Below are 57671 nucleotides of genomic sequence, written 5' to 3'. Positions count from 1 at the left end.
GCGCATGCCACCAGCAGCGGCAGTCGTTGAGGATATGCTCGTGCATCAGTGTCACGCCGAGCGCATCGGCCGAAACGGGGCCGGTGACGGTCATCACCTTGCCGGATCGGATATGCGCTTCGGAGAGGCTCTCAGCTGTCTGCTCGCTCATCGCCTCATCCTTTCCTGCGCATTCCGAAATGGAAATTGGCCGTGAAGATGCGCGTGTTCAGCCAGATGGCGACGAGGATGATGGCACCGGTAACGATCTGGGTGAAGAACGGCGATATGTGCATCAGGATCAGGCCGTTGCCGATGACGGCGATGGTCAGCGTGCCGAGTACGGTGCCGAGGATGGTGCCGCGTCCGCCCATCAGTGACGTTCCGCCGAGCACCACGGCAGCGATCACCTGCAGCTCGAAACCGACAGCGGCATTGGACGATCCGGAACCGAGCCGGGCGGCAATCAGCAGGCCGGCGACCGCGCAGGCGACGCCGGAGATGATATAGACCGAGGCGATGATCCATTTGGCGGGCATGCCGACACGCCGCGCCGCCTCCATGTTGGAACCGACCGCCACGACCTGCCGGCCGTATTTGGTCGCGGTGATGACGACATAGCCGAGAATGGCGATGATGACGGCGATGATGGCCGGGATCGGGAAGCTGAGGATTTCGCCCCGGCCGAGCGCGAAGAAGCCCGGCGCGTCCTTGATCGGGATGGAATAGCCCTGGGTCAGATAGAGCGCCAGGCCGCGCAGGATCGAGAGGCCAGCGAGCGTCACGATGAAGGCTGGAATGCCCTGATAGGCGGTGAACCAGCCCTGGACCAATCCCATGAAGGCGCCGAGCATGAGCATGCCGATGACGACGGATGGCCAGGGTATCCCCATCGCCATGACGATCGCCGCGACCGCATTGACGAGGGCGACCTGCGAGCCGACCGAGAGATCGATGCCGCCGGTGATGATGACGAAGGTCATGGCGATGGCGACGATCAGGATGGGTGCCGCCTGCCGGACGATGTTCAGGATGTTGCCGAGCGTGAAGAAGGTTTCACTGCCGATCGAGAAGAAGATCATGCAGGCCAGGAAGAAGATGGCGATCGACAGGACCTGAGCATGTTCGCCGAAGAAATCGGCGACGCGCGAACCATGGCCGCGTTCCGTATAAGCCGTCATTGCCTGGCTCCTTCACCGACGATCAAATGAACGAGATCCTCAAGGTTGGTGCTGCCGATCTGCCGTTCGGCCACCTTCGTGCCCTCGTACATCACCGCAATGCGGTCGCAGACCCGGAAGAGGTCCTGCAGCCGGTGGGTGATGAGGATCACCGAGACCCCGTTCGCCTTGACGCGGTTGATCAGGGCCAGAACCGCCTCGACCTCGGCGACGGCAAGCGCTGACGTCGGCTCGTCCATGATCAGCACCTTCGGCTTGAAGGAGGCGGCGCGTGCGATGGCGATCGCCTGACGCTGTCCGCCGGAGAGCTGGGCGACCTTGCCGGTCAGTCTCGGGATACGGATCTCAAGCGAATCCAGCATCTTGCGGGCTTCCGACAGCATCGTCCTGGTGTCGAGAAACGGCCCGCGGCTGAGTTCGCGGCCGAGGAAGAGATTGCCGACGACATCGATATGGTCGCAGAGGCTGAGATCCTGGAACACCATTTCGATGTTTCTGCCGCGCGCATCCGCGGGACCGGAGAAGCGAACCTCTTCGCCTTCCATGGTGATGGTGCCGGCATCGGGAATATAGGTTCCCGAGATGATTTTCGTCAGCGTCGACTTGCCGGCGGCGTTATCGCCGACAAGCCCCAGGCATTCGCCGGGGAAGATATCGAGATCGACGCCGCGCAGGGCCTGGTGCGAGCCGAAGGACTTGCGGATGCCGCGCAGCGAGATGCGCGGGTCGGATCGGGGGCCGCCGGATGTTCCGGTTCCGGAGGATGCGACCCCTCCGGAACCGGCGGCAGCGATGTCACGCTGTCCGCTTTCGATCATTTGAAGACGGCCCGATACGGCTCGACATTCTCCTTGGTCACGATGGTGATCGGCACAGAGATCGTCTTGGTGACGGCTTCGCCGGCCGAAGCCTTGACGAGCGCGTCGACGGCGGCACCGCCCATTGCGGCCGGATCCTGCTGGACGACCGCGACGACGAAGCCGGCATCGATGCCGGCAATGGCTTCGGCAGTCAGATCCCAGCCGAATACCTTGATCTTGTCCTGCTTGCCCTGGCTCTGGACGGCGGCGATCGCTCCCATCAGGGCCGGTTCGCCAGTGGCGTAGATCGCGGTCAGGTCAGGATTGGCAGTGATCAGGTTTTCGGCCGCCGCAAGAGCGTTGTCCTGGATGTTCTGGCCGTCGACGACGCCGGCCATTTCGATGCCGTCGACGCCTTTCAGGGTCTTCTCGAAGCCCTCCTGGCGGATGTTCTGAATGAACGAGTTCAGCGCGCCGACGACGCCGAGCTTGGCCTTGCCGCCCATGTTCGCCTTGACGTAGTCGAGGAAGTATTTGCCCATGTCGGCGCCGGCTGCGGCATTGTCCACACCGATCTGCGCCTTCTGCGGACCATCAGGCAGGATCGCGTCGATGGCGACGACCGGAATGCCAGCATCGGCGGCCTGCTTGACCGCCGGCATGATGCCGTTGACGTCGATCGCCACGACGGCAAGGCCGGAGACCTTTTCCTGGACGTAGGTTTCGATGGCGCTGTTCTGCGCTGTTGTCTCGTTATTGGCGTTGAAGATCACCAGTTTGACGCCGGCGGCGTCGGCCGCCTTCTGGGCGCCCTCATTCATCTGATTGAAGAAAAGCGCCTGCTGGTTGATCTGCACCAATGCGATGGTCTTCTTTTCCTGTGCCGCGGCGCTGGACAGGCCGATAAAGGTCAATGCCGTGAAGCCGGCGGCTGCGATCATCGTTCGTCTCGTCAAATTCAATGTCATGTTCTCATCCTCTTTTGGTTTTTTGACGTTGCTGATCGTTATTTCGCAGGCGGCGCAACGGAGTTCCGCACCACGATTTCGACAGGCACCAGTTCCTCCGAAGCGGATGGTTTCCACTCGTGCCAATTGGTTTCCAGAAGCAGCTCCAGCGACCGCCGGCCGATCTGGCGCACCGGCTGGCGGATGGCCGTCAGCGGTGGCGCAAAGAGATGAAGCGGGCCGACATCGTCGAAGCCGATGACCGAGATGTCATCAGGGATCGAGACGCCCTGGCTTCTGAAGACCTCGACCAGCCCGATGGCGATCTCGTCGGAGCTGGCGAAGATCGCCGTCGCTTTTCGGTCTCCGGCGAGATAGTCGACCGCCGCCGCCCGGCCGTATTCGATCGTATATTCGCCGGCATAGCGGTCGGCCCGGGCCTCGCCGCCATGCCGCTCCTTGAGCGCCTTCAGCAGGCCGCCATAACGCCTGCGGGCGCTGATCATGCGCTCGTCGCCGCCAATGAAGAGGACATGGCGATGACCCTGCTCGGCCAGATGCAGGCCAGCGAGATAACCGCCCTGCTCGTTGTCGCAGAACAGCTTCGGCGCCTTCGAATCGGGAATGTCCTCGTCGACGATGATGACCTTGCCGGTGCCGTTGATGAGGGCGGCCAGCGCACCGTCATCCGGATGGTTGGTGATGAAGATCAAGCCGTCGACGTGATTGCGCTCGATCAGCTGCAGATATTCGATTTCGCGCCCCGGCCGATTGAGGGTGGCATGCAGCGAGACGGCGAGTTTCCTTTCATCGGCCGCCTGCTCTACAGCGGCGACAAGGGTCGAGAAGAAGGGATTGGCGATATCGGGCACGACAAGGCCGATCGTGTCGGAGCGGCCCCTGCTTAAGCGGCGCGCATGCGGGTTCGGCCGGTAGTTCAGCGTCTGGATCGCATCCTCGATGCGCTTCTTCGTCTGAAAGGGAAGATCGAGGCTTCCGTTGACGAAACGGGACACCGTGGTGACCGACACGCCGGCGGCGGCCGCAACATCCTTCAAGCTTGGGGTCGTTCCCTTGGCCATTGACTGGACCTATTGTAAAGCGGTTTAGTAAAACGCTTTACAAGACAATATCGAATGTTCGCTGTTGTCAACAGCAATGACTGTGCGGGATCTGTTTTCTTATAAACCGATGGAAGCTCGACCGGCGATCCTCGTTGGCAATCGTCGGGTCGAGCTTGTCGCGCAACCGGGCGCCGGTGGTGCCCGGTTCGATTTTATGACAATTACAGCCGACAGGCCGTTGCCCTTATATGGCACGGTCCGTCGAGGCGTCGAAGAGATGGATCTGATCCGGATCGACCGACACGCCGATCGTGTCTCCCGCCTTGACCCTGTCGCGCCGCGTTTCGACGATCGTCAGCTCCGGCTGGGTCTCCGCGACGATGAAGGTCGAGGAGCCTGTCGATTCGACGAAGGCGATCGGTATATCGAAACTGCCCTGCCCGGGCGCGACGACGCCGATATGCTCCGGGCGGATGCCGGCGATGAGCTTGCGGCCAGGTTCGATGGCGCGGGATATCGCAAGCTTTTGCTTCACCGCGCCAAAATCCAGGATCAGGTTCCTGCCGTCTTCTGCAGCGATCGCGGGAATGAAATTCATCGCCGGCGAACCGATGAAACCGGCGACGAAGCGGTTCGCCGGCCGGTCGTAGAGATCGAGCGGCGCGCCCTGCTGTTCGATGATGCCGTCGCGCATCACCACCACATGGTCGGCCATCGTCATCGCTTCGACCTGGTCGTGCGTGACGTAGACAAAGGTTGCGTGCAGCCGGTCGTGCAGCGACCGGATTTCCTTGCGCATGTGGACGCGCAGCGCAGCATCGAGGTTGGACAGCGGCTCGTCGAACAGGAAGGCCTTGGGATGGCGGATGATGGCCCGGCTCATGGCAACACGCTGGCGCTGACCGCCGGAAAGCTCACGCGGATAGCGCTTCAGCAGATGTGAAAGACCTGTCGTCGCCGCCACGTCCTCGGCGGCTTTCTTGGCCTCTGCCTTGGCGATGCCGCGGATGCGCAGACTGTAGGTCAGGTTCTCCTCGACCGTCATATGCGGATAGAGCGCATAGGACTGGAAGACCATGGCGACATCGCGCTTGCGCGGCGGCACGCCGTTCATCAACTCGCCGGCGATCCTCAGATCGCCCGTCGAAATGCTTTCGAGGCCCGCAAGCGAGCGCAGCAGCGTGGACTTGCCGCAGCCCGACGGGCCGACGAGCGCGACGAAGGTGCCCTTGGCGATCGAAAGGTCGATATTCTTCAGGGCATGGAAGGCGCCGTAATATTTGTTGACGCCTCTGAGCTCGATCTGCGTGGTCATTTGAGGGCTCCAGAGGTGAGGCCGGATACGATGCGGCGCTGCAAGAGAACGAAGATGGCGAGGATCGGCGTCACATACATCGTGGCGTAGGCCATGATGTTGTTCCACTCGTTGGTGTTCGGCCCCATGAAGGAATTGAGGCCGACGCTTGCCGGCTGAAGCTCGACCGCCTGGATCATCGACTTCGAATAGACGAATTCGCCGAAGGCCTGCATGAAGATCAGGATGGCGCTGACCAGGATGCCGTTGCGGGCAAGCGGCAGGACGATGTTGAAGAAAGCGCCGACACGTGAATTGCCGTCGACGAGGGCCGCCTCCTCGAGCTCCTGGGGAACGCTCATGAAGGTGGCGCGCACCAGGATGACGAAGAAGGGCATGCTCTTTGCCGCGACCGCGATGATGACGGCAAGCCTTGGATAGTCCAGCATGCCGATCTGCGAAAAGCCGACGAAGATCGGCGTGATCATCAGCGAGGCCGGCAAGACCTGCAGCATGAGGATGAGGAACAGGCCGATATCCACCCAGACATTGCGGTATCTGGCGAGCACATAGGCGCAGCCGACCCCGAGCAGGGTGATGAGCGCCATGGAGCCGAGTGCGATCACCAGGGAATTCCAGAGATAGCGGCCCATGTCACGGCTTTCCCAGACATAGGCATAGGTGGCCCATTGCGGAGCGGCCGGCCAGAAGCTCGGCGGCGTCGCGAACATCTCCGAGCCGCTTTTCAGCGCGGTGATGTACATCCAGTAGAGCGGGAAGAGATAGATCGCCGCCATGACGACCGATATGGCGAGCATCAGGCGGTCGCGGTTGGTCGTATTCATCCGCGCACCTCGTGGCGTGTGGACCGGACATAGACGACGGAGGCGAACATGACGAAGACAATCATGATGACGGAGATCGTCGCACCCTTGGCGAAGTCGTATTGTCGGAAGGAGAGATCCCAGGCCCAGTATTGTGTGACGTTCGAAGAGTTGTTCGGCCCGCCCGAGGTGATCGCGGCGAAGAGATCGAACTGCTGCAGGGTGAAGATCAGACCGAGCGCGATGATCGCGCCGATGGTCGAGCGCATCATCGGCAGCGTGATCGTCCAGAAGCGCTGCCAGATATTGGCGCCGTCGAGTTCGGCCGCTTCGTAGAGATCGGCGGGAATGCCGGCGAGACCGACGGACAACAGGATCATGTTGAAGGAGGTGCCGAGCCAGATATTGGCGATGATGACGGCATAGAGCGAATAATGCGGGTCCGAGCGCCAGAAGATGTTGCCGGAGATGATGCCGCTTTCCCTGAGGATGAAGTTCAGCACGCCGAAATCGCCCGAGAGAATCCAGTTCCAGATGGCGCCGACGACGAGGCCGGGCATCACCCAGGAGACAAGGAACAGTCCGCGCATCCATGAGGCGCCGGGGAAATTGACCCAGAAGAACAGCGCCAGCCCGAAGCCGATCAGGAACTGGCCGGCGATGGAGCCGGTGACGAAGATGACGGTGTTGTAGAGGATCGGCAGCGTTTCCGGTTGCGCGAAGAGGTCAGTATAGTTCTTGAAGCCGACGAAAGGACGCGAGAAGGTCCCGAGGCTGAACATGTCGACCTCCTGGAAGCTCATCACGACATTGTAGATCAGCGGCAGCCCCGCCATCAGGAACAGAAAGCCGAGCGGGAAAGCGACCAGCACGATATCGAAACCGCGACCGTCCCTGACGCTCATCAGGATCCTTTTCATGGGTCCTCCGATACTCCGAACGGGGCCGCCTGGCGCATGATGCGGAAGACGGCCCCTGCCGGGAGGAAATGATGAGATGAACCGAGGCTCATCCGGTTAAAAGACGCGTTGCTTCCGGTCCCTCTTCTCCCCGCCGGGGAGAAGAGGGAGCAAGCGGCTCGCTCGCAGCCAATGATCAGCCTAGTACTGCCTTAATCTTGTCGGCGGCCTGGTCGAGGGCGTCCTTCGGGCTCATCTGGCCGGTCAATGCCGCCTGGATGGCGTCCTGGATCGCCTTGGAGATCTTCGGCCATTGCGGATGCGGACCGCGCGGCTTGGCGTATTTCAGCTGTTCGAGGAAAACCTTGAGGGCCGCATCCTTCAGCGGTTGGCCGCTTTCGGGGATCGAGATGTCGGACCGGGCCGGAAGCTGGCCGAAGTTCTTGAACATCTTGTCGTCCTGCGAGGCGAAATATTCGAGCGCCTTGAAGGCTTCGGCCGGATGTTTGCTGGTGGCAAAGATCGCCCAGTTGAAATCGCCCATGGCCGAAGAGCGTTCGGCCCCTTCCTTCGGAACCGGAAGCAGGGTGACGCCCCAATCGAATTTCGCTTCCTGCGTCATGCGGTCGAGCTCCCACGGACCGGAGATCGCCATGGCCGCATTGCCTGAATTGAAGGTTCCGGTCGAATCCCACTGACCGCGCGTCAGCGTATCGGGAGAAGCGAGCTTCTCGTCCATGATCGTCTTCCAGATCTCCAGCGCCTTCACCGCGCCGTCGGCATTGATGTGCTCATAGCTGCCGCCGCCCATCTGGGCCCAGGGAAGGAACTGGAAGGTGCCCTCCTCGTTGGCCTTGGCCGAGAAGGCGAGACCGTAGACGTTCTTGGCGGGGTCGGTCAGCTTGCGCGCATCCTCGACCAGCTCGTCCCAGGTCTGCGGCGGCTTCGCCGGATCGAGGCCCTTCGCCTTGAACATATCCTTATTGTAGTAAAGCGCGATCGTGTTGGTCGCCTTCGGCACGCCAAAATACTTGCCGTCCCACTCGACCGATTTCAGCGGTCCGGGGAAATAATTCTCCGGCTTGATGACGGTCGACTTCGCGATCATGTCGGTAAGATCGAGGAAGGCGCCGCGCGACGAGAACAGCGCATGCTCGGGATTGTCGACGGCGATGATATCGGGCGCCTGGCCGGTGGCATAGGCGCGCATCGCCTCGGTGACGACGTCGTCGAACTGGATCAGCCGGTATTCGATCTTGATGCCGTTGTTCTGGGCGTTGAACTCCTTGACGAGGTTCGGCGCCGGCTGGGTGTCCTTGTCAAGCGACCAGAGCGTCAGCGTGACGTCTTCGGCCTTGGCCGAAAGACCGAACAGCGAGACGCCTGCAAGGGCAAGCGCTGCCAGAATTGCATATTTGCGGATAGCCATGGTTCTCCTCCTTTGTGGTTATCCCCGTGTCCGGCAATTCCTCCTTGCCGGAAACGATATCATCAGGCCGGATCGACGACGAATTCGCCGCCCCGGGCATGCTTGAGGTGGTTGAGCGCATAGACCTGGCCGGTCATTTCAAGCGCGTCGCGATAGACAGGGTCGTGCCAGCCCTCGATGTCGATCGAGCCCGACCAGCCGGCCAGGCGCAGCTCGGAAATGATGTCGGTCCAGTTGCTGTCGCCGAAGCCCGGCGTGCGCATGAAGACGAACTTCTCCTTGCCGAAGATGCCGTGTTCCTTGATGACCTCCCAGCGGATGGTCGCGTCCTTGCCGTGGACATGGAAGAACTTGTGCGCCCATTTGCGGATCTGCGGCAAGGGGTCGATCAGATAGACCATCTGATGGCACGGTTCCCATTCCAGGCCGATATTATCATCAGGGGTCTCGTTGAAGATCAGTTCCCACGCATCGGGATTGTGGGCGATGTTCCAGTCGCCGGTCGCCCAATTGCCGTCCATGGCGCAGTTTTCGAAGGCGATCTTGATGCCCTTGTCGGCGGCGCGCTTGGCAAGCTCGCTCCAGATCTGCTTGTAGCGCGGCAGGCTGTCGGTCAGCGGTTTGCCGCGGATGCGGCCGGTGAAGCCGGCAACGCAGGTGGCGCCGAAGTGATGGGCATTGTCGATGCAATCCTTCCAGCCCTGCAGCGTTTCGAGGTCGATTTCGGTTTCCTCAAGCGGATTGCCGAACATGCCGAGCGTCGAGATGGTGATGTCGCGGTCGCCGATCGCATCGAGGCAACGCTTGCCGAGTTCGGCAAGGTCCTGGCCCTTGGTCGTTTGCCAGAAGAAGGGTTCGAAGCTTTCGAAGCCCATATCGGCGATATCGCCGATGCGGCTTGCGGCATCGCCCTTGTTGCCGCTGACCATGGTGCCGATGCGAATGGATTTTGCAGGGTTGCTCACGTCATGTCATCCTATGCTGAAATTTCGACGCGCTTGCCGGTCTTGGCGCTTTCGATTGCGCCGAAGACCATGGCAAGGCTTCTGATATTGTCGGAATTGACCGTCTCGGGCTGCTTGCCGGTGCTGATCGCCGCGATGAAATCGGCGATGACGCTGGCGTGGCCATGGGTTTCTTCATCGTGTTCCGGACCGGGAACGTTTACGGCTGCAAAGCCATGCAGAAGGCCGGGCTCTTCGCCGGCAACGGCCGCCTTGAAATTCTCTTCGCCATCCCAGGTGAGCATTCCCTTCGAGCCGACGAGGCGCCACTGGCTTTCCCAGCTGGTTCGCTCGCCCTCGGCGCACCAGGAGCCGCGATAGGTGAAGACGATGTCGTCGGAAAATTCGAAAATGGCGTTGGCCGAGGCGCCGTGCCGATACCACGAACCCTTTGGATTGCGCTCGACGCAATAGACGGCGAGCGGCTTCCTATCGGCGACGTAGCGCGCCGCATCGAAAGTGTGGATCGCCATGTCGAGAAGCAGGACGTTGTCCATCTCTTCGCGAAAGCCGCCGAAATGCGGCGCGATGAAGAAGTCGCAATGGATGCCGGTAAGGTCGCCGATCGCGCCGCTGTCGACGAAACGGCGAAGACGCCGGACCCCCGATATGAAGCGGCGGTTCTGGATGACAGCGTGGATGCGCCCGGTCTCGGCGGCAAGATCGATCAGCGCAGCGCCCTCGGCAAGCGAAGCGGCCATCGGCTTTTCGCTGAGCACATGGCAGCCGGCCTTCAGCGCCGTCGAGACGACGTCGTATCGAGCCGACGGAATGACGATGTCGAAGACCAGATCGGCCTTGGTGGCGGCGATGACGTCAGCCAGGTCCGAACCGATGACGGCGTCCTCGAGGCCGAACTCCGCGGCAAGCGTTTCCGCCGTCTTCCGGTTCAGGTCGACGAGGCCGACAATGGTGATGGCATCGGCCAGCAGAGGGTTGGAAGCGATCGCACGCAACCAACCTTTGGACATAGCTCCGCACCCGCACAGAATGGCACTGAATTTCACGATTTCCTCCGAGGGAATGGCGCCAACTCCTAGTGACACGCACTCCGTAAACGTTTACGACTGTATGCGGAAACTTTTTGCCGTGTCAATAGAGGTCAGATGCCAAATTGATCCGGATGATTTTAGGCCGGGTCGGCCTAAAATCTGAATCCTGATCTAAACCAAAGAAACAGAGCATGATGTCGTCCGAAAACCGCGCACACTTTTCGGCATCATGCTCTGGGGAAAATCGCCACCGATGAAAGGGATTCGCCAGCTCGCCGACCACCTGGATATTTCGATCGGCACGGTCTCGCGCGCCCTGAACGGCAAGCCCGATGTCAACGAGGAAACCCGCCGGCGCGTGCTGGCTGCGGCCGAGGAACTCGGCTATGTCGCCAACCAGTCTGGGCGGAGCCTGCGTCAGGGAGAGACGAAGGTCATCGGGTTGATGATCGAATCCAGCAAGGAGACGGTCGAGAATGCCGACAACTTCTTCCTTGGCGTCACCAGCGGCCTGCAGAGCGTCTTTGCCCGCCACAAGCTCGACCTCGTGATGCTGCCCTGCCCGAGCGACGAGGACCCGCACGAATATCTGAAGCGGATGGTGGCACGGCGCATCGTCGATGCGATGATCATCGCGGACACGCAGCGCGTCGACCGGCGCATCGACTTTCTGTCGCGGGCGAAGATCCCCTTCGTGGCGCTCGGCCGCAGCCTTTCGGCCGGCGATTTTCCATGGATCGATCTCGATTTCGAGGGCGTGGCCGACCATGCCGTCGAGCGGCTGGTCGCGCTGGGGCATCGTCGGATCGCGATCACCGCGCCGTCGAGCGAAGCCAATCTCGGTTATCTCTTTGTCGAAAGTTATCGCCGCGCACTCGAACGACACGGTATCGCATTCAACCCGGCACTCGTCATCCGCGTCAAGTCGAGCGAACGGGGTGGTTACCAGGCGGCCCATGAACTGCTGCTGCTCGAAGAACGGCCGACGGCGGTGATCCTGATCTATGAGCTGATGGCGATCGGCCTTTACCGCCGCCTGATGGAATCAGGTGTCATGCCCGGCCGCGATCTTGCGGTGATCGGCTTCCGCGACGCTCCTCGTGCACGGTTCTTGCAGCCGTCGCTCAGTTGCTTCCGTATCTCGCTCTACGATCTCGGCGTCGCGCTCGGCCGGATGCTTCTCGCCAACATGCAGGCCTATAGGGAATTCTATCCGAACGAGAGCCGCAACATCGTCTGGCCCCTCGAACTGATAATGGGTGAGAGCGATGCGTTTCAGGTCGGGGTCATGGCCTGAGCGCTATCGGCTCGCTTCCGGAAAGCGGAAGCGAGGTTCGTCCATTCCAGCGGCGGCGACGCCTCATGTGCCAGCAGGGAAGAACCGGTTTTCCGGCCGCGGCAATCCGAGATGTTCGCGCAGTGTCGTGCCTTCGTATTCGCTGCGGAACAGACCGCGGCGCTGCAGCTCGGGAACCAGCCGTTCGGTGACGTCGAGGAGACCCTGCGGCAGATAGGGGAAGACGACGTTGAAGCCGTCCGAACCTTGCTCGTCGAGCCAGCGTTCCATCTCGTCGGCGATACCGGCCGGGGTGCCGACGAAGGCAAGGCCGGCATAGCCGCCATAGCGCTGCGCCAGCTGACGCACGGTCAGATTTTCCTCCGCCGCAAGCTTCAGCACCTGAGCGCGGCCGGTCTTGCTGGCATTGGTGTCGGGAATATCGGTCGGCAGCGGCGCATCGGGATCGAAGCCCGAAGCGTCGTGACCGAGCGCGATCGAAAGCGAGGCGATGGCGCTGTCGTAATGCACCAGACTGTCGAGCGTGGCGCGTTTGGCGCGCGCCTCCTCGATGCTGTCGCCGACGATGACGAAGGCGGCGGGCAGGATCTTCAGATGGTCGCGCTTGCGGCCGATGGCTTCCATGCGGGACTTGATGTCGGCATAGAGCGCCTTGCCGGCGGCAAGATCGCGCGGCGAACAGAAGACCATCTCGGCGGTCTCGGCGGCAAGCTGGCGGCCGGGATCGGACTGGCCGGCCTGGACGATGACGGGCCAGCCCTGCGGCGGCCGGGCGATATTGAGCGGCCCGCGGACGCTGAGTTCCTCGCCTTTGTGGGCGAGCACATGCATCTTTTCCGGATCGAAGAACTGGCCGCTCTCCCGGTCGCGGATGAAGGCATCGTCGGCGAAACTGTCCCACAGCCCGGTCACGACATCGTAGAATTCCCGCGCACGGTGATAACGTTCGCCATGCTCCACATGTTCGTCCAGGCCGAAATTGAGCGCGGCGTCGGGGTTGGACGTCGTGACGATATTCCAGCCGGCGCGGCCGCCACTGATATGGTCGAGCGAGGCGAAGCGACGAGCGATGTGATAGGGCTCGTCGAAAGTGGTGGAAGCGGTGGCGACAAGGCCGATACGCTCCGTCACCGCCGCCAGCGCCGATAGCAGCGTGAAGGGCTCGAAGGAGGTCACGGTGTGGCTGCGCCTCAGCGCCTCCACAGGCATGTTGAGCACGGCAAGGTGATCGGCCATGAAGAAGGCGTCGAATTTCGCCCGTTCCAGCGCCTGCGCGAAGGACTTCAGATGGGCGAAATTGAAATTGGCGTCGGGATAGGAACCGGGATAGCGCCACGCGCCGGTGTGCAGGCTGACGGGACGCATGAAGGCGCCGAGGCGCAACTGCCGTGGGGTCATGACTTTCCTCATGGATCGGGCAAGGCGGTCGCCTGCCCCGCATTGGGCGTTCTTTCTGCAACCGTCGCGGCGACGCAGCGGGATATCGGTTACGTAGGAAGTCGCCGAAATCAAATCGAGACCGGGAGCGGCAATTCCGGGTGGGAATTTTATCGCTTGCCAAGCTACCTTGGCCGCGCCGGTGCAGAACGCAAACCCTAATCGCGGCGGTTGGAGACTGATAAGCAAACACTTTTCATTTTCGATGGCTTCTATAGAATTTGTGCTCTTATCTCGACGCTCGATTTCTTTCACCGATAGGCTCGTCAGAATTGGAGACATCGATGAACACAGTGCTGAGGTCAACAGATCAGATCCGGCCCGTGGCCGCCCGTATCGGCAGCGACGAGGAAGCGATCGCCACCGCCCGCAGACTGGCGGCGCAATTTGCCGCGCGCGCCGCCGAGCGCGATGCCGACCGGATCCTGCCGTTTACCGAACTCGATCTTCTCGCCCAGTCCGGTCTGCTCGCGATCACCGTGCCTGCGCAATATGGCGGGCTCGACGTCTCCAACGCCGTGCTTGCCGAGATCACTGCGATCCTGTCGGAGGCGGATGGTTCGATCGGCCAGATCCCGCAGAACCATTTCTATATTCTTGAGGCGCTTAGAACCGATGGCGGTGAGGAGCAGCAGCGCTATTTCTTCGGCCGTGTGCTGGCCGGCGATCGTTTCGGCAATGCGCTTTCCGAGCGCGGCACCAAGACGGTCGGCCATTACAACACGCGCATCACCCGCGATGGTCCGGGCTACCGGATCAACGGCCGCAAATTCTATTCGACCGGCGTTCTCTTCGCCGACTGGGTCACCGTTTTCGCGCTCGATCCGGAGGATCGTCTGACCATGGCCTTCGTGCCGAAGGGCACCGAAGGCGTCGAGATCGTCGACGACTGGGACGGCTTCGGCCAGCGCACCACCGGCAGCGGCACGACGATCCTCGACAATGTCTATGTCAGCGCCGATTCCGTGGTCTTCCATCACAAGGGTTTCGAGCGGCCGACGACGATCGGTTCCGTCGGCCAGATCATCCATGCCGGTGTCGATCTCGGGATCGCGCGGGCGGCCTTTGCCGAAACGCTTGATTTCGTCAGGACGAAATCCCGCCCGTGGATGGATAGCGGCCTCGATCGCGCTTCCGACGACCCGCTGACGATCGCCAAGGTCGGCCAGATCGCCATCCGGCTGGAAGCCGCAACCGCTCTTGTCGAGCGCGCTGGCCACAAGGTCGATGCCGCGCAGGTCGAGACGACCGAGGAAAAGGTGGTTGAGGCCACACTTGCGGTTGCCGCCGCCAAGGTGCTGACAACAGAGGTGGCGATCGAGGCGGCGAATACGCTCTTCGAGCTTGCCGGAACCTCGTCGGTACAAACAGGTCTCAATCTCGACCGCCATTGGCGCAATGCCCGCACCCATACGCTGCACGATCCCGTGCGCTGGAAATACCATGTCGTCGGCAACTACCATCTGAACGGCGTGACGCCGCCGAAGAACGGTGCGCTCTGAAGCCTTCGTCGCTTTCAAACTAAAACCCCACCGCCGCTGCCGCCAGTGGGGTTTTTCATTGTCGATGAAGCCGTGGCCGCCTCAGCTATAGAGGCTGACCTCCGGTATCCGGTCGTTCAGCACGAATTCACCGACTTCTTTCGCCTTGTAGAAGACCGGGTCGTGCAGCGTGTGGGTACGGACATTGCGCCAGAACCGGTCGAAACGGTATTTGTCTGCCGTCGAGCGGGCGCCGGTCAGCTCGAAGACGCGCGAGGTGATGTCGAGCGCGACATGGGTGGCGTGCACCTTGGCGGTATAAGCTTCCGCCGCCGCCTCGCCGCGCTCGCGCGCCGTCACGTCGCTGCCACGGGCAAGACCCGCCTGCACGGCTGACGCCGCATGGTCGGCAAGGGCTGCCGAGGCCTTCAGCGCCGCGGTGAATTCGCCGACGCGTTCGAGGATATAGGGATCGTCGGCCGCCCGCTCGACGCCTGACGTGATCCACGGCCGGGTGGTGGTTCTGACGTAATCGACGGCCGCCTGCAGCGCGCCTTCGGCGGTGCCGAGATAAAAGTTGACGAAGACCAGCTGGATGAACGGCGTGTTGAAGGTCGACAATACAGGCGGCGCTGCGTCGGGGGCAGCCGGCGCACCGACGAAATCCTCCTCGTAGACCGGGAAGTCGCGGAACTCGACGCTGCCGCTGTCGGACAGGCGCTGGCCGATATTGTCCCAGTCGTCATTGGCGACATAGCCGGGGCGATTGGTCGGCACGGCGAAGCCGGCGATCTTGTCGTCGAGCGTGGCATTGGCGTTGATGTAGTCGGAGACCCGTGCCGCCGTGGAGAAGGATTTGCGTCCGTTCAGCACATAGCCGTTGCCACGACGAGTCAGCACCAGCCCGGGATCGCGCGGATTGACCGCCGCACCCCAATAGAGGTTCCTGGCGACGGTATCGCTGCCCAGCGCATGGGCACGGGCGGCATCGAGGGCCCAATAGATATACTGGCTGTTGACATAGTGGTAGCCGAGCAGCTGACCGATCGAGCTTTCGCCGCGGGCGAGAATGCGCACCAGCCTCAGTCCATCGACCCAGTCGAGGCCGCCGCCACCGATTTGGGTGGGATGCAACGCATTGAGCAGCCCGGCATTCTTCAATTTGACGATCTCGGCGAGCGGCGGACGGCCTTCACGGTCGAGGTCTGCGGCGCGCCGGGAAAGGTCGGCAGAGATCTCCTCGGCACGGGCAAAGAGGTCTTCTCGCGTCGGATTGCGGTTCACCGCGAAGACGACATTGGACTGGCTCATGGGCGGGACTCCAATTCTCCAAAAAGATGATCCGGCGGGAGCGTCAAGCTCCCGCCGGAAGGATCGAGGGTGACCTCCTCAGAAAAGCTTGTCCGGAATCCAGCTCGCGGTTGCCGCATCGCTCGTGCTGAAGGCCGGGACCTTCGCAGCCAGTTCCTCGATCGTCTTGACGCCGGCCGCCCGCAGGCTCTCCTGCGTCAGAAGCGTCGGCTTCACGGTAATCTGATGGGGAACCGTCTGACCGGCGATCTCGAGTGCAGCGGCACGGATGGAGACGGCGCCGACGACGGCCGGATTGGTCGCGACGGTCGCAACCCAGGGGCTGCCTTCCTCGGTGATTTCCTGGATATCGGCGGTCGAGACGTCGGCCGAATAGATCTTCAGCTTAGCTGAAATGCCGAGATCGTTGGCGGCGAGCTTCACACCGCGGGCGAATTCATCATAGGGGGCAAAAACGACCGATATATCGGGATTGGCGGTGAGCGCGGCCTTCGCCTGGTCGGCGGTCGAGGTCGCCGTCGTGTCGCTGACATTGCCGAAACGGGCCTTTTCGACCACGCCCTTATTCTCCGACTTGAACTTGTCCCAGACCTCATTGCGGCGGTCGAGCGGCGCAAAACCCGCGACATAGACATAACCGGCGTTGAAGTCTTTGCCGTTGTCCTTCACCACCTGTTCGAGCGCCAGCGAGGCGAGCTCGTGATCGCTCTGTTCCACCTGCGGGATGTTGGGGTTGTTGAGGTTGACGTCGAAGGCCACGACCTTGATGCCCTTGTCGAGCGCCTGCCGCACGACGTCGCCGAGCGATTCCGGAAGGCCGTGGTCGATGACGATGCCGGAGACGCCGAGATTGATCGCCTGCAGGATCTGCTCGCGCTGCTCGGCGGCGTCCTGCCGGCCGGGGAAGACGCGCAGGTCGATATCCAGCGCCTTGGCCTGGGCTTCCGCACCGGCCTGGTAGGCCTGGAAGAAATCGCCGGCCGAGATGTAGCTGATCAAAGCCACCTTGACCCCGCCCTTATCAAAGGGGGCCGGAGCGCCGGACAGGCCGTCGGCTTTTGCGCCTTGAATGAAAATGAACGGAATGACGGCGGCAGACAGTGCGAGCCGTGCGAGGGATTTCATCGTCGCGTTCCTTCTAGCAATCGGAAGCGTCGTCTGACGGGTTCGGAGCCCCGCGACGCATCGGATTATTTAGATATAATCTCTATGTTTTTAGTAGAGTAAATGATCCGATTTTCCGGGCTGGGGGAGATTCTTTGTTTCCCGAGGACAGTTTGTGAGGGAAAGGCGTGCCTGGAGTTCGACCACCCGGACGGGGCACACTCCTGATACAAATGCAGTCCCGGACATGATCGATGCCGCTTCTTCACATTGAAAACATCACCCGCAGTTTCGGGTCGACGCGGGCACTTGCCGGTGCTGATCTGTCGATGGAGCGCGGTGAGATCGTGGCGCTGATGGGTGCCAACGGTGCGGGCAAATCGACGCTGGTAAAGATCCTCTCCGGCGTCCTTCCGGCCGATGGCGGCACGGTCAGTTTCGATGGCCGCCCCTTTGCGCCGCGCAGCCCGGCCGACGCGGCAAAGGCCGGCGTCGTCACGGTGCATCAATCGACTGATCTCGTCGGCGCGGCTGGCCTGAGCGTTGCCGATGCCCTGCTGCTCAACCGGTTCGCCGATCGCAGCACACCCTTCTTCGTCTCGCGCGCCGGCATCCGCCGCGCCGCGCAGGCAATGCTCGATGCCGCCGGCATCAGCCTGCCGCTCGATCGTGATTTCGGCGACCTCGGCAGCGCCGACCGGCAACTGGTGGCGATCGCCCGGGCGCTTGCCAACCGCGCCGATCTGCTCATCCTCGACGAGCCGACGGCGAGCCTTTCCGGAGAGGAAAGCCGCCGCCTCTTCGATATTCTTCTCAGCCTGCGCAAGCGCGGCCTGGCGATCCTTTATATCTCGCACCGCACCGCCGATCTCGAAGCCATCGCCGACCGTGCGCTCGTCATGCGCGGCGGTCGCGTCGTCGGCACCTTCTCGCGGCCGATCGATTTTTCGAGCGCCATCGAGACGATGATCGGCCGCCGACTGGATGCGGCCCGGCCGGATGCGCGGCCTGCGACCGGTCCGGCGATTTTCGAGATGCGCGACATCAGCCTGCTCCCCGAAGCTGAGCCCTTCGATCTGTCCTTGCATGAGGGCGAGGTGGTGGCGATTACCGGCGTGCTCGGCGCCGGCAAGAGCCGGTTGCTCCAGGCGATCTTCGGCGTGACGGCGCTTGAGCGCGGCGCGATGTTCCTCGACGGCCGGCCTTACCGGCCGAAAAGCCCGGCCGAAGCGATCGCCGCCGGTGTGGCGATGGCGGCCGAAGACCGGCACCGTTCATCGCTGATGCCGCCGGCGTGGCCCGGCCATTCGCTGTCGGCGACGATCAGCCTGCCGCATCTTGGCAAATGGTATCCGCGCGGTTTCCTGGTCGGTGGCCGTGAACGACGCGAGGCCGAGCAGGCGATCGTCCGTCTCGGCATCAAGGCCGCCGGTCCCCTCGCCTCGATCTGGTCGCTCTCCGGCGGCAACCAGCAGAAGGCGGTGATCGCCCGCTGGGAGGCTGAACCGAGCCGGCTGCTACTGCTCGACGAACCCTTCCAGGGTGTCGACGTCGGCGCCCGTCATGACATCATCCGGGCAATCCGCGCCCGCACCGACCGGGCGACGCTGATCGCGACCTCCGACCCGGAGGAGGCCTATGAAGTGGCCGACCGCATCCTCGTCATCGACCGCCACGTGTTGAGGCCCGCGGCACACGGGGCCGCTTTTGCCTCCGTAATCCAGGGAATATCCGCATGACGACGATCGACGACGACACTCTTCCGCAGGCAAGCGCCCGGCCGAAGGCATCACCGCAAGCCGATAATGGTCGTCTTGCCGCCTTCGGGGCGTTCCTCCGGGCGGGTGCGGTGTTCATCCTGCTTACGGCTCTCGTCATCGGCTTCACCATCGCCGAGCCCGCCTTCATCAATATCGCCAATCTGATGAGTATTCTGCAGGCAGTGTCCGTCGTCGCCATTCTCGGCGCCGGCGTCACCGTGACGCTGGCCGTCGGCGGTTTCGACCTGTCGATCGGCGCGGTCGCCGCATCGAGCGTGATGGCGGCGAGTTATGCGATGATCGTCTGGCATCTCGATGCCTATGTGACGGTACCGCTGGTGCTCGCCTTCGGCGCCCTGATCGGTCTCGTCAACGCCTTCCTGATCGTGCGCCTGAAGGTGCCGGATCTCCTGGCGACGCTGGCGATGATGTTCCTGCTTTCCGGTCTGCAACTGATCCCGACCGCCGGCCGGTCGATTTCGGCGGGCCTCACCCTGCCCGACGGTTCGAAGGCGACCGGCGCCTACGACCCGGCCTTTCTTCTGATCGGCCGCTACAGCATCCTCGGCACCCTGCCGGTTGCCGTGGTACTGATGGCGGTGGTCGCCGTCGCGCTTTTCATTCTCACCGAACGCACCCGCATCGGCCGGCTGCTGTTTGCGACCGGTGGCAACGAGGTCGCGACCCGGCTTGCCGGCGCGTCCACAGTCCGGCTGAAGACGCTCGCCTATGTGATTTCGGGCACGCTGGCGGCGCTGGGCGGCATCGTCATCGCCGCCCGCGTCGGGCGTGGCGATGTCTCCTCCGGCGGCTCGTTGCTGATGGATTCCGTCGCCGCCGCGCTGATCGGTTTTGCCGTCCTCAATCTGCGCCGCCCGAACGTGCTCGGCACCATTGCCGGCGCCGTCTTCGTCGGGGTGCTGCTGAACGGTCTCACCATGCTGAACGCCCCTTATTACACCCAGGATTTCGTCAAGGGCGCCGTGCTCGTCGGAGCCTTAGCGCTGACCTACGGCCTTGGCCGCAGCAATCCCTAATTCCAAGGAAGAAAGACATGACCCGCGAAATCAGGCTCAACGCCTTCGACATGAATTGCGTCGGACACCAGTCGCCGGGGCTCTGGCGCCATCCGCGCGACAAGTCCTGGACCTACAAGGATCTCGACTACTGGGTGCATCTGGCCAAGACGCTGGAACGCGGCAAGTTCGACGGGCTGTTCATCGCCGACGTGCTCGGCGTCTATGATGTGCTGAACGGCAATGTCGATGCCGCCCTTCGCCATTCGGCGCAGGTGCCGGTCAACGACCCGTTGCAGCTCATCCCGACTATGGCCTACGCGACCGAACATCTCGGCTTCGGCCTGACGGCGTCGCTCTCCTTCGAGCATCCCTACACCTTCGCCCGCCGCATCTCGACGCTCGACCACCTGACCAAGGGGCGCGTCGGCTGGAATATCGTCACCTCCTACCTCAACAGCGGCGCGCTCAATATCGGCCAGCCGGCGCAGACGAAGCACGATGACCGCTACGATCTTGCCGAGGAATATCTGGAAGTCTGCTACAAGCTCTGGGAGGGAAGCTGGGAGGATGGCGCTGTCGTGCGCGACCGCGAAACCGGCATCTTCACCCATCCGGACAAGGTCCACCCGATCCGCCATTCCGGCAGGCATTTCAACGTGCCCGGCATTCACTTGAGCGAACCCTCGCCACAGCGCACACCGGTGCTCTACCAGGCCGGCGCCTCCAGCCGCGGCAAGGATTTCGCCGGCGCCCATGCCGAATGCATCTTCGTCGCTTCACCGTCGAAGGCGGTGCTGAAGCGCTATGTCGCCAATGTCCGCGAGGCGGCCGAACGCGTCGGCCGCAACCCGCGCGAAATCCTTGCTTTCAACCTGCAGACCGTGATCCTCGGTGAAACGGATGCGGAGGCACAGCGGAAATTCAACGAATACCGCAAATATGCCTCCTTCGAGGGCGCGCTAACGCTAATCTCCGGCTGGACCGGCATCGATTTCGGCCAGTTCGGGCCGGACGAAGTGTTGCGGCACCGCCATACCAATGCGGTGCAATCGGCTGTCGAGACCTTCACCACCATCGATCCCACCAAGGAATGGACGGTGCGCGAAATGGCCGATTGGGTCGGCGTCGGCGGTTTCGGCCCGGTCTTCGTCGGCTCGCCGCAGACGGTTGCCGATCTGATGCAGGAATGGGTCGAGGACACCGATGTCGACGGCTTCAACCTCGCCTATGCCGTGACACCCGAGAGTTTCGAGGATGCCGTCGATCTGCTGGTGCCGGAACTGCAAAAGCGCCGCGTCTACAAGACCGACTATGCCAAGGGAACGCTGCGGGAAAAACTCGGGGGAGCGGGGCCGCGGCTCGTTGCGCCGCATCCCGGGGCTGCCTATCGCAATCTCTTCGGCGAGCCCACCCGCGTCGCCGCCAGTGGCTGAGTGAATAATGGCGGGGTGACAAAAAATGTCTCGCGGTGTCCGAGGTTTAGAATTTAACCTCTATGACAATCGGCGTTTCACCCTGAATATGGGCGCTTGAAATTCGATCGATCAGGAGGGGTCATGACCGTACCATCTATCTCGCGGCGCACACTGATGAAGGGCACCGCCCTGCTCCTCGCTTCGACGACGCTCGCTCGCCAGGCGCTGGCGCAGGCGGCGCCTGCCGGTGGCCGGCTGATCGTTGCGGCCGATTCCGAACCGAAGAACCTCAATCCGGCGATCGTCGCCTCCAACGGCGTCTTCTTCGTTGCGAGCAAGGTGATCGAGCCGCTTGCCGAAGCCTCGTTCGACGGCAAGGACGGGCTTGCGCCGCGTCTCGCCACCTCCTGGGAGGGGTCGGCCGACGGCCTCTCCGTCACCTTCAAGCTGCGCGACGGCGTGACCTGGCACGACGGCAAGCCGTTCACCTCGGTCGATGTCGCCTTCTCGGCGCTCAACATCTGGAAGCCGCTGCAGAATCTCGGCCGCCTGGTCTTCGCCAATCTCGAAGCCGTCGATACGCCCGATGACTACACCGCCATCTTCCGCTTCTCCAAGCCGACGCCGTTCCAGCTCATCCGCAACGCCCTGCCTGTCGTCACCAGCGTCGTCGCCAAACACATCTTCGACGGTACCGATATTGCCACCAATCCGGCTAACACCACGCTTGTCGGTACCGGGCCGTTCAAGTTCGCCGAACACAAATCCGGCGAATATTACCGGCTGGTGCGCAATGAGAGTTACTGGGACAAGGAGCAGCCGAAACTCGACGAGATCGTCTTCCGCGTGCTGCCCGATCGCGAGGCTGCGGGTGCCGCACTCGAGGCTGACGAAATCCAGCTTGCCGCCTTTTCGGCGGTGCCGCTTGCCGATCTCGACCGCATCTCCAAGGTCGAGGGCATCAAGGTGATCTCCAAAGGCTACGAGGCTTTGACCTACCAGCTCGTCGTCGAGATCAATCACCGCCGCAAGGAACTGGCCGATCTCCGGGTCCGTCAGGCGATCGCCCAGGCGATCGACAAGAAATTCGTGGTCGACACCATCTTCCTCGGTTACGCCGCCGCTGCGACCGGCCCGGTGCCGAAGAATGCGCCGGAATTCTATACATCCGATGTCGCGACCTATGCGTTCGACCCCGCCGCCGCCAACGATATTCTCGACAAGGCGGGTTACAAACAAGGGCCTGATGGTAACCGTTTCTCGCTGAAGCTGCGCCCCGCACCCTATTTCAACGAGACCCGCCAGTTCGGCGATTACCTTCGCCAAGCGCTCGCCGTCATCGGCATCGATGCCGAGATCGTTAATGCCGATGCGGCCGCGCACCAGAAGGCTGTTTATACCGATCACGACTTCGACCTTGCCGTCGGCCCGCCGGTCTTCCGCGGCGATCCGGCGATCTCCACCACGATTCTCGTTCAGTCCGGGACGCCAGCCGGCGTGCCCTTCTCCAACCAGGGCGGCTACGTCAATCCGGAGCTCGACAAGATCATCAAACAGGCCTCCGAGACGGTCGACACGGCGGCGCGCACGGATCTCTACCGCAAGTTTCAGCAGCTCGTCGTCGCCGATCTGCCGCTGATCAACGTGGTGGAATGGGGGTTCATCACCGTCGCGCGCGACACCGTGCTCAATGTTGCGGACAATCCGCGCTGGGCGGTCTCGAACTGGGGCGATACCGCGCTGCAATCGTGATAGGATCGGCAGCAATTCTCTTCCAGAGGCCCTGTCCGGCGTGAAACGAGCCATCATCCTCCTGAGGCGCAGGGCAATCAGCAGCATTCCGGTGCTGCTGATCGTGGTGATCTTCACCTTTTTCCTGCTCGAATCCGCCTCGGGCGATGCCGTCGACGCCTATCTCGGTTCGATCGGCGGCGGCGATGCCGCACTGAGGCAGTCGCTGCGCGAGAGCTACGGCCTCGACCAGTCGATGTTTGCGCGCCTCTGGCTCTACCTTTCCTCGCTGGCGCGGTTCGATCTCGGCTGGTCGGTCGCCTTCAACCGGCCAGTCGGCGTGCTCATCACAGAGCGCCTGCCCAATACGCTGCTGCTGATGGGCAGCGCGACGGCACTCTCCTTTGGTATCGGCTCGGCGCTCGGCATCCTTGCCGGGGCGCGGCCGGGTAGCGTGCGAGATCGGATGCTGTCGATCGGCTCACTGATCGTCTATGCCATTCCGAGTTTCTGGCTCGGCCTGGTTCTCAGTATCGTTTTCTCGGTGAAGCTGCGTTGGTTTCCGATCGCCGGCGTGGAAACAATCGCTTCCGGCAAGACGGGATTTGCCCGCGCGCTCGACATTGCTGATCATTTGGTTCTGCCGGTGGGCGCGCTCGCGCTGATCTATCTCGCCTTGTTCCTGCGGGTGATGCGCAGCGGTATGGCCGAGGCCTGGAAGCTCGATTTCGTGCTCTTCGCCCGCGCCAAGGGCCTGTCGCGCAGCCGTATCGTGCTGCGTCACGTGGCGCGCAATGCGCTGCTGCCGCTCGTCACCATGCTCGGGCTGCAATCGGCGGCCATGCTCGGCGGCAGCGTGGTGATCGAGAGTGTCTTTGCGATCCCCGGTTTCGGCCGGCTGGCGCAGGAGGCGGTCAACGGCCGCGACGCGCCGCTGTTGATGGGCATCGTCGTCACCAGTGCCGTCCTCGTCATATCGGTCAATTTCCTCGTCGATCTCGTCTATGCCGCGCTCGATCCGCGCATCGGCGCATCGGAGGGCGGCGTATGAACTGGCTGCGGCGCCTGCTGCGCACACCGGAAGGTGCGGCCGGACTGGCGATCCTTCTCATCCTCCTTTTGGCCGGGCTGCTCGCTCCCGTCGTTTCGCCGGGCGATCCGCTGAGGATCGCCGGCCGCGCGTTGCTGGCGCCGTTCACCGATCCGGCTTTTCCGCTCGGCACCGACCGTCTCGGTCGCGACGTCCTGGCGGGGCTGCTCTATGGCGCGCGGACGTCGCTTGCCGTCGGCCTGGCGGCGGCGTTTTCAGCCATGGTGCTGGGGCTCTGTGTCGGCATGGTAGCCGGTTTTGCCGGCGGGCTCATTGACGAGGCGCTGATGCGGGTGGTCGACGCCTTCCAGATCGTGCCGGCTTTTCTCCTCGCCCTTGCCTTCGTCAGCACCATCGGGGTGTCGACGCCCATTATCGTCCTTGCCATCGCACTCGGGACGTGGGCCGATCCGGCACGGCTGACGCGAGCGCAGGTGCTTGCGATCCGCGAGCAGGATTATGTCGCCTCGGCAAGGGTGATCGGCATGCATCCGGCCGAAATCGCCTTTCGGGAAATCCTGCCGAACGCGCTGCCGCCGGTGCTGGCGCTTTCCGCCACCATCGTCGCCGGTGCTGTTCTCACCGAGGCAGCGCTGTCCTTCCTTGGCCTCGGCAATCCCAATATCGCCACCTGGGGTTCGATGATTGCCGAGGGCCGCAGCGTACTGCGTTCGGCATCCTATCTCTCGATCATACCGGGCGCTGCCCTCGCCGTGACCGTGCTCGGCGTCCATCTCTTTAGCGAGGGTCTCGGCCAGGCGCTCGGCGATAATGACGTGGGGGCGGCATGAGCGGTATTTTCTGCAGCCTGCGACAGCTTTCGGTCACCTATGGGCGCGGTGTCGCGGCCGCGCTCGACGGTATCGATCTCGATATCGTCGCCGGCGAAAGACTGGCAATCATCGGCGAAAGCGGCTCCGGCAAGAGCACACTCGCCCGCGCGCTAGCCGGCCTGCTGCCGGAGGGTGCGAGGGTCGGCGGCGAGATGCTCTGGCCCGGACTAGGCCATGCGCCCCGCCCGGGACGCGATTTCGGTGTCGTCTTCCAGGATCCCGGCTCCAGTCTCAATCCCGTGCTGACGATCGGAGAGCAGGTCGCCGAGGGCGCCAGGCGCCATCTCGGTCTCAGCTGGAAACAAGCCTATGTCAGAGCTGAGGAATTGCTCGGACGGGTGCGGATACCGCAGCCTGAAAAGACCATGCGGGCCTTTCCGCATCAGCTTTCCGGCGGCCAGCGCCAGCGCGTGGCGATCGCCGCAGCCATCGCTGCGAGGCCTGCGCTGCTGATCGCCGACGAGGCGACCAGCGCGCTCGACGTGGTCGTCCAGGCCGAGATTGTCCGTCTGCTCGACGGGTTGGTGCGCGAGGACGGCATGACGCTGCTGTTCATCACCCACGACATCGCGCTTGCCTCCGGTTTCGTCGACCGCATCGCCGTCTTCCGCAATGCGAGGCTGGTCGAGGCTGGCCCCGTCCGTTCCGTGCTTTCGGCGCCGAAAAGCGACTACACCGCCGCCCTGATCGCCAGCCATCGCGACCTCGCGACGCCGCCGCTGATCACGGAGGTGCAGCCATGAACGATGTGCTGCTTTCCGTCGAAAACCTGTCGAAAGGGTTTTCTTCCGGCGCGCGCCAAGTTGCCGCCCTCGACAATGTGTCGCTGACGATCGCGCCTGGGGAAACGCTCGGTCTCGTCGGGGCCTCCGGCAGTGGGAAATCGACGCTGTCGCGCATCCTGCTGCGGCTTCTCAGCGCCGATGCCGGGTCGATCCGCTTCGAGGGGGTGGATTGGCTTGCCCTGAACGGTGCGTCGTTGCGCCGCCGGCGGGCGCGCATGCAGATTGTGTTCCAGGACCCGCTCGCAGTCTTCAATCCGCTGGCGAGCGTTGGCGCCGTGCTCGACGATCCGCTTCGCATCCACGGCGTCGTCGCGAAAGACCGGCGCCCCGGCGAGATCGCCATGCTTCTCGAGCGTGTCGGCCTGCCCGCCGACTATGCCGGCCGGCCGGTCCGCGCGCTGTCCGGTGGCCAGCGGCAGCGCGTGGCGATCGCCCGGGCGATTGCGGCACGGCCCTCGCTGCTGGTGCTGGACGAAGCCGTATCGGCCCTCGACGTCACCGTGCGCGGCAGGATCCTGGAACTTCTGGTCGATCTGCAGAAAGAACAGGGCATTGCCTGTCTGTTCATTTCACACGATCTTGCCGTGGTCCGCGCCGTTTCCCACCGCATCGCCGTCATGGATGGCGGGCGGATCGTCGAGACCGGTCCGGCCGCGGCGCTCGTTGCCGCGCCGCAATCCGATGCCGCTCGCGCGCTCGTTGCCGCCGTGCCCCGTCTCGCGACCGATCCCTGCTGAAGGAAGTATCCATGTCCGATCTTGGTTGGAATCCCCTGCATGGCGTACCCTCCTATCCCGCGGAACGCTACGCAGCCCTTGCCGACAGGATCGGCCGCCTATTGCGCAGCCGTGGCGACATATTGCTTGTGCAGGCAGAGGCAGTGGTGGCGCTGGAGGCGGCAGCGGTCAGCCTTGCGCGCCCCGGCCTTGCCGCACTCAACATCGTCACCAGCCTCTATGGCGGTTGGTTCGGGCAATGGCTGCGGCGGGGCGGTGCAACGGTTGCCGATATCGTCGCCGAACCAGGCCTGCCGATCGAGATCGATGCCGTCGCCAAAGCACTCGACGCCGGTTCTCGCATCGATGTGCTCGCTCTGGTTCATGCCGAATCCGCCAGCGGCATTCTCAATCCCCTGCCCGAGATACTGGCGCTTGCGCGTGATCACGGCATCGTCACCGTCGTCGATGCGGTCGCCTCGGTCGGCGGTCACGAATTCGATGTCGACGATCTCGGCATCGACATCGCGGTGATCGGCCCGCAGAAGGCACTCGGCGGTCCGGCTGGTGTCTCCGCGCTCTCGGTCAGCCGCCGTGCCTGGGATTTCATTCTCCGAGATGGCGCACCGCGCGATTCGATCTTGTCTTTGGCGGACATGAAGAGCTGGGTCGATAGCGGCCGGTTCGGCCTGCCGGGAACGCCGGCGCCGCTGGAATTCTTCGCGCTGGAAACGTCGCTCGACCGCATCGAAGCCGAAGGCCTGGAGAATGTGGTCGCCCGCCATGCGCTTGCCGCATCGGCAACACGGGCGGGGCTTGCGGCACTCGGAACTCCGGTCTGGGTGCCGGCAGCAAAGGCGTCGAACCTGGTGACGGCGGTGCCGGTGCCGGAGGCGCTGGCACCTGCCGTGCTGATCACTGCCGCCGGACGACTGGGGGTCGAGCTGACCGAAGGTGTCGGAACCGCGCCGGCCCGTCTCGTGCGGCTGAACCACACAGGTCCGCGCGCCACATTCCAGACGGTGCTGTCGAATGTCGTGGCCTATGGCGCGGCCCTCAGGCAGGCCGGTCATCTCGCGGATATATCAGCCGCTTCGGAGGCGATTTCGTCGGCCTATAGCCGCTGAGAGATGTTCCCGGAACCGGGACGGCATGTCGATGACCACAAGGCCGCCGCCCGGCTTACGCTTGGCCCGGCAAAAACCCTCCGGCATCCCGATAAAGCCGTATTCAGTCCTTGATAATCGTCGCTCGCCAAGGCAGGAGAGAGGCATCGTGGAGACTTGGTGCAGATGACGAGATTGCTGGATGCGCAGGGCCTGGAGATTTCGCATGAGGGGCACCGCACCCGCCTGAAATGGCATAGGTTGCGCAAACGGTTTGCCGATCCGCTGTTCTCAGCCGAGGTTATGGCGGAAGGATTTGCCGCCGGCGCTTCGATGGAGCTCGATCTGCGCGTGCGCGCCGATAGCGGTTTCGTCGTGCTGCACGACGAGGACCTCGAAGGCGAAACGACCGGGCATGGACCGATCGCCGAAAAAAGCCTTGGTGACCTCGGCGATATCAGGATGCAGGAGGGCGACCGGCCGCTGATCCTCAGCGAAGATCTCGCTGCCATGCTGCAATCCGCCCATCCGGCCGCGCTGCTGCAATTCGACATGAAGGACGACTACGAGGCGATCGGCGCCAGGGGCATTGAGCATCTTGCCGCGCATTTCCGCCATATCGCCGCCTCGGTGATCGTTAGCGGCGGCAGTCTCGATCTCATCGTCGCGGTCAAGGAGAAGCTTCCGCATCTGCTGCGCGGGATCGACCCCACCGACAAGCTCTACGATATCAGCAAGGCTCGCGGCTGGAAGGCTGTCGAGGCGGAATTGCGCGCCGACCTGCGCGGCCCGACCGAACCGGACACGATTTATTTGCAGTGGTCACTGATCCTGGACGCCGCCAGGGACGGTCTCGACATGATCGCGCTCTGCCAGGATCAAGGCAAACGCGTCGATGCCTGGACCTTCACCCTGAAGGATCCGGAGGCTGGTTTCAGCGAAGAGGAATGGTTGAATTTCTCGGCGCTGATGGCCCTGAAGCCGGATCAGATCACCACCGACGAGGCACCGGCGACCGAACGCGCCTGGCGCCGCCGCATGGCAGTCTAACGACAAGCATCGGAGTATCATTTCGAAAGGTGTGAGCCGCTGTCGGGACTCTATTTATCGGCCTGTCGCATGTTTTGCGTAATTTGCATCATTTTAAACTTCTGATGCTATCCATATCCAGCAGACAAATGTTGGTGTTCGATATGCAAGTTGTTGATACTAAAGCAATTGCGCAACAAGCAAATTCCAGCTTGCAGGAAGCGTGGCATCTTGGGTGCACAGGCCGCTCCGTCGAGGCACTCACACTGGCCGGCCAGATCCTTGCGGATGCCACGGCGCGGGGCGACGATCGGCTCGCAGCTCAATGCGACACCGACATTGGCTGGTACTGTTTTCAGATCGGCAAGGCCGAACTTGGCCTGACGCATGTCCGCCGGGCGGTAGACTTCTGGAAAACGAACGGGGAGCCCAGGCAGGAAGCCTATGCCCGGGCCTATTTCGGATGGCTGCTGCTGGAATTGGGCCTGCCGGAGGAAGCGATCGAAGAAGCCACGCACGCGTTGGATCTGGCCGACAAGACAGCAGACCCGAAAGCGCAAAGCCTGGCCACCAACGTCATTGGAATTATCTTCTGGTACAACAAGCAGCCCGACCGGGCCATCCTGATGAGCGAGAGGTCTGTCGAACTCGCCAGATCGATCGGCGACAAGACCTATGAATGCTGGTGGCTCATCAATCTCGGCGGCGCTCATTCGGAAGCCGGATATATCGCGCAGGCGCTCGATCAGCCGGAGCAAGGCCACCAGATGCTGGTGAGAGCGCTGGAACTGACCGAACAGGCGCTCGACATCGCAACCGAGACTGGCGATCGCTGGGCTGCCCGCATCTGTCTCGGCAACAAAGCCGAGTTCCACAGCCACCTGGGCGAGCATGACAAGGCGCTCCAGTGCATGGTCCGCTACCGGCTGTTGCAGGAGAACAGCTATGTCAGGGACAGGCAGCAATATCTCTACACCTTGGGCCAGATCTACAACAATTCCGGCAAATTCGCGGAAGCTCTAGCGCCGCTGCTCGAGGCGGTGGAGCTGATAGACGATGGCGGCAGTTTCGATTCCTATATCCAGATCTATCTTCATCTGTCGCAAGCCTATGAGGGGCTGGGACAGTTCGATCCGGCGCTGGCGGCCCATAAAAAATATCACCAAGCCTATTTGCGCAATAGCGCCGAGAGAACCCAGCAGCGCGCCCGCCTTGCCGAAATCTACTATGAAACCAAGCGGTTCAAGGAAGTTGCCGAAACGGAGACGAAGCGCGCAGAAACGCTGGAGGCCTCCTATCAGAAGCTGCAGGAGCAAACCGATATCCTTGCCAGTGCCGTCTATGTGGACCCGCTGACCGGCCTCTATAACCGCAAATATCTTGACAGCCGTTTCAAAGAGCTGACGTCCGAGAAGCGCCCATATTCCATCGCTATGCTGGATGTCGATCACTTCAAGTCGGTCAACGACAACTTCTCTCACATGATCGGCGACCAGGTCCTCAGTGCCATTGGCGCCATATTGCGCGGCCAACTGCGCATTACCGATCAGGCAATTCGCTTTGGCGGCGAGGAATTCGTCGTCCTGCTCGCCGGCGCTCCCCGGGGCGCCGCCGATGTCTGCGAGCGGCTGCGTTTGGCCGTTGAACAGTGGGCCTGGTCCGAGATCTGCAACGGGTTGCACATTACGATCAGCATCGGTGTCGCCGGCACCCTGTCTGCCACTTCTCCGAACGAGATCCTGGCGATCGCCGATCAGAATCTCTATGCGGCGAAAAAGAGCGGCCGCAATCGCGTTGTTTCGTAACCGGCGTTTCCGCAGCTTTCGGGTCAACGTCGCAGTTACGCCAAATCGGGCGGGTCGCCTCTTTGAGAATGGTCTATTTATAGCCCTTCAATGTCGAGGATGAAGGCGAATTCGCCGGCAAGCCCCGGCGCGTGGGCTATGACAGGCCCGCCTTGCGCAAGCAGCCTGTCGACCGGCGGCATCGCCACCACAGCGCCGGCCTCTTCGGCGATCAGCGCGCCGGCGAGCATGTCCCAGGCATTGAGGTGGCGTTCGTAATAGAGATCGGCAGCGCCCTCGGCGACGCGGACGAGGTCGATCGCGGCCGCGCCCATGCGGCGATAATCCATGCCGCGTTCGTGGAGCCGCCGCGAAAGCGCGAGATGGTCTTCAAAGCTCGTCTTGCGGGAATGGCCGAGAATGACGAGCGCATTGGCCGGATCGACGGTCGCAGCCGCATGCACCGGAAGCCCGTCCTTGAAGGCGCCACCGCCGCGCACGGCATGAACGACCTTGTCGGCGGCGGCGTCATAGACCACGCCGATCTCAACCTTTCCCGATGCGACGAAGGCGATCGAGACGCCCCAGTGCCGGAAACCCCTGATATAGTTGGTGGTGCCGTCGATCGGATCGACGACCCAGGTGCCGCCCTCGCCCGATCGTCCGCCGCTCTCTTCGCCCATGAATGTATCGTCCGGAAAGCGCGACAACAGCCCGTCGCGGATTGCCTGCTCGGCCTTTCTGTCGGCGATGGTGACGAAATCCTGCAATCCCTTGTTCTCGACGGCGAGGCTACCGGGGACGGAGTCCCACCGAAAGCGGGCCGTTTCCCGTCCGACCTCGAGGGCAACTGACATGGCGACCTCCGCCCGTGCGCGGATGGCGGCGGCATCGAATGCGGAATTCATCAGGCAGTCCTTCTTCTGATCAATGTCACCGGCGTGAATTCGACACGCGCCGTCAGGTCCGGCTCGGCCATCCGGCTCATCAGCAGGTCGACCGTCTTTTCGGCCTGGACGTCGCAGGGCTGGCGGATGGTCGTGAGATCGTAAGCGGTCCAGCTCGCTTGCGGAATGTCGTCATGGCCGATGATGCGGAGCGGCGGCGCGTCATCGCGGCCGCGGCCCTGCATGACGCGGTCGATCACGCCGCAGGCCATGTAGTCGTTGGCGCAGAACAGTCCGTCGATGCCGGATGCGGCAAGTTCGGCTGCCGCATCATAACCGCTCCGGTAGTTGTTGATCCTTACCTGCAGGAATTGCGCCTCGACGCCGAGCTGCCTGCAACGCGCGATGAAGGCCTCGCTGCGCCGCCGCGCCGTATAGGATACGGCAGGTGCGGCCATCACGGCGGGCTTTCGCACGCCGCTGTCGATCAGCTGGGTGGCGGCGAGATGGCCGGCCATCCGGTCGTCGGAAATGATGCGGTCGACGAAGGGGATGTCGTTGCCCTTGTTGATCAGCACGATCGGCACGCCTTCGGCCGCGCACTGCTCGCAGATTTCGGTCGGCGGTGCGTCCGAAGTGACGATGACGCCTGACACGGCGTAATGCAGCAGCTGGCCGATGACCGTCGAAGTATCGGCCTCCGGCGAGGTCGGCAGCAGGATGGGACGGAAATTACGGGCGAGCAGCACTCTTGCGAGATTCTCGATCTGTAGCGTGCGGAACGGGTTGTCGAGGCCGGCAGCGACGACGCCGACGAGATCGGAGCGTTTGTTGGTCAGGCTTCGGGCAAGATAGTTCACCCGGTAGCCGAGTTCCTTGGCCGCCTGGTAGACCTTCTCGCGCGTCTTCGGCGAGACGCTGGCATCCGGCGTGAAGGCGCGCGACACGGCGGCGCGCGAGACGCCGGCCACACGCGCCACATCGAAGGAGGTTACCTTGCGCGGTCCCTTATCCCTGTCTGCCAACTGCTTTTTCCTTAACCGCAGGCGACCGCATCAGATCGGGCAGATCCGTGCAGATGCCGAGAACGGGAAGCTTCATGATGTCGTCGAGAATGGCCGGTCGCTCCTCGTGCCAGAGCACGATCTCGCGGCCCGCCTCGAAGGCGCGGTTCATCAGCGCCTCGGTGACCAGATCCTGCGGACGCTCGCCTGCCCTCTCCCAACAGAGATGCAGGATATCGGCGCCGGCCTCGTCGCCGAGTACATGCGGATCGTGGCCGACGCGGATCAGCACCGAGAGAGGAAAATCGCAGGCCGCGTCACGGAGTTCGCGCACCTGCGCCGTGTCGAAGGAGCCGAGACAGGCGAAACGCTGGTTCATCTCGGCAAGATGCCGCCAGCAGCGCATGCCGGTCCCAGGCGCTTTCAGCTCGACATAGAGACCGGTCCCGGTCTCGCGGCCGAGGGCGGCGACCTCCGAAAAACTCGGCACATCGACACCGTCGAGCCCGGCAAGCTCCGCTGCCGTCATTTCGGAAATGCGGCGGTCGATGCCGAAGACGCGCTCGAGATGGTCGTCATGCGAGACGACGACCACGCCGTCGCTGGTCAGCTGCGTGTCGAGCTCCCACATCTCAGCGCCGAGTTCGGCGGCGCGGCGAAAAGCGGCCAACGTGTTCTCGGGTTCATGGCCGCTGGCGCCACGATGGCCGATGCAAAAGGGAAGCCGGCCCTTGGTCGCTGGCCAGCCGTAACGCTCGAAAAATCCCGAAAAATCGCGGGTCATCAGAGCCTCCTGCCATTTTCATCGAAGACGAATATGCCGCGGCTGTCGATTGCCCACCGGACGTCGTCGCCGACATGGATATCGCTGCGCACCGGCTGGATCGAACGCAGCAGCGGCCCGCCGGCAAGAGCCACGTCGTAGAGATTCTCGCGGCCTTGCGTTTCGGCGAAGGTGATCTTGCCGGGCACGGGGATGTCGCCCGCCGGCGTGAAATGCTCCGGCCGGACGCCGAGCATCAGCTTCGTGCCCTCGGCGGCGCCGATGGTATCGGGCAGCGGCACGCGGATCTCGCTTTCCGGGATCGTAAAGGCGCCCTTGTCGACGACGCCGCGCAGGAAGGTGATCGGCGGGTTGCCGAGAAAGCCGGCGACGAAGGCGGTCTTCGGATCGTTGTACATTTGGGCCGGCGTGGCGATCTGAACGATCTCGCCTTCCTTCATGATGGCGATGCGGTCGCACATGCTCATCGCCTCCACCTGGTCATGGGTGACGAGAATGGCGGTGATGCCGGTCTCGCGCTGCAGGCGGCGGATTTCCGAGCGCATTTCGAGGCGCAGCTTGGCGTCGAGATTGGCGAGCGGTTCGTCGAGCAGCAGTACATCAGGCTTGCGGATCAGCGCGCGGGCGAGCGCCACGCGCTGCTGCTGGCCGCCGGAAAGCTGGGCCGGCCGGCGCCCCATCAGGTTGCCGATCTGCACGAGGGCTGCGATCTGGTCGACCTCCTTTCGGATTTCGGCGGCGGACACGCCCTTCACCTTCAGGGGAAAGCCGATGTTTTCGGCAACCGTCATGTGTGGGTAGAGCGCATAGGATTGGAAGACGACGCCGACATTGCGGGCCTGGCTCGGCAGATCGGTGACGTCGCGGTCACCGAAGAGGATGCGTCCGCCGGTCGGCCGGTGAATGCCGCAGACCGCAAAAAGCGTCGTCGATTTGCCGCAGCCGGAAGGCCCGAGCAGCGCCAGCATCTCGCCGTCGCCGACTTCGAGCCGCATGTTCTCGATGACCTTGGTGGAGCCGAAGCTCTTCGAAAAATTGTCGAGGAGGATGCGCATCAGCCTTTGCTCCCGCCGCCGTAGATGTTCATGAGATATTTGTTGAAGAGTGCATAGGCGATCAGAACCGGGAGGAAGTAGAAGATGCCGACCGCTTTGAACATGTTGAAATCGTAATTATTGTCGTCGACGAGGAAGCCGGCGAGATAGACCGACAGCACCTGCACCTGATTGCCAGGCGCCAGCACCTGCGGCAGGATGAATTCACCCCAGCCAGAGAGGAAGGAGAACAAGCCGAGCGCCATGATGCCGGGCTTGACTTGCGGCAGCACAAGGCTGCGCCAGACGCGGAAACGCGAGGCGCCGTCGACGACACCGGCCATCTCGATTTCCCACGGCACGGTGTCGTAGAAGCCTTTCATCAGCCAGATGCCGAGCGGCAGGTCGATCGCCGCCTTTACCAGGATGACGCCGATCAGCGAATTGTAGAGGCCGATCATCTGCAGCACGATGAAGATGGCGATGATCAGCGTCACCGAGGGGAAGGCATGCAGCACCATGACGCCGGCAAGGAAGAAGCCGCGCGCCGGGACGTTCAGCCGCGATAGCACATAGCCCGCCATCGACGAGACGATGAGCACGACGCTGGTGGTGCAGGCTGCAAAGAGCAGCGTATTCACCGTCACTTGCCAGATGTTCGCCTTGCCCGCCGTCGTCTGCCACAGGAAACGCCAGTGCTCGAGCGTCAAGGCGGAGGGCAGCAAGGCATCCGGCTGCCTTACCGTCACGGTGTCGAGGAAGAGATAGGCATACATCAGGAGCAGCGGCAGGCTGACGATTGTCAGTGCCGATATGACGGGCCAGCTGCGGTAATTTGCCGAAGGCTGCGATTGTTCGGCCATGGTCAATCCTCGATCAGGGGCTTGGCGACAAGCGTGCCGTAGTTGAAGACTCGCAGATAGAGGAGCGACAGCACCACGCCGATGACGACGAGCACCAGCGCCATGGCGGCACCCAGCCCATATTCGAGATTGCCGGCATAATTCCTGAGCGCGGTGTGATAGGCGGCGAGCGCCCAGACCTCGGTCGAGTTGCCCGGTCCGCCATTGGTGGCAAGCAGGATTTCATTGAAGGAGGCGAGCAGCGACAGCGTCTGATAGCAGGTGACGAAGAGGATCGGCCAGCGCATCTGCGGCAGAATGATGTAGCGGATCTGCTGCCAGCGTGAGGCGCCGTCGACCTCGCTCGCATAGAACTGGCTCTTCGGAATGGCTTTCATCGCCGAGGAGAAGACCAGCATGCCCATCGAGGCGCCGATGAAGCCGTTGATCAGCACAACGAAGATCCAGGCATTATAGGCGTTGTCGAGCAGGTAGTTCTTCGGGGGATAGCCGAACTTGCCCATCAGGATGGAAATGAAGCCGGTATCCCAGGCAAGCCATTTCCACAGCATCACATAGATGACGACGGGGGTGATGCGTGGCAGGAGCCAGATGCCGCGGAAGATTGAGGCTGGCGTCGGCGGCATGTAATGCGTCCAGATCGCCAGTAGCAGCGCATAGCCGACATTGAAAAGCGTCAGCACCAGCGCGACATAGAGCACGGTATTCAAGAGCACGCGCGCCATGTCGGGTGAAGTGACCAGGCGCGAGAAATTGTCGGTCGTCCAGATCCAGCCGGTATAGGTGGCCGTCGCGACGGTTTCCTTCTGTTCCGGGGTCAGCTTGAAACCCAGAGAATCCAGCGCCGAAAAGAGCTGCCCCTTGCTATCGAAGCGAGTGTTGAGGACGGAGCGGTTGAACTGTTCGGAGATCTGCTTGACTTCGCGCGTCGAAGGCCGCTCGGCGAGATCCTTGAGCATGCGCTCGACGTCCCGGCGCGCTGGAAAGACCTCGCCCATATGTTTGGCACGCAATTCCGCCGCGATCCCAGGCGCAAGTCCGAGGCCCTCGACGGCCTTGAGGCCAGCTTCGTCGACCGTGTAACGCGGTTCGGCCATCTCGGCGGCGATGTCGGGCAGCGCCGATTTCAGCGCGATCAGGGAATTGGGCGCGATCTGGTAGACACCGCCTGATATGCCGGTCGCCGTCGTCATGCTGGTCATCGAGAAGACTGCCGTCAGAACGACCGGCATCAGGAAGAACAGGACGATCATGATCGCCGCAGGCGCGATCATCACCAGTCCGAGCGTTCTGGACGATTTCATGGAAGCCCCTCATCGCGAACCGACCGGGCGGCGGGTGCCGCCGCCCCGAGCTTCGATCTTAGCGGATGACGATCTTGTCGCCGAGCGTGCTCTTCAGCTCGCTCTCGGCATCACCAATGGCGGCGTCGACGGTCTTGGCGCCGGTCCAGGATGCTTCGAGGTTCTTCCACATGATGTTCCAATATTTGCCGAAATCGGAATTGTTCGGCATGGCATTGGCATGCGGCAGCAGGCGCTCGGTGGCTTCGCGGGTCCAGCGGTCGGCCGAGTAGAAATCGACTTGCGATTCCGCCTCGGAAATGCCGAGATGGGCCGATTTGACCGCATGCAGCGCGTTGATGCGCGGCTCGGAGGCGATCGTGATCAGCTGGGCGGCGATATCGGTGTCTTCCTTGTCGTGACCCGCTGTCAGCAGGTAGACGAGCGGGTGAGTCAGCGTGTTGGCCTTTCCGCCTTCGCCGGCCGGGATCAGCGTGAAGATCACGTTGCCGAAGAAATCCTTGAGACCTTCCTGGTTGACAAGGCGGGCATAGTGCCAGGTGCCGCCGTCCCAGATGCCGGCCTTGCCGGTGGCGACTTCCTTCCACCACTGGTCGCCCGGCATGCCGATGTGGTTCTTCTTGGTGACGCCTGATTTAACGGCATCGGCGAAGAACTGGTAGGTGCGGGTCATTGCCGCCTTGTCGAAAACGAGCTTGCCGCCTTCTTCCATCGTGCCGCCGAAGCTGGTGTAGAACTGCCAGTAGTCGGGCCCGTTGCTGGCGCGCGGATAGAAACCGTAGCCGGCCTGGACCAGGCCTTTGTCCTGCATCTTCTTGGCGTCTTCGAGCAGGTTCTTCATGGTGTACTTGCCGGCCTGGACGCTCTGCGGCAACGCATCCAGATCGGCGTCGCTGTAGCCGATCGCCTTCATGTAAGGCTTCCAGAAGAACATCGGCCGAGACTCGGCATCCTGCGGAATGCCGTAGACGGTGCCGTTGTAGGAGGCTATCTGCAGCAGATTTTCATAGATGCCGTTGAGCGGCCAGGAGTCGAGATCGACGTAATCCTCGATCGGAACGATAAGGCCGGCCTGCGACCAGGGCGCGATGTCTTCATGGCCGCTGACGACGATGTTCGGCGCGGTCTTGGCTTCCGCGGCAAGGGTCAGCGCCTGCTTGAAGTCCTCCCAGGCGGAGTAGGATTTCTTGTCGACGGTGATCTTCAGGTCTTCGCCCTTGAGGGCGGCCTGGCGCTGCAACTGCTGGGCCGCGATCTCGATGGCGTCGAGGCGATAGACGTCGTTCGGGCCGGTACCGCCGGCCCAGACGCTGATGGTAACGTCCTTGGCAAAGGCGAAAGCGGAGGTCGAGGCCAGAATGGTGGCCGCGATCGTGAGGGATTTCAAGCTCGGCAGAATAGTCATCTTCTTCGTCTCCCTAGAAGAGCAGTGTGAAGCCTCTTGACGGGTCAGCACTGCTGATGATGGCCGCTCCGAAACCCCACGAAAACGTGACAATGTCCGCTTTATGGACTGAACGTAACGGCCGAATGACAAAATTGAGCACGTGTGCAAATTTATTATGACGATGTCCGGACGACTTGCAAGCGGTGGTTTTCGACGGGCGTCTTTTACGCTTCAAATTGCGCTTTTCCTGCGTTAACTTCCCGCCATGAGCCTCGAATCCGTCCGCGCCTTTCTCAGCGTCCACGCACCCGATATCGAAATCATCGAAACCGCCGAGAACTCCTCGACGGTGGCGCTTGCCGCCGAAGCCCACGGTGTCGAGCCGGCCCAGATCGCCAAGACGATCTGCCTGCGCGTCGGCGAGCAGATGATGCTGGTCGTTGCCGGCGGCACGGCAAGGCTCGACAATCGCAAGTTCAAGGACACCTTCGGAGCCAAGGGGCGCATGCTCGACGCCGAAGAGGTGGTGGCGGTCACCAGCCATCCGGTCGGCGGCGTCTGCCCTTTCGGCCTGCCCTCGCCGCTGCCCATTTATTGCGATATCTCGCTGAAACGTTTCGAGGAAGTCGTGCCGGCGGCCGGCTCGACGAATTCGGCCGTGCGCATCGAAACCGGACGGCTGGCCGAGCTGACCGGCGCCAGCTGGGTCGATGTCTGCCAGTAAAACTGGCCGAAGAACTTCACACCGGGGAAAGACTACCTATATTACCTCTCGACATGCCGTCATTGTGCATGACAGGAGATCAGGAATGCCGAGTGCCGTTTCGCGTTTTGCCAAGATCGCGGCAATTGCCGCACTGACGAGCGCTACCGTTTTTGCTTCCCTCGACGATGCCGAGGCGCGCCGCGCCGGTAGCGGCGGTTTCGGAAGTCGCGGCACGCGCACCTTCCAGGCTCCGCCCGTCACCAGCACCGCGCCCGGGACTGCGGCACCGATCGAAAGATCGATGACGCCGCGTCCACCGACCACGGCACCGGCGACCGCGCAGCAACCTTTCGGCACCCAGCGCCCTGGTCTCTTCGGCGGCTTCGGCCGTTCGATGATCGGCGGCCTGATTGCCGGCGGCCTTCTCGGCATGCTGCTCGGTCACGGTTTCGGCGGCGGCTTCGGTTTTCTCGGCATGCTGCTGCAGATCGCGCTGATCGGCGGCGCCGTCATGCTCGCCATGCGTTATTTCGCCAATCGCCGCCAGCCTTCCTACGGCGTCGGCGGCCAGAGCCGATCCTCGCCACAGTCCTATGGCCAGCAATCCTATAGCATGTCGCCTGCCGGCAATTCGTCCTTCCACATCCCGGCGATCGGTTCGGGCGCCGGTTCAGCTTCGTCTTCGCGCGGCAACCGCCCGAGCGACGAGATCGGACTGGCGCAGGCCGATCTCGATCAGTTCGAGGAACTGTTGACCAGCGTTCAGACCGCCTATGGCGCTGAAGATTACGGCACGTTGCGGCGCCTGACGACGCCCGAGGCCATGTCCTATCTTGCCGAGGAACTCGGCGAAAACGCCACCAACGGCGTGCGCAACCGCGTTTCCGACGTCAAGCTGCTGCAGGGAGACATTGCCGAAGCCTGGCGCGAGGACGGGCAGGAATTTGCCACGCTCGCCATGCGCTACTCCTCGATCGACGCCATGATCGAACGCGACAGCGGCCGTGTTGTTTCCGGCGACGACCGCCGCCCGAGCGAAAGCGCCGAGGTCTGGACCTTCGTGCGCAAGCCGGGCGCCGACTGGAAGCTCGCCGCGATCCAGGGCACGGAGCAACGCGCCGCGTGATGCGGCGCGCAAAGCCGATACTCTCTTTAATTCACTGCGACCGGTTTGGAACGCATGCGGGAAACCGTCTCGCGTTCCGCCCGCTTGCAGCGCATCGGCGGCAGGCCGCGATCCATCAGGTCCATGTCTTCGAGCACCATCTCGCCCATCTTCTTGAAGGCGCTGTCGAGTGCGCCGGCGCGATGCGCCGAGCGGATGAAGCCCTTCAGGCTCCGCACCGGATGATCGGCCGGCAACGGCTCTTCAGGGTAGACGTCGCTCGCCGCGACGATATGGCCTGACGAGACGGCCGCCATCAGCGCATCGAAATCGACGACATCGGCGCGGCTGAGCAGGATGAAGGCGGCGCCCTTGCGCATGCTGGCGAAGGCCTCGGCGCCGAGAAATCCCCTGTTCTCGCTGGTGACGGCGGCGACGACGAAGATGAAATCGCTCTTCGTCATAACGTCCTCCAGGCTTGCCGGCTCGACGCCGTTTTCCTCAAGGATCGATTGCGGCAGCCAGGGATCGAACACCCGGATGCGGGCTCTGAAGCCGGACAGCACTCGTCGCAGCACCTTGCCGAGATCGCCGAAGCCGACAATGCCGATCTCGGAGCCGGCGAGCAGCCGCGCACTCGAATTGCCCTCCCCGCCCCAGAGTTCGCTGCCCTGGCGGAAGGCGACATCCGCATCGACGATGCCGCGCGCCAAGGCCAGCGCGAAACCGAGACCGATTTCGGCGACCGGCTCGGCAAAGACCTGGCCTGTGGTCACGACATGGATGCCGCGCTCGAACAGCACCTCATAGGGCATGTTGTTGAGAAGATTGCTTTCGACATTGAGGATCGAGCGCAGGGCCGGCATCCGTCCCAGCGTTTCCGCCGAAAGCGGCGGCTGGCCGATGATGTAGCGCGCCTTGCCGAGGATCTCGTCGCCGAGGGCCGCGATATACTCGGGGTCGGCCTCGATGATCTCGTATTTTGCATGCAGTTCGGCGCGCGCCTTGTTACTGAAGATCAGGTCGAGCGTGCGCGGCTCGGGGGCGCTGATCGCCAGCGGCCGTTCGGTGTTCGTCATGGGCATCTCCTCCACCGCGGCGGCTTGCGCCATCTCCGCCGGACGATTGATAGCCGCTGTGCGCGATCGTTTCCAGTTCGCGGAAAAGAACTTTAGAAAACGAGGGCGCTCGGCGCCGAGAGACGCTATCGAAAGCGGCATCTGCCTATCAGATAAGCAATTGAATCGGCTTGGTATTTCGCGGCATTTTCGTTGACGGCGGGAATTCTTTGAACTAGCGTGATGCACGCGACTTGGAACCATGCCTGTGTTCGGCGGCCGCAGGATATTCGAAAACTCACGAGGGAATGAGCAATGAAATCAGCACTCAAGAGCGGTCTGCTTGCCTTGGCTGCCGCAGCGCTTCCAGCCGCCGCCTACGCCCATCCCGCCATCGGCGAAGCCGCCGGCTTCAGCCATGGCTTTGTCCATCCGATCTCTGGCCTCGATCATGTCCTCGCCATGGTGATGGTCGGTGTTTTCGCATTTCAGCTGGGCGGCCGCGCCACCTGGCTCGTGCCGACGACCTTCGTCTTGGTGATGGCACTTGGTGGTGTCCTCGGCGCTACCGGCGTCAATATTCCCTTCGTTGAAACCGGCATCGCGCTTTCCGTCGTCGTCCTCGGCGCCATCGTCGCGCTCAATGTCAAGGCGCCGCTCGCCGCAACACTCGGTATCATCGGCCTCTTCGCCATCTTCCACGGTCATGCACATGGTGCCGAAATGCCGGAAAATGCCGCCGGTGCTGCCTATGCTGCCGGCTTCATGATCGCGACCGCACTGCTGCATGCCGCCGGCCTCACGCTTGGTTACCTCATCGGCCGCGCCGGTGAACGTCAGGGGCTTTTTGTGACGCGTACGGCAGGCGGCATTGCCGCCATATCGGGCGTCGGTATCCTGGCCGGCTTGATCTGAGCCTGGCATTTCTGAACAAATACGAGGCGGCGTCCTAGACATCTCAATCCGACAGAACGCCCGGCATGCCTAGCGCATCGCCGGGCGTTTCTGCGTCATCGCTGCAAAGGGCTCCGGATTTGACCCAAGTCAAATTCAGCGGCGTTGCGCCCGGCTATAGATAGCCAACGATCAACGACGGGACACCCAAATTGACGCAGGCCTCCCTTGCCGATTGCCGGCGAGACGCGAAAGTTAGTATATTAATTTCAGAAATTTCTGAAATCACAGACGCAACGGAAATGATCATGAACCTTCCGCCTCTCGTCCAGTCCTTTGTTCTCCATTTCGGCGAAATGGGATCCCGCTGGGGAATCAACCGCACAGTCGGCCAGATCTACGCCCTGCTCTTCGTTTCTCCGGCGCCGCTCTGCGCCGAGGAGATTGCCGAGTCGCTCGGTATCTCGCGCTCCAATGTGTCGATGAGCCTGCGCGAACTGCAAGCCTGGAACCTCGTTCTTCTCAAACACAGGCCGGATGATCGCCGCGATTTCTTCACGACGCCAGATGATGTCTGGCACATATTGAGGACGCTTGCCGAGGAGAGAAAGAAGCGGGAAGTCGATCCGACGCTGTCCGTTCTGCGCGAAATCCTGATGCAGCGGCCGGCGAGCGACGCCGAGCGCCATGCGCAGCAGCGGATGAGCGAGATGCACACGCTGATCGAGCAGCTGACGCATTGGTATGACGACGTAAAACAACTTGAAACGGAAAGGCTCGCAACGCTACTCTCGCTGGGTGCGAAAGTGACCAAGCTTCTGGAGGCCAAGGACCGGGTCGTTTCGCTCGGCCGCAGCCGCCGGCCAAATCCTGCGAACAAGAGTTAGCGCCATGGGCACTGCTTTCTTCGACGCGAAGGACAGACAAGAGGCCGAGCCGATGCCGGAGGGCGATCCTGTCTCGCCTGTCACAGGTCCCAATGGTGCGAAAGGCGGGCTGCGCAGAGCGGCAATGCTGCAGGCGCTGGGCGCCGCCATCTGGATCCCGCAGGCCGGGTTGCTGGCCGTCTCGGTCGGCCGCATCGCCGATGGCGGCGGATGGCATGACGCTCTATGGCTAGCCCTCGGCATCCTTGTCCTCGGGTTTGCAAGAAGCTGTCTCGACGCGGCCGGCGGCCGCCTGGCCTTTCATGCCGCGCGCGGCGAGCTCAGCCGCAGGCGGAAGATCGCCGCCGCGGCACTTTCCATGTCGTCGCCGATCGATCGCAGCCGGCCGGCCTCCGGCAAAGCCGCAAGTGTGCTTGGCGAACAGGCCGAACTCATCGTGCCTTACCTCGCCCGTTTTCAGCCGGCGCGCATGAAGGCGAGCCTCGTGCCGCTCATCATCCTTGCCTTCATCCTTCCGGTCTCCTGGATCGCCGCGCTGGTTTTGCTGTTCGCCGCGCCGCTGATCCCGATCTTCATGGCGTTGATCGGCTGGCGTGCCCAGGCGGCCAGCGAAAGACAGCTGGTTGCGACCGGCGGCCTCAACGGCTTCCTGCTCGATCGGCTGCGTGGACTGGCGACGATCCGCGCGCTCGACGCGGTGGATGCAACCGCCCTGCGGCTGCGTTCGGAAGCGGAATCGCTGCGAGTGCGCACCATGGCGGTTCTGAAGATCGCCTTTCTGTCCTCGGCCGTGCTTGAGCTTTTCGCAGCCCTCGGCGTGGCGATGATAGCCGTCTACGTCGGCTTCAGCCTGCTCGGCGAAATCCGCTTCGGCACTTGGTCAGGCCGGCTCGACCTGACGGAGGGATTGTTCATCCTGCTGCTGGCGCCGGCCTTCTTCGAACCGTTGCGTGAACTTTCGGCCGTCTGGCACGATCGGGCGGCGGGCGAAGCGGCGCTGAAAGCCATGGACGCCATCGCTGCCGACGGCCTGTCCATCCAAGGAGCAGTCGAAGTCGCGCCGGCGGTACCTGCCGTCGCCAAAACGCCTGATATCCACCTTGAAAATCTCGCCTTTCGCTACGCCGCCGACGAACCGTTGGTGCTCGACGATTTCAACCTCGATATCGTAGCCGGCGAACATCTGGCGCTTCTCGGCGCCAGCGGTTCCGGTAAATCGACGCTTCTTTCGTTGATTTCAGGACTGGCGCCCTGCACCGATGGCCGGATCGTCATCGGTGGCATCGAGCTTGCGGACGATACCGCCGCCGTCCTGCGCGGCAGCATGGCGTGGATCGGCCAGAGACCGCATATTTTTGCCGGTACCATCGCTAGCAATATCGCGCTCGGCAGGCCCGGCATGCTGCGCGGCGATCTGACGGATGCGCTCGATGCCGCGAGACTGCGAAAGGTTGCCGAGGCCTATGGCAGCCGGCCGCTCGGCGAGGGCGGAATCGGACTTTCCGGCGGCGAGGCGCTGCGGCTGGCGATCGCGCGGGCCGCCTGCAATCCGCATCTTAGGATCATCCTTGCCGACGAGCCGACTGCGCATCTCGACGCCGCCACCGCCGCCGAGGTGACCGAGAGCCTGCTTTCGCTCGCCAGGGACCGTATCTTGATCGTTGCGACCCACGATCCGCTGCTTGCCGCCCGCATGCATCGCATCATGCGCATCGACACTGACCTCGTCATGAGGGAGGCCGCCGAATGAGCACATTTGCTACAAACCTCAAGCCGATCCTGCGACTCTTCTTTGCCGAACGCCGGCGTGCGCTGCTGCTGGGCGCAGCACTTTCGGCGGCGACGGTGACGGCCGGCATCGCCCTGCTCGGCCTGTCCGGCTGGTTCATCACCGCCACCTCGCTCGCCGGTCTTTCCGTCGCCGCCATCACCTTCGACGTCTTTGCGCCGTCGGCCGGCATCCGCCTGCTCGCCATCGTCCGGACGGCCGCGCGCTACGGCGAGAGGCTTGCGACGCATGATGCAACGCTCGGCGTGCTCGCCGCCCTGCGCGAAAGGCTGTTTCGCGGCTTTGCCGAACCGAGTGCGGCTCGCACCCTGCTCTATCGTCCCGCAAGGCTGCTCTTCCGGCTGACGGCCGATATCGATGCACTCGATTCCCTCTATTTGCGCATTCTCGTGCCGGCTGCGGTGGCGATCGGCGCAGCGCTGGCAGCAAGCCTCGCACTGGGGCTGATGCATCCCGTGTTCGGTCTGTGTTTCGGCCTTTTTCTCGCCGGCGCCGGGCTCGGCCTGCCTCTGATCGCCGGCCTGGCGGCGCGCAAACATGCCCGCAGGCGCGCCCATGGTATCGAGGGTTTGCGGTCGCGGACGATCGATCTCGTCGCCGGCCAGACCGATCTCCTGATGGCTGGTCGGCTTGCCGCGCAGAGACATGCGATCATGGCAGCCGACAGCTATGCCGCCCACGCCGACGACCGGCTGAACCGTGTCGAAACCGGCCTGACATTCGGCTTCGGCCTCGTTTCGACGCTGCTGTTGACGGCATCGCTGCTTGCCGTCGCAGCGCTTGCGGAAGCCAAGGTGATTACCGCTCCCGTCGCCGCGCTCGGCCTGCTCGTCGCCTTTGCCGCGGTCGAACCCTTTGCAGCACTACGCCGCGGCGCCCTGGAACTCGGCAGAACGCTGCTCGCGGCAGCGCGGATCGCGCCGCGGTTTGCCGCCGCGACAGAACCCGAACCATTGGCAGCGCCTTTGCCGGGATATGCTTTCTCACTGGCTGATGTGTCAGCCTTCCATGAAAACTCCGCCGCGCCGGCGCTTGAGGGTATCGAACTCACGCTTCAACAGGGCGAACGTCTCGCCGTCATCGGCAGCAGCGGCGCCGGCAAGTCGAGCCTGCTTGCTCTCCTTTCCGGCGAGTTGCCGGCCCGGACGGGAAGTGTTGCCGTGACAACGGCGACCCTGCTGACGCAACGGACGGAACTCTTCGAGGACAGCCTGCGCGGCAACCTCTGTCTTGCGAACCCGGATGCCAGCGAGGGCCGTCTTCTTGAGGTGCTCGCCGCCGCCGGCCTGCTTGCCGATATCGAGGCCATGCCGCGGGGGATCGATACGCCGCTCGGCGAAGGCGGGATCGGTCTTTCCGGCGGCCAGTCGCGCCGGCTGGCGCTTGCCCGGCTCTTCCTGCGCGACACGCCGCTCTGGCTGCTCGATGAACCGACAGAGGGTCTCGACGGCGCCACCGCCCGTGACGTGATCGGCCGGCTGTCGAGCATGGCGGCAGGCCGGTCGCTGGTGATCGCCACGCATATCCGTCGCGAGGCTGATATCGCCGACCGCATCGCCGTCATCGAAGGCGGCCGCATCTCAGAGATTTCGCGCCGCGGAGAGGCGGCGTTCGAAAAGGCGCTTAACCGGCTTCGGCCGGATTGAGCAAACATGCCCTCACGCGCCGGCCGGCGCGGAGGAACGCTTTGTATCCCGTGGGACCGTGGGAGAAAGATAATGGAACTAGATATCGTCGCGCTATCGCGCTTCCAATTCGCGCTGACGGCGCTTTACCACTTCCTGTTTGTGCCCTTGACGCTCGGCCTGTCCGTGCTCCTGGCGATCATGGAAACCGTCTATGTCATGACCGGTCGCCAGATCTGGCGGCAGATGACGAAATTCTGGGGCACGCTGTTCGGCATCAACTTCGTAATCGGCGTCGCTACCGGCATCGTCATGGAATTCCAGTTCGGCATGAACTGGAGCTATTACAGCTATTATGTCGGCGACATCTTCGGGGCGCCGCTGGCGATCGAAGGCCTCATGGCCTTCTTCCTCGAGGCGACCTTCGTCGGGCTGTTCTTCTTCGGCTGGGACAAGCTGTCGAAGGTCGGGCATCTCGTTGCCACCTGGGCGGTGGCGCTCGGCTCGAATTTTTCGGCACTCTGGATCCTCATCGCCAATGGCTGGATGCAGAACCCGGTGGGATCGGCGCTCAACCCGCAGACGATGCGTATGGAGATCACCAGCTTTTTCGACGTGGTCTTCAATCCGGTGGCCCAGGCGAAATTCGTCCACACGGTGTCGGCGGGTTACGTCTGCGCCTCGATCTTCGTGCTCGGCGTCTCGGCCTGGTATGTGTTGAAGGGCCGGCATATCGAGCTTGCCAAGCGCTCGATGACGGTGGCCGCCTCCTTCGGCCTCGCCTCGGCACTTTCCGTCGTCGTGCTCGGCGATGAGAGCGGGTATCTCGCCACCGAAAACCAGAAGATGAAGCTCGCCGCGATCGAGGGTATGTGGAAGACGGAGCCCGCTCCGGCAGCCTTCACCGCCTTCGGGTTCCCCGATCAGGAGGCGCGCGAGACGCATTTTGCCGTGCATATTCCCTGGGTCATGGGCCTGATCGGCACACGGTCGCTGACGACCGAGATCCCCGGCATCGACAAGCTCGAACAGCAAGCCGAAACCCGCATCCGCGACGGCATCAAGGCTTACGACGCGCTGATGCAGATCCGTTCGGCACCGGCACAGGATCAGGTTGCGCAGGAAGTGCGCAGCTCCTTCGAGGATCTCGGCCATGATCTCGGTTATGCCCTTCTTCTGAAGCGCTACGTCGACGATCCTCGCCAGGCGACCGACGAGCAGATCGTCCAGGCCGCGCGTGATACGATCCCGCACGTGCCGACGCTGTTCTGGTCGTTCCGCATCATGGTCGGCCTCGGGATCTTCTTCATCCTGCTGACCGCCACCTTCTTCTGGCTGTCGGCGCGCCGCCATCTCGACAAATATCCGCTGCTTCTGAAGATTGCCGTGCTGGCGATCCCCCTGCCCTGGGTCGCCATCGAACTCGGCTGGGTCGTCGCCGAGTTCGGCCGCCAGCCCTGGGTGATCGAAGGCGTTCTGCCGACGGCTGCCGCCGTCTCCAGTCTCGGCGCCAGCACGGTGCTTCTGACCATCATCGGTTTTGGCGCACTTTATACGGTGCTGATCGTCATCGAGATGAGCCTGATGATCAAGGCGATTCGCCAAGGACCGGAGCCGGACGACGAGCCGGAAGCCGTTCTGATTTCCGAAACCCTCGTCCCGGCCGCGGAGTGACTGTCATGATCCTTCACGAACTCATCGATTATGAAAGCCTGCGTCTCATCTGGTGGCTGCTGCTCGGCGTATTGCTGATCGCCTTTGCAACGACGGGCGGCTTCGACCTCGGCGTCGGCACGCTTCTGCCTTTCGTCGCCAGGACCGACACGGAACGGCGCGTGGCGATCAATACCATCGGCGCCACCTGGGAGGGCAACCAGGTCTGGCTGATCCTCGGCGGCGGCGCCATTTTCGCAGCCTGGCCGCCGCTCTATGCGGTTTCCTTCTCGGGCTTTTACCTGGCGATGTTTGCGATCCTCTTCGCGCTCATCCTGCGCCCGGTCGGTTTTAAATACCGGTCGAAGCGGGAAAGCGCCACTTGGCGGAGCGGCTGGGACTGGGCGCTCTTCATCGGCGGTTTCGTGCCGTCGCTGATCTTCGGCGTTGCCGTCGGCAATGTGCTGCAGGGCGTGCCCTTCCGCTTTGCCGACGATATGCGGATCTTCTACGAAGGTTCGTTCTTCGCCCTGCTCAACCCCTATGCGCTGCTCTGCGGCCTGCTTTCCCTAGCCATGTTGACGATGCATGGAGCGGCATGGCTGGTGTTGAAGGCAAGCGGCCCGGTGGCCGAACGTGCCAGACGCTATGGCAGCATCGCCGCTCTTGCCGTCATCGTGCTTTTCGCACTCGGCGGCCTCGTCCTGTGGATCGGTGTCGGCGGCTATCGCATCACCAGCGATATCAGCCCGATCGGTCCCTCCAACCCGCTGCTGAAGACCGTGGCGCTGGAGAAAGGCGCGTGGCTGACCAACTACGCTGCCCATGCGTGGATGATCATCGCGCCCGTGCTCGGCTTCGTCGGCGCGGCACTGGCCTTCATTGCCATGCGGGCAAAACGCGAGGTGATGACGCTGCTGTTCAGCAAGGTGGCGATCCTTGGCATCATCTCCACGGTCGGCCTGTCGATGTTCCCGTTCATCCTGCCCTCCTCACTCGATCCGCGATCGAGCCTGACGGTCTGGGATGCATCCTCCAGCCACATGACGCTGTTCATCATGCTGGTGGTGACGGTGATCTTCCTGCCGATCATCTTCGCCTACACGGTCTGGGTCTACAAGGTTCTGTGGGGCAAGGTCGATGAGAAGTCCATCACCGACAAAAATAGCCACGCTTACTAGAGCGGCTCAGTAGAACCGCTCTAACCTTTTGTTTTTACGCAATTCCCGGCAAAAGCGCTTCACGCTTTGCCTGGAATTGCTCTGAAGGAGACGAAACGATGTGGTATTTTGCATGGATGCTCGGCCTGCCGCTGGCCGCCGCCTTCGCCGTCCTCAACGCCATGTGGTATGAGCTGATGGACGATGCCGCCCGGAAGAGGGCTTCCGAGTCACGCAAGTAGAATGGAAAGGGCGCGACGTGAACCGCGCCCTTTCCTATTGGTCAGCCTTCCAGCCACTTCACCTGATCGGGCGTCAGCTTGATGTCGAGCGCCGAGAGACTGTCTTCCAGCTCGGCGACGGTGCGCGGCCCGATCAGCGGAATGACCGGGAAAGGCTGGGCGATCACATAGGCGAGCGCGATATGGATCGGATTGCGGCCGAGCTTGTTGGCCAGCTCGATGGCGCGGTCGCGGCGTCCGAAGTTGCGCTCGGAATACCAGACCCGCACGATCTCCTCATCGTCTCGCTTGTCGCGGCCGGCACGGTCGGTGAAGAAGCCGCGGCCCTGGCTCGACCAGGCAAAGTTCGGGATCTGCTTCTCGTTCAGCCACTTCTTCCAGTCGTCGTCGGAAGCGGCGACGCAACCGGCCCAGATCGGATCGAGCATTTCGGCGAGCGAGAAGTTGTTGGAGAGTGCTGCCGGCGCCGCCTTGCCGGTCTTTTCGGCATAAGCGATCGCCTCGTCGAAACGCGCCCTTGTCCAGTTCGAGCCACCGAAGATGCCGCGAATGCGGCCACGCTTGACCTCGGCATCCATGGCATCGACGAACTCGCTGACGGGCACGTCGGTGTTGTCGCGATGCATGAAATAGATGTCGACATAATCGGTCTTCAGCCGGGAAAGCGACTGGTCGAGCTGCTTTGCGATCATATCGGGATAGCAGAGCGGCGAATGCGCACCCTTGCCGATCAGCACGATCTCTTCGCGCGGCACCTTTCGGCTCGTGTGCCAGTCGCCGAAGATCGCTTCCGTCTTGCCGCCGCCATAGACATAGGCCGTGTCGAAGGCATTGCCGCCGGCTTCGTAGAAGGCGTCGAGCGTCAGCGAGGCAGAGGCGAAGTTCGGGAAGAACTCGAAGCCGAGCGTGACGACCGAGGCCGGCTTGGAAATGCCGGGGATCTGACGCTGCGGAATGCTGTTGCCACGCGCGACCGTGCCGCCTGATATGTTTGTCGTGCGCTTGCTGGCTTTCTCAACGCCGTATTCCAGACCGACCGAGGCACGCCATTGGTCGAGCACGCGCAGGTTTCCGATCGAATCCGCCCAGCTCATGCCGGGAGAGCTGAATTCCGTCTTACCGGCGCGGATGGCGTCACCCGCCGCATCGGCCTCGAAGGAGTAAAGCCAGCGGTCTTCCCTGAGCTCGACGGTTTCCCGGCTGCCGCCCTTGAAGATCTCGATCTTGCCGACGCCGCCCTTGTGGCCGGAGGCGAACCAGAAGTCCTGGACCTCGATCCGGCCTTCCGAGCCGATGATGCGCAGCACATTGTCCTGATTCGCCATGATCGAGCAGGAGACTTCGGCGATGATCTCGTTCGGGAACTTCAGCACGGCAGAGGCCCATTCATCGACGCCGCTCTCTCCGAGATGGGCGACGCCCGAGACCTTCTCGGGTTCGAGGAAGGCCTTGCCCTGCGCCGCGCCGGCAATCAGCCGGGCCATCGAAACCGGATAACCGCCAACATCGAGAATGCCGCCGCCGGCGGTATCATTGGCGAAAAGCCGGTGTTCCGGCCTATAGCTGCCCATGTTGAAGCCGAAGCTCGAACGGATGATGCGGACGGTGCCGATGACGCCGCTTTTGACGAGCTCGACCAGCTTCTCCGTCTGCGGATGCACGCGGTACATGAAGGCCTCGCCGGCAAAGACGCCGGCCTTTTTCGCCTCGTAGTAAACGGCTTCGGCATCATAGGCCGACAGCGCGATCGGCTTTTCCACCAGGATGTGCTTGCCGGCGCGGGCGGCCTTGATCGCCCATTCGGCATGGCCGGTATGGGGCACGGAGATATAGACGGCATCAACCTCAGGGTCGGAAAGCAGCGCCTCGTAGCCATTGACGATGCGGGCGCCGGGGAAATTTTCGGCAAGGCCGGGTTTTGCAGGATTGCGGGTGGCGATCGCCACCAGCTTTCCCGTGCGAGAATGGGCGACGCCGTCGGCAAAGGTGCGGGCGATGGTGCCGGGGCCGATGATGCCCCAGCGGATCGGTTGATCTGAACTCATGGAAAATCCTCTTTCGTCTTTCGGTCTTGGGATAGGTTAGCGAAGCCGCCTGCCGGCGCCGTCGAAAAGGAATGTGCGGTTGGCGGGAAGGCCGACCGTCAGCGTCTCGCGATTGCCGGCGACGCGGGATTCCGGCCGCTCGATGATCAGTTGCTCGGGGCCGATGGTGGCGTAGATGTAGCTGGTATTGCCGAGGTGTTCGGCGACGTCGATGGTGACGGTGAGGTCGGCATCGCCCATGCCCGCATCGACGAAATGTTCGGGACGAATGCCGAGCGTCACCTTCGCGCCGGCTTCGATCGGATCGGCGACGGGCAGCGACAGCCGTGTATTGGTATCACTTTCCAGCGCGATCACCGCCCTGCCCGGCTGCGTCTCGATCACCACGGCCTTCAGAAAATTCATCTTTGGCGAGCCGACGAAACCGGCGACGAACTGGTTGGCGGGGTCGTCGTAAAGGTCGAGCGGCGCGCCGATCTGCTCGATATTGCCGGCGCGCAACACGACGATCCTGTCGGCGAGCGTCATCGCCTCAGTCTGGTCGTGGGTGACATAAATCATCGTCGTGCCGAGCTGCTTGTGCAGCCGGGAGATTTCGACGCGCATCTGCACGCGCAGTTCCGCATCGAGGTTCGACAAGGGTTCGTCGAACAGGAAGACCTGGGGTTCGCGGACGATGGCGCGGCCGATGGCGACGCGCTGGCGCTGACCGCCGGAAAGCTGCTTCGGCCGCCGCTTCATCAACTCGGTGATCTGCAGGATCTCGGCGACATGGCGCACGCGCCGTTCAGTGTCGGCTTTCGGATTGCCGTTCATGCGCAGCCCGAAGCTCAGATTTTCCTCGACGGTCAGGTGCGGATAGAGCGCATAGGACTGGAACACCATGGCGATGCCGCGATCGGCCGGCTCGACATCATTGACGACCCTGCCGCCGATCTGAAGCTCGCCCGAGGTGATGTCCTCGAGGCCGGCGATCATCCTGAGCAGCGTGGACTTGCCGCAGCCGGAGGGGCCGACGAAGACGACGAATTCGCCGTCCTTCACCTCCAGATTGGCGCCGTGGATGATCTCAAAGCCGCCGAAGCGCTTGACGATGTTGCTGAGTGAAAGCTCTGCCATGCGGCCTCCCTATTGTTCGATTATTTGATTGCGCCGGCCGCGATGCCGGCGATGAAATGGCGCTGGAGAGCCACGAAGACGACGAGGATCGGCGCCGTCAGCAGCACCGCGCCGGCCATGATGCCGCCCCAAGAGACCTTGGTGAGGCCGATCAGCGTTCCCAATGCCACCGGCGCCGTCATCATTCCCGGTTTGGAATTGATCAGAAGCGGCCAGAGGTAGTTGTTCCACGAGGCCAGGAACAGGATGATCGCCAGTGCGGCCATGGTCGGACGCGCCAGCGGCAGCGCGATGCGCAGGAAGATCTGCCATTCCTTGACGCCTTCGACCCGGGCCGCATCAAAGAGTTCGCCCGGCATCATCGAGAAGGATTGCCGCATGAACAGCACGCCGAGTGAATTGAACAACGGTGGCACGATCAGCGCCACCCAGGTGTTTGCCAGCTTGAATTCGCGTGCCACCATGATGAATTGCGGGATGACGACCACCGAAAACGGCAGCGTGATCGTGCCGAGGATGATGGCGATGACGATGGAGCGGCCGACGAAACGGTAACGCGCCAGCGCCCAGCCCGCCATCGAGGTCAGCAGTACCGACAGGACGGTATAGATGAGCGCGACGCCGACGGAGATCACCATGGCGCCGATGAAATCGGTATCGGCCTGCAGGTTCTTGAAATTCTCGACGAAATTGGTCGATGGCCAGAGCACGATATCAGGGCTGAAGATGCCGTTGTCGGGCATGGTCGAGAAGACGAACATCATCCAGAGCGGAAACAGCCAGATTACCGCAAGCGGCGCCAGTGCGGCATGCAACGCGATCTGGCGCAGCAGAAGGGATTGCGATTTGGACTTCATTTCGGATCCCTCCCGACCCAGAGATTGAGAAGCGAGATCGCCACGGCAAGGGCAGCCATCGTATAGGCGATCGCCGAGGCATAGCCGAAGTTCAGCGAAGTGAAGCCCTGGCGGTAGAGCAGCAGGCCGAGGGTCTCGGTGCCGCCGCCGGGACCGCCGCGATTGGTGATCAGGAAGGGCTCGGTGAAGAGCTGCATGGTGCCGATCACCGAAAGAACCACGCAGAAGAGGATGATCGGCTTCAGAAGTGGCAGGGTGATATGAAAGAATTGCTGGATCTTGCTCACCCGGTCGAGAGTCGCCGCCTCGTAGACATCGTCGGGAATCGACTGCAGCCCGGCGAGAATGATGATGGCGTTGTAGCCCGCCCAGCGCCATGTGACGGCGAGGATGATCAGCGCCATGGCGGCATTCGCGTTGTCGAACCAGGAGACCGGGCTGAGACCGACGGCGGAAATCAGCTTGTTGATGATCCCGAAATCGAGGCTGAACATCAGCCGGAAGACGGCAGCATAGGCGACCTCGCCGACGACGACAGGCGCAAAGAAGGCGAAGCGGAAAAGCGGCCGCGCTTTCAGCAGCGGCGAATTGAGCATTACGGCCATGACCGTCGCAAGCGCGATCATCACCGGCACCTGAATCAGCAGGATGATCAGCGTGTTGTAAAGAGCATTGTAGAAGGCCGGGTCGTAGAAGAGCCGGCCCCAATTGGCCTGGAAACTGTATTTCCACGGGTTGATGCGGGTGTTCTGAAAGGAAATCAGGAACGAATTGATGATTGGCCAGACCCAGAAGGTGGCAAAGACCAGCAGATAGGGGGCAAGGAACGCATAGGCGCTCCGGGTTCTGAACGGCATCAAGCCTCCTCCTCACGAACGAATGACCGGCCGCTTTGCAAGCCGGGGGAAAGCCGGGCGCCTGAAGCGCCCGGCATCGTCATTCATTGCGCGATCGGAAGGCCGGTCGCTGAAGCGATCTGCTTGGCGGCATCGTCGAGAGCGGCCTTCGCATCGGGATAGCCGCCGGCAAAGAACTTCGCCTGCGTCGCCTTGAAGATGGCTTCGGCATCACTTTGGAAGGCGGTACCGCGGCTCGGCACGATCTTCGGCAGTGTCGCCAGGATATCAGCCCAGACCTTCTGGCCGCCCCAATAGGGTTGCGGCTCATTGACGAAGGGATCCTTCTCGGCCGAAAGCAGCGACGGAACCAGACCGAACTCCTTCAGCATGGTGATCTGACCCTCATCCGTGCCGAGAGCGTAGTTGACGAATTTCCAGGCGGCTTCCTTATTCGCGGACGTCGCCGAAATGGCGAGCGACGAACCGCCGAGATTGGCCGCATGCGGGCCATCAGCCGTCAGGCTCGGCATTCTGTAGACGCCCCACTTGCCCTTGAGATCGGGAGAGGTCGAGCGCACGGTGCCCTCATACCAACCGCCATACAACTGGCTTGCGGCCTTGCCGGCGGTATTGGCCTGGATCTTTTCGTCCCAGTTGGCCGCCGTCAGCGTGCCGGCGTCCTTCATTTCCTTCACTTTTTGCAGCGAAGCGACGCAGGCCGGCTGGTTGATGGTGATGTTCTGGCCGTCGGTCGAGTAATAGCCGCAGCCCTGTTCATTGGCGATCATGCGGAACCATTCGCTGTCGCCATTGAAGTCTGCCTGCGCCATGACCACGCCGGGATTGGCGGCGGAAATCTTCTTGCCGGCGGCAATGAAATCGTCCCAGGTGCTGATGGTGCTCGGATCGACGCCGGCCTTTTCGTAGAGGTCGCGGCGGTAGAAGACGGCGACAGGGCCGGAATCCCACGGCATGGCGTAAGCGACATCGCCGACCTCGAGCTCAGTGCGCTTGAAGTCAGGGAATTTTGCCTGGATCTCGGGCGTATAGCCGAGCTCTCTCAGATTGGCAAAACAATCCGGGAATCGGCTCCAGAAGATTTCAGCCTCGAAATTCTCGATGCTGACGATGTCAGGCAAGCCGTCGCCGCCGGCGGCGCAGGCAGCGAGCGTCTTGTCGAAGACCTGGCTGTTGCCGAGGTCCTCAACGGTGATTTTGATATCGGGAAACTGCTTGTTGAAGCCTGGAAGCGTGGACTTCAATGCCGATGCGGCGACATTCCAGCTCCAGATGGTGAGATTGGCCGACTGCGCGAATGCGGAGCCGGAAGCAAGCAATGCAACAGCTGCGGTCGCAGCGAGAAGTTTGAAGCGCATTGAAAATCCTCCCTTTTCAATTGCCGATCTTTCACGAACGCGGTTAGACTATCTGTAAGGGAGCGGGTGTCTCCTAAAAAGGGAACATGAATTTGGCGGAAAGTAAGGTCGGCACACGTGCAATCTACCAGCCCGGCGCGAGCAGCATCGAGGGTTTGCCGACCGCGCTGCAGATGTTTCATGCCCATCCGCCTGTTATGGCGATGCCGCACTGGCATGCGCAGGTCGAGGTCAACTACGTGATGCGCGGAACCGTTCACTACCGGATGAGCGACCACGAATTCCGGCTGAACGCCGGCGAAATGTGCCTGTTTTGGGGTGGTCAGCCGCATCAGATGGACGAATCTTCGGATGATTCGCTCTATGCCGGCGCCCATCTGCCGCTCGTCTATTTCTTCCGGCTGCGCTTGCCGATCAGCGTTTCCAGCCGACTGATGAAGGGCGAGACGCTGCTGACTTCGGCAACGGATGCCGCCGACAGCGAGAACTTCACCCGCTGGTTCCGCTATGCCAACTCAGGCGATCCCGCCAAGGCCCAGCACGCCGTCGACGAGCTGCTGCTGCGCATCGAGCGGATCGCGCTCGAACCCTATTCGATGACGTCGCAGGCGGCCATCAATCTCGACGGCGATCACCCCTATCCGCATTCCTCGCGCAGCGTCGCGCGCATGTGCGATTTCATCGCCGCCAATTTCCTGCAGGACATCGATTCGGTCGATATCGCCCGCGCCGCCGATCTGCATCCGAAATATGCGATGAACCTGTTCAAGCGATCGACTGGCATGACGCTCAGCAAATACGTGACGCTGCTGCGGCTGTCGCGCGCTCAGGCGATGCTGATGAGCGAGGGCGCCAACGTGCTGCAGGTGGCGATGGACAGCGGCTTCGGCTCGATCAGCGCCTTCAACAAATCCTTCCGCCACATCGCCGGCATGTCGCCGTCGGACTTCCGCCGTGACATCCGGCTGGTGACGACGGTCCCGGCCGGCGCTTTCCGGAACTAACTCAGGGCAGCCGCAATTCGGCGTTCTGTGCGTTCTGCCTGGGCCCTTGTTTTCCGCTGGGCAAAAAAGAACCAGCGCCTAAGCTGGCGGCAGAATACGCACATTTTCTGTGCAAGTGCATGCACTATTGCATTTTCTGGGGAATTGGCGCCATCGACCTCTCAATAAAATCAACGGTTTATAATTTGGCACGCACTTTGCTTCGATAGTTGCAGAGTTGGTGGCTAGGGTTCCGGCGTCGCAAGGCGTGGCTGGTCCGAGAGCTACCACCGGCAGGGGAGACATCCCGCCGGGTGCACGGCGGGACAAAAGCCCGGGAGACCTCGTAAGCCAAGGGATTGGCGGCACGATGGTCATTGCCGATCCCTTTTGAAGAAAAGCAAAAGGGGAATTTCAATGCAGACTTTTTCGAAGATCCTATCGATCACCGCCCTGACGGCGTCCCTGGCGCTCGGGCTCGGCTCCATCGCCAAGGCCGAACAGAAGGCCGATTTCAAGGTCGCCTGGTCGATCTATGTCGGCTGGATGCCCTGGGGTTATGCTGCTGATCACGGCATCGTCAAGAAATGGGCCGACAAATACGGCATCAAGATCGAGGTCACCCAGTTCAACGACTATGTCGAATCGATGAACCAATATACCGCAGGCGCCTTCGACGCCGTGACGTTGACCAATATGGACGGCCTGTCGATCCCGGCCGCCGGCGGCGTTGATACGACAGCGGTCATCGTCGGCGATTTCTCGAACGGCAATGATGCCGTTATCCTCAAGGACAAGGCAAGCCTTGCCGACATCAAGGGACAGAACGTCAATCTCGTCGAATTTTCCGTTTCGCACTATCTGCTGGCCCGCGCGCTCGAAAGCATCAAGCTGACCGAGCGCGACGTCAAGGTGGTCAACACCTCCGATGCCGACATGGTCGCCGCCTATAAGACGGCTGACGTGACCGCAGTTGTCACCTGGAACCCGCTGGTCTCGACCATCCTCGAGGATCCCACCGCCAAGAAGGTGTTCGACAGCTCGCAGGTGCCGGGCGAGATCATCGACCTGATGGTCGCCAATTCAGGCGTGCTGAAGGACAATCCAAATTTCGGCAAGGCACTCGCCGGCATCTGGTATGAAACCGCTGCACTGCTGACTGCCGACAGTGCCGACGGCAAGGCTGCGCGCGAAGCGATGGGCCAGGCATCGGGCACCGATCTCAAGGGTTTCGAATCCCAGCTTGCCGCCACCAAGCTGTTTGCCAAGCCGGCCGATGCCGTTGCCTTCACTGCCTCAGGCAGCCTGCCGAAGACAATGGATCTTGTCCGCAACTTCCTGTTCGAAAAAGGCTTGCTCGGCAATGGCGCGCCATCGGCCGACGTCATCGGCATCGAAATGCCGGATGGCAAGATCCTCGGCGACAGTGGCAACGTCAAGTTGCGCTTCACCGACACTTACATGAAGGCGGCGGCCGACGGTTCGCTCTGAGCGATGTCCAAGCAGCGGTGCGGTCTTGACCGCGCCGCCCAATCTTCATCAGCGGAGCTTTCCTCATGCGCTGGATCAACACGAGGCCGAGCCGGGGCGCGCAGCTTGCCTTGACGCTGCTGCCCTTCGTGCTGCTGATCGTTGCCTACACGATGGGCTCGGCGGCACGGCTGGCGGAAAACGCCAATGACAAGCTGTTGCCCGGTCTTGCCGGGTTTGCCGATGCGATCGATCGCCTGGCCTTCGTCGCCGATCCGCGCACCGGCGA

The 57671-nt window shown here is 62.5% G+C and carries 53 protein-coding genes and 1 riboswitch (2 of these 54 running past the window's edge); of the genes, 26 read left to right on the top strand and 27 right to left on the bottom strand.

Translation table 11 applies throughout. The features are described 5' to 3' along the window. From FHX10_RS09485 to FHX10_RS09435, 11 genes are all read right to left on the bottom strand, one after another. Positions 1-151, bottom strand: the 5' portion of a protein-coding gene (locus FHX10_RS09485) for a phosphotriesterase (protein WP_132573488.1). Its footprint begins 929 nt before the window's first position; only the first 151 of its 1080 coding nucleotides appear in the window; the start codon lies at positions 149-151; its stop codon lies off the left edge, out of view. Between the two features lie 4 nt (positions 152-155). Then, entirely contained in the window at positions 156-1160 is a 1005-nt protein-coding gene (locus FHX10_RS09480; RefSeq protein ID WP_132573490.1) for an ABC transporter permease, read from the bottom strand. Beyond that, positions 1157-1978, bottom strand: coding sequence for an ATP-binding cassette domain-containing protein (locus FHX10_RS09475; RefSeq protein WP_047613142.1), 822 nt, complete (start codon positions 1976-1978; stop codon positions 1157-1159). Before FHX10_RS09475 ends, FHX10_RS09480 begins: the two co-directional genes overlap by 4 nt. After that, a complete protein-coding gene (locus tag FHX10_RS09470; protein ID WP_097544007.1) occupies positions 1975-2928 on the bottom strand; it encodes a substrate-binding domain-containing protein in 954 nt (317 codons plus the stop codon). The genes FHX10_RS09475 and FHX10_RS09470 overlap by 4 nt, the downstream gene beginning before the upstream one ends. A gap of 38 nt (positions 2929-2966) precedes the next feature. After that, complete coding sequence (locus FHX10_RS09465) at positions 2967-3989, bottom strand: LacI family DNA-binding transcriptional regulator (protein WP_127430079.1); 1023 nt, start codon at positions 3987-3989, stop codon at positions 2967-2969. A 226-nt stretch (positions 3990-4215) separates the two neighbouring features. Further along, the gene (locus tag FHX10_RS09460; protein WP_063476115.1) at positions 4216-5286 is read right to left on the bottom strand and encodes an ABC transporter ATP-binding protein; all 1071 of its coding nucleotides are present in this window, start codon (positions 5284-5286) and stop codon (positions 4216-4218) included. Further along, positions 5283-6110, bottom strand: a complete 828-nt coding sequence (locus tag FHX10_RS09455) for a carbohydrate ABC transporter permease (protein ID WP_047613138.1) — start codon at positions 6108-6110, stop codon at positions 5283-5285. The genes FHX10_RS09460 and FHX10_RS09455 overlap by 4 nt, the downstream gene beginning before the upstream one ends. Further along, positions 6107-7009: a carbohydrate ABC transporter permease gene (locus FHX10_RS09450; RefSeq protein ID WP_047613136.1), complete on the bottom strand. Its 903-nt coding sequence runs from the start codon at positions 7007-7009 to the stop codon at positions 6107-6109. The genes FHX10_RS09455 and FHX10_RS09450 overlap by 4 nt, the downstream gene beginning before the upstream one ends. Positions 7010-7184: 175 nt before the next feature. Then, positions 7185-8417, bottom strand: coding sequence for a sugar ABC transporter substrate-binding protein (locus FHX10_RS09445; protein WP_168332401.1), 1233 nt, complete (start codon positions 8415-8417; stop codon positions 7185-7187). A gap of 62 nt (positions 8418-8479) precedes the next feature. Further along, the gene (locus tag FHX10_RS09440; RefSeq protein WP_047613133.1) at positions 8480-9382 is read right to left on the bottom strand and encodes a sugar phosphate isomerase/epimerase family protein; all 903 of its coding nucleotides are present in this window, start codon (positions 9380-9382) and stop codon (positions 8480-8482) included. 11 nt (positions 9383-9393) lie between these two features. After that, complete coding sequence (locus FHX10_RS09435; protein WP_097594786.1) at positions 9394-10428, bottom strand: Gfo/Idh/MocA family protein; 1035 nt, start codon at positions 10426-10428, stop codon at positions 9394-9396. A 238-nt stretch (positions 10429-10666) separates the two neighbouring features. Here FHX10_RS09435 and FHX10_RS09430 point away from each other — a divergent pair, with 238 nt between their 5' ends. Then, positions 10667-11710 (top strand): substrate-binding domain-containing protein, encoded by a 1044-nt coding sequence (locus FHX10_RS09430; protein ID WP_127430075.1) that lies wholly within the window; start codon positions 10667-10669, stop codon positions 11708-11710. Between the two features lie 63 nt (positions 11711-11773). On the opposite strand, the gene FHX10_RS09425 is transcribed toward FHX10_RS09430, so the two are convergent. Further along, positions 11774-13108, bottom strand: coding sequence for an LLM class flavin-dependent oxidoreductase (locus FHX10_RS09425; RefSeq protein WP_132573496.1), 1335 nt, complete (start codon positions 13106-13108; stop codon positions 11774-11776). A 323-nt stretch (positions 13109-13431) separates the two neighbouring features. Between FHX10_RS09425 and FHX10_RS09420 the strand changes: the two genes are divergently transcribed. Further along, the gene (locus FHX10_RS09420; protein ID WP_097622796.1) at positions 13432-14649 is read left to right on the top strand and encodes an SfnB family sulfur acquisition oxidoreductase; all 1218 of its coding nucleotides are present in this window, start codon (positions 13432-13434) and stop codon (positions 14647-14649) included. A gap of 81 nt (positions 14650-14730) precedes the next feature. Here FHX10_RS09420 and FHX10_RS09415 read toward each other — a convergent pair whose 3' ends face one another. Together FHX10_RS09415 and FHX10_RS09410 are read right to left on the bottom strand one after the other, a co-directional pair. Continuing rightward, positions 14731-15939 carry an acyl-CoA dehydrogenase family protein gene (locus FHX10_RS09415; protein ID WP_132573498.1) on the bottom strand — a complete coding sequence of 403 codons (1209 nt, stop codon included), beginning with the start codon at positions 15937-15939 and terminating at the stop codon, positions 14731-14733. Between the two features lie 78 nt (positions 15940-16017). Continuing rightward, complete coding sequence (locus FHX10_RS09410) at positions 16018-17064, bottom strand: substrate-binding domain-containing protein (RefSeq protein ID WP_184389272.1); 1047 nt, start codon at positions 17062-17064, stop codon at positions 16018-16020. A 233-nt stretch (positions 17065-17297) separates the two neighbouring features. Here FHX10_RS09410 and FHX10_RS09405 point away from each other — a divergent pair, with 233 nt between their 5' ends. From FHX10_RS09405 to FHX10_RS09355, 11 genes are all read left to right on the top strand, one after another. Beyond that, positions 17298-18782 (top strand): sugar ABC transporter ATP-binding protein, encoded by a 1485-nt coding sequence (locus FHX10_RS09405; RefSeq protein WP_132573502.1) that lies wholly within the window; start codon positions 17298-17300, stop codon positions 18780-18782. Further along, positions 18779-19840, top strand: a complete 1062-nt coding sequence (locus tag FHX10_RS09400) for an ABC transporter permease (RefSeq protein WP_097594792.1) — start codon at positions 18779-18781, stop codon at positions 19838-19840. Before FHX10_RS09405 ends, FHX10_RS09400 begins: the two co-directional genes overlap by 4 nt. Before the next feature lie 17 nt (positions 19841-19857). After that, complete coding sequence (locus FHX10_RS09395; RefSeq protein ID WP_132573503.1) at positions 19858-21255, top strand: LLM class flavin-dependent oxidoreductase; 1398 nt, start codon at positions 19858-19860, stop codon at positions 21253-21255. Between the two features lie 123 nt (positions 21256-21378). Further along, a complete protein-coding gene (locus FHX10_RS09390; RefSeq protein ID WP_097622795.1) occupies positions 21379-22989 on the top strand; it encodes an ABC transporter substrate-binding protein in 1611 nt (536 codons plus the stop codon). A 40-nt stretch (positions 22990-23029) separates the two neighbouring features. Next, entirely contained in the window at positions 23030-24019 is a 990-nt protein-coding gene (locus FHX10_RS09385; protein ID WP_132573505.1) for an ABC transporter permease, read from the top strand. Then, on the top strand, positions 24016-24849 hold the full coding sequence (locus tag FHX10_RS09380; RefSeq protein WP_097622793.1) for an ABC transporter permease: 834 nt from the start codon (positions 24016-24018) through the stop codon (positions 24847-24849). The genes FHX10_RS09385 and FHX10_RS09380 overlap by 4 nt, the downstream gene beginning before the upstream one ends. Beyond that, positions 24846-25634, top strand: coding sequence for an ABC transporter ATP-binding protein (locus FHX10_RS09375; RefSeq protein ID WP_097622792.1), 789 nt, complete (start codon positions 24846-24848; stop codon positions 25632-25634). Before FHX10_RS09380 ends, FHX10_RS09375 begins: the two co-directional genes overlap by 4 nt. Beyond that, a complete protein-coding gene (locus tag FHX10_RS09370) occupies positions 25631-26413 on the top strand; it encodes an ABC transporter ATP-binding protein (protein ID WP_097622791.1) in 783 nt (260 codons plus the stop codon). The genes FHX10_RS09375 and FHX10_RS09370 overlap by 4 nt, the downstream gene beginning before the upstream one ends. 11 nt (positions 26414-26424) lie before the next feature. Further along, positions 26425-27519 carry a pyridoxal-phosphate-dependent aminotransferase family protein gene (locus FHX10_RS09365; RefSeq protein ID WP_097630948.1) on the top strand — a complete coding sequence of 365 codons (1095 nt, stop codon included), beginning with the start codon at positions 26425-26427 and terminating at the stop codon, positions 27517-27519. 165 nt (positions 27520-27684) lie between these two features. Beyond that, positions 27685-28548 carry a glycerophosphodiester phosphodiesterase gene (locus FHX10_RS09360; RefSeq protein ID WP_179867839.1) on the top strand — a complete coding sequence of 288 codons (864 nt, stop codon included), beginning with the start codon at positions 27685-27687 and terminating at the stop codon, positions 28546-28548. Positions 28549-28676: 128 nt separating this feature from the next. After that, positions 28677-30332, top strand: a complete 1656-nt coding sequence (locus FHX10_RS09355) for a tetratricopeptide repeat-containing diguanylate cyclase (protein ID WP_132573507.1) — start codon at positions 28677-28679, stop codon at positions 30330-30332. Positions 30333-30409: 77 nt separating this feature from the next. Here the strand turns inward: FHX10_RS09355 and FHX10_RS09350 are convergent, their stop codons facing one another. Genes FHX10_RS09350 through FHX10_RS09320 form a run of 7 tightly spaced genes read right to left on the bottom strand, consistent with a single transcriptional unit; the run spans position 30410 to position 37592 of the window. Then, a complete protein-coding gene (locus FHX10_RS09350; protein WP_132573509.1) occupies positions 30410-31219 on the bottom strand; it encodes an inositol monophosphatase family protein in 810 nt (269 codons plus the stop codon). Further along, entirely contained in the window at positions 31219-32223 is a 1005-nt protein-coding gene (locus FHX10_RS09345; RefSeq protein ID WP_047613100.1) for a LacI family DNA-binding transcriptional regulator, read from the bottom strand. Before FHX10_RS09345 ends, FHX10_RS09350 begins: the two co-directional genes overlap by 1 nt. Beyond that, the gene (locus FHX10_RS09340) at positions 32207-32986 is read right to left on the bottom strand and encodes a glycerophosphodiester phosphodiesterase (protein WP_132573511.1); all 780 of its coding nucleotides are present in this window, start codon (positions 32984-32986) and stop codon (positions 32207-32209) included. Before FHX10_RS09340 ends, FHX10_RS09345 begins: the two co-directional genes overlap by 17 nt. Then, positions 32986-34041, bottom strand: coding sequence for an ABC transporter ATP-binding protein (locus tag FHX10_RS09335; protein ID WP_097544030.1), 1056 nt, complete (start codon positions 34039-34041; stop codon positions 32986-32988). Before FHX10_RS09335 ends, FHX10_RS09340 begins: the two co-directional genes overlap by 1 nt. Beyond that, a complete protein-coding gene (locus tag FHX10_RS09330; RefSeq protein ID WP_097544031.1) occupies positions 34041-34883 on the bottom strand; it encodes a carbohydrate ABC transporter permease in 843 nt (280 codons plus the stop codon). The genes FHX10_RS09335 and FHX10_RS09330 overlap by 1 nt, the downstream gene beginning before the upstream one ends. 2 nt (positions 34884-34885) lie before the next feature. Next, positions 34886-36187 carry a carbohydrate ABC transporter permease gene (locus FHX10_RS09325; protein WP_097544032.1) on the bottom strand — a complete coding sequence of 434 codons (1302 nt, stop codon included), beginning with the start codon at positions 36185-36187 and terminating at the stop codon, positions 34886-34888. Between the two features lie 58 nt (positions 36188-36245). Next, positions 36246-37592, bottom strand: coding sequence for an extracellular solute-binding protein (locus FHX10_RS09320; RefSeq protein ID WP_132573513.1), 1347 nt, complete (start codon positions 37590-37592; stop codon positions 36246-36248). Between the two features lie 247 nt (positions 37593-37839). Here FHX10_RS09320 and FHX10_RS09315 point away from each other — a divergent pair, with 247 nt between their 5' ends. Then, positions 37840-38298, top strand: coding sequence for a YbaK/EbsC family protein (locus FHX10_RS09315; RefSeq protein WP_097544034.1), 459 nt, complete (start codon positions 37840-37842; stop codon positions 38296-38298). Positions 38299-38383: 85 nt separating this feature from the next. Further along, positions 38384-39406, top strand: coding sequence for a Tim44 domain-containing protein (locus tag FHX10_RS09310; protein WP_184389269.1), 1023 nt, complete (start codon positions 38384-38386; stop codon positions 39404-39406). 26 nt (positions 39407-39432) lie between these two features. Here the strand turns inward: FHX10_RS09310 and FHX10_RS09305 are convergent, their stop codons facing one another. Next, a complete protein-coding gene (locus FHX10_RS09305; protein WP_184389266.1) occupies positions 39433-40464 on the bottom strand; it encodes a hydroxyacid dehydrogenase in 1032 nt (343 codons plus the stop codon). Here FHX10_RS09305 and FHX10_RS09300 point away from each other — a divergent pair. The 8 genes from FHX10_RS09300 to cydX all read left to right on the top strand — a co-directional run bounded on the left by FHX10_RS09300 (position 40463) and on the right by cydX (position 48693). Beyond that, entirely contained in the window at positions 40463-40660 is a 198-nt protein-coding gene (locus FHX10_RS09300; protein ID WP_132573517.1) for a hypothetical protein, read from the top strand. The two genes, FHX10_RS09305 and FHX10_RS09300, sit on opposite strands and share 2 nt — an antisense overlap. Positions 40661-40758: 98 nt before the next feature. Next, positions 40759-41358 (top strand): HupE/UreJ family protein, encoded by a 600-nt coding sequence (locus tag FHX10_RS09295; protein WP_132573519.1) that lies wholly within the window; start codon positions 40759-40761, stop codon positions 41356-41358. A gap of 287 nt (positions 41359-41645) precedes the next feature. Next, entirely contained in the window at positions 41646-42224 is a 579-nt protein-coding gene (locus FHX10_RS09290) for a GbsR/MarR family transcriptional regulator (protein WP_047613087.1), read from the top strand. Between the two features lie 4 nt (positions 42225-42228). After that, on the top strand, positions 42229-43974 hold the full coding sequence (gene cydD / locus FHX10_RS09285) for a thiol reductant ABC exporter subunit CydD (RefSeq protein WP_097544036.1): 1746 nt from the start codon (positions 42229-42231) through the stop codon (positions 43972-43974). Further along, the gene (locus tag FHX10_RS09280; protein WP_132573521.1) at positions 43971-45659 is read left to right on the top strand and encodes an amino acid ABC transporter ATP-binding/permease protein; all 1689 of its coding nucleotides are present in this window, start codon (positions 43971-43973) and stop codon (positions 45657-45659) included. The genes cydD and FHX10_RS09280 overlap by 4 nt, the downstream gene beginning before the upstream one ends. Positions 45660-45731: 72 nt before the next feature. Next, complete coding sequence (locus FHX10_RS09275; RefSeq protein WP_047613082.1) at positions 45732-47312, top strand: cytochrome ubiquinol oxidase subunit I; 1581 nt, start codon at positions 45732-45734, stop codon at positions 47310-47312. 5 nt (positions 47313-47317) lie between these two features. Continuing rightward, positions 47318-48472: a cytochrome d ubiquinol oxidase subunit II gene (gene cydB, locus FHX10_RS09270; protein ID WP_132573523.1), complete on the top strand. Its 1155-nt coding sequence runs from the start codon at positions 47318-47320 to the stop codon at positions 48470-48472. Positions 48473-48570: 98 nt separating this feature from the next. Beyond that, positions 48571-48693, top strand: a complete 123-nt coding sequence (gene cydX, locus FHX10_RS09265) for a cytochrome bd-I oxidase subunit CydX (protein WP_047613080.1) — start codon at positions 48571-48573, stop codon at positions 48691-48693. Positions 48694-48734: 41 nt separating this feature from the next. On the opposite strand, the gene FHX10_RS09260 is transcribed toward cydX, so the two are convergent. The 5 genes from FHX10_RS09260 to FHX10_RS09240 form a co-directional block, all read right to left on the bottom strand. Then, positions 48735-50738, bottom strand: a complete 2004-nt coding sequence (locus FHX10_RS09260) for an aldo/keto reductase (protein WP_132573525.1) — start codon at positions 50736-50738, stop codon at positions 48735-48737. Between the two features lie 36 nt (positions 50739-50774). Next, the gene (locus FHX10_RS09255; RefSeq protein WP_047613076.1) at positions 50775-51857 is read right to left on the bottom strand and encodes an ABC transporter ATP-binding protein; all 1083 of its coding nucleotides are present in this window, start codon (positions 51855-51857) and stop codon (positions 50775-50777) included. A gap of 20 nt (positions 51858-51877) precedes the next feature. Beyond that, the gene (locus tag FHX10_RS09250; protein WP_028757497.1) at positions 51878-52714 is read right to left on the bottom strand and encodes a carbohydrate ABC transporter permease; all 837 of its coding nucleotides are present in this window, start codon (positions 52712-52714) and stop codon (positions 51878-51880) included. Then, positions 52711-53571 (bottom strand): carbohydrate ABC transporter permease, encoded by an 861-nt coding sequence (locus FHX10_RS09245; RefSeq protein WP_028757496.1) that lies wholly within the window; start codon positions 53569-53571, stop codon positions 52711-52713. Before FHX10_RS09245 ends, FHX10_RS09250 begins: the two co-directional genes overlap by 4 nt. Positions 53572-53654: 83 nt before the next feature. Beyond that, a complete protein-coding gene (locus tag FHX10_RS09240) occupies positions 53655-54929 on the bottom strand; it encodes an extracellular solute-binding protein (RefSeq protein ID WP_028757495.1) in 1275 nt (424 codons plus the stop codon). An 86-nt stretch (positions 54930-55015) separates the two neighbouring features. On the opposite strand from FHX10_RS09240, the gene FHX10_RS09235 reads away from it, so the two are divergent. From FHX10_RS09235 to FHX10_RS09225, 3 genes are all read left to right on the top strand, one after another. Beyond that, complete coding sequence (locus tag FHX10_RS09235) at positions 55016-55933, top strand: helix-turn-helix domain-containing protein (protein WP_028757494.1); 918 nt, start codon at positions 55016-55018, stop codon at positions 55931-55933. 213 nt (positions 55934-56146) lie between these two features. After that, a riboswitch (guanidine-I (ykkC/yxkD leader) is annotated at positions 56147-56255 on the top strand. Between the two features lie 74 nt (positions 56256-56329). Further along, positions 56330-57403, top strand: a complete 1074-nt coding sequence (locus tag FHX10_RS09230) for a putative urea ABC transporter substrate-binding protein (RefSeq protein ID WP_028757493.1) — start codon at positions 56330-56332, stop codon at positions 57401-57403. A 65-nt stretch (positions 57404-57468) separates the two neighbouring features. Further along, a protein-coding gene (locus FHX10_RS09225) for an ABC transporter permease (protein ID WP_097544042.1) crosses the window boundary here: on the top strand, positions 57469-57671 show its 5' portion. The gene runs 616 nt beyond the window's last position; 203 of the gene's 819 nt are visible here — the first part of the coding sequence; the start codon lies at positions 57469-57471; the stop codon falls past the right edge of the window.

The sequence above is a fragment of the Rhizobium sp. BK591 genome (genome assembly GCF_014195045.1).
GTDB classification, from domain to species: Bacteria; Pseudomonadota; Alphaproteobacteria; order Rhizobiales; family Rhizobiaceae; genus Rhizobium; species Rhizobium anhuiense.
The sequence above is the reverse complement of the archived record's forward strand: the minus strand, read 5'-3'. Positions and strand labels throughout refer to the sequence as shown.

Coding starts and splice junctions, on each gene's coding strand:
- FHX10_RS09340 (WP_132573511.1), bottom strand. CDS start 32,986: ATGACCCGCGATTTTTCGGGATTTTTCGAGCGTTACGGCTGGCCAGCG.
- cydD (WP_097544036.1), top strand. CDS start 42,229: ATGGGCACTGCTTTCTTCGACGCGAAGGACAGACAAGAGGCCGAGCCG.
- FHX10_RS09305 (WP_184389266.1), bottom strand. CDS start 40,464: ATGACGAACACCGAACGGCCGCTGGCGATCAGCGCCCCCGAGCCGCGC.
- FHX10_RS09280 (WP_132573521.1), top strand. CDS start 43,971: ATGAGCACATTTGCTACAAACCTCAAGCCGATCCTGCGACTCTTCTTT.
- FHX10_RS09295 (WP_132573519.1), top strand. CDS start 40,759: ATGAAATCAGCACTCAAGAGCGGTCTGCTTGCCTTGGCTGCCGCAGCG.
- FHX10_RS09325 (WP_097544032.1), bottom strand. CDS start 36,187: ATGAAATCGTCCAGAACGCTCGGACTGGTGATGATCGCGCCTGCGGCG.
- FHX10_RS09370 (WP_097622791.1), top strand. CDS start 25,631: ATGAACGATGTGCTGCTTTCCGTCGAAAACCTGTCGAAAGGGTTTTCT.
- FHX10_RS09275 (WP_047613082.1), top strand. CDS start 45,732: ATGGAACTAGATATCGTCGCGCTATCGCGCTTCCAATTCGCGCTGACG.
- FHX10_RS09350 (WP_132573509.1), bottom strand. CDS start 31,219: ATGAATTCCGCATTCGATGCCGCCGCCATCCGCGCACGGGCGGAGGTC.
- FHX10_RS09445 (WP_168332401.1), bottom strand. CDS start 8,417: ATGGCTATCCGCAAATATGCAATTCTGGCAGCGCTTGCCCTTGCAGGC.
- FHX10_RS09380 (WP_097622793.1), top strand. CDS start 24,016: ATGAACTGGCTGCGGCGCCTGCTGCGCACACCGGAAGGTGCGGCCGGA.
- FHX10_RS09260 (WP_132573525.1), bottom strand. CDS start 50,738: ATGAGTTCAGATCAACCGATCCGCTGGGGCATCATCGGCCCCGGCACC.
- FHX10_RS09230 (WP_028757493.1), top strand. CDS start 56,330: ATGCAGACTTTTTCGAAGATCCTATCGATCACCGCCCTGACGGCGTCC.
- cydB (WP_132573523.1), top strand. CDS start 47,318: ATGATCCTTCACGAACTCATCGATTATGAAAGCCTGCGTCTCATCTGG.
- FHX10_RS09310 (WP_184389269.1), top strand. CDS start 38,384: ATGCCGAGTGCCGTTTCGCGTTTTGCCAAGATCGCGGCAATTGCCGCA.
- FHX10_RS09375 (WP_097622792.1), top strand. CDS start 24,846: ATGAGCGGTATTTTCTGCAGCCTGCGACAGCTTTCGGTCACCTATGGG.
- FHX10_RS09480 (WP_132573490.1), bottom strand. CDS start 1,160: ATGACGGCTTATACGGAACGCGGCCATGGTTCGCGCGTCGCCGATTTC.
- FHX10_RS09330 (WP_097544031.1), bottom strand. CDS start 34,883: ATGGCCGAACAATCGCAGCCTTCGGCAAATTACCGCAGCTGGCCCGTC.
- FHX10_RS09355 (WP_132573507.1), top strand. CDS start 28,677: ATGTTGGTGTTCGATATGCAAGTTGTTGATACTAAAGCAATTGCGCAA.
- FHX10_RS09470 (WP_097544007.1), bottom strand. CDS start 2,928: ATGACATTGAATTTGACGAGACGAACGATGATCGCAGCCGCCGGCTTC.
- FHX10_RS09320 (WP_132573513.1), bottom strand. CDS start 37,592: ATGACTATTCTGCCGAGCTTGAAATCCCTCACGATCGCGGCCACCATT.
- FHX10_RS09365 (WP_097630948.1), top strand. CDS start 26,425: ATGTCCGATCTTGGTTGGAATCCCCTGCATGGCGTACCCTCCTATCCC.
- FHX10_RS09425 (WP_132573496.1), bottom strand. CDS start 13,108: ATGACCCCACGGCAGTTGCGCCTCGGCGCCTTCATGCGTCCCGTCAGC.
- FHX10_RS09255 (WP_047613076.1), bottom strand. CDS start 51,857: ATGGCAGAGCTTTCACTCAGCAACATCGTCAAGCGCTTCGGCGGCTTT.
- FHX10_RS09390 (WP_097622795.1), top strand. CDS start 21,379: ATGACCGTACCATCTATCTCGCGGCGCACACTGATGAAGGGCACCGCC.
- cydX (WP_047613080.1), top strand. CDS start 48,571: ATGTGGTATTTTGCATGGATGCTCGGCCTGCCGCTGGCCGCCGCCTTC.
- FHX10_RS09245 (WP_028757496.1), bottom strand. CDS start 53,571: ATGCCGTTCAGAACCCGGAGCGCCTATGCGTTCCTTGCCCCCTATCTG.
- FHX10_RS09460 (WP_063476115.1), bottom strand. CDS start 5,286: ATGACCACGCAGATCGAGCTCAGAGGCGTCAACAAATATTACGGCGCC.
- FHX10_RS09450 (WP_047613136.1), bottom strand. CDS start 7,009: ATGAAAAGGATCCTGATGAGCGTCAGGGACGGTCGCGGTTTCGATATC.
- FHX10_RS09415 (WP_132573498.1), bottom strand. CDS start 15,939: ATGAGCCAGTCCAATGTCGTCTTCGCGGTGAACCGCAATCCGACGCGA.
- FHX10_RS09360 (WP_179867839.1), top strand. CDS start 27,685: ATGACGAGATTGCTGGATGCGCAGGGCCTGGAGATTTCGCATGAGGGG.
- FHX10_RS09290 (WP_047613087.1), top strand. CDS start 41,646: ATGAACCTTCCGCCTCTCGTCCAGTCCTTTGTTCTCCATTTCGGCGAA.
- FHX10_RS09300 (WP_132573517.1), top strand. CDS start 40,463: ATGGGCATCTCCTCCACCGCGGCGGCTTGCGCCATCTCCGCCGGACGA.
- FHX10_RS09315 (WP_097544034.1), top strand. CDS start 37,840: ATGAGCCTCGAATCCGTCCGCGCCTTTCTCAGCGTCCACGCACCCGAT.
- FHX10_RS09410 (WP_184389272.1), bottom strand. CDS start 17,064: ATGAAATCCCTCGCACGGCTCGCACTGTCTGCCGCCGTCATTCCGTTC.
- FHX10_RS09475 (WP_047613142.1), bottom strand. CDS start 1,978: ATGATCGAAAGCGGACAGCGTGACATCGCTGCCGCCGGTTCCGGAGGG.
- FHX10_RS09420 (WP_097622796.1), top strand. CDS start 13,432: ATGAACACAGTGCTGAGGTCAACAGATCAGATCCGGCCCGTGGCCGCC.
- FHX10_RS09455 (WP_047613138.1), bottom strand. CDS start 6,110: ATGAATACGACCAACCGCGACCGCCTGATGCTCGCCATATCGGTCGTC.
- FHX10_RS09235 (WP_028757494.1), top strand. CDS start 55,016: ATGAATTTGGCGGAAAGTAAGGTCGGCACACGTGCAATCTACCAGCCC.
- FHX10_RS09405 (WP_132573502.1), top strand. CDS start 17,298: ATGCCGCTTCTTCACATTGAAAACATCACCCGCAGTTTCGGGTCGACG.
- FHX10_RS09430 (WP_127430075.1), top strand. CDS start 10,667: ATGAAAGGGATTCGCCAGCTCGCCGACCACCTGGATATTTCGATCGGC.
- FHX10_RS09395 (WP_132573503.1), top strand. CDS start 19,858: ATGACCCGCGAAATCAGGCTCAACGCCTTCGACATGAATTGCGTCGGA.
- FHX10_RS09465 (WP_127430079.1), bottom strand. CDS start 3,989: ATGGCCAAGGGAACGACCCCAAGCTTGAAGGATGTTGCGGCCGCCGCC.
- FHX10_RS09400 (WP_097594792.1), top strand. CDS start 18,779: ATGACGACGATCGACGACGACACTCTTCCGCAGGCAAGCGCCCGGCCG.
- FHX10_RS09250 (WP_028757497.1), bottom strand. CDS start 52,714: ATGAAGTCCAAATCGCAATCCCTTCTGCTGCGCCAGATCGCGTTGCAT.
- FHX10_RS09335 (WP_097544030.1), bottom strand. CDS start 34,041: ATGCGCATCCTCCTCGACAATTTTTCGAAGAGCTTCGGCTCCACCAAG.
- FHX10_RS09240 (WP_028757495.1), bottom strand. CDS start 54,929: ATGCGCTTCAAACTTCTCGCTGCGACCGCAGCTGTTGCATTGCTTGCT.